The 55,240-nt window shown below is 69.5% G+C and carries 57 protein-coding genes and 2 tRNA genes (1 of these 59 running past the window's edge); 29 read left to right on the forward strand and 30 right to left on the reverse strand.

Annotated features, from left to right (window positions below):
* The first annotated feature begins 257 nt into the window (after window positions 1-257).
* Entirely contained in the window at window positions 258-443 is a 186-nt protein-coding gene (locus AB0H43_RS25225) for a hypothetical protein (protein ID WP_360002957.1), read from the forward strand.
* Window positions 444-539: 96 nt separating this feature from the next.
* Window positions 540-1,124 (forward strand): signal peptidase I, encoded by a 585-nt coding sequence (lepB, locus tag AB0H43_RS25230; protein ID WP_360002959.1) that lies wholly within the window; start codon window positions 540-542, stop codon window positions 1,122-1,124.
* Here the strand turns inward: lepB and AB0H43_RS25235 are convergent.
* Window positions 1,041-1,835: a hypothetical protein gene (locus AB0H43_RS25235; protein WP_360002961.1), complete on the reverse strand. Its 795-nt coding sequence runs from the start codon at window positions 1,833-1,835 to the stop codon at window positions 1,041-1,043. The two genes, lepB and AB0H43_RS25235, sit on opposite strands and share 84 nt — an antisense overlap.
* Window positions 1,836-1,943: 108 nt before the next feature.
* Here AB0H43_RS25235 and AB0H43_RS25240 point away from each other — a divergent pair, with 108 nt between their 5' ends.
* From AB0H43_RS25240 to AB0H43_RS25260, 5 genes are all read left to right on the forward strand, one after another.
* On the forward strand, window positions 1,944-2,318 hold the full coding sequence (locus AB0H43_RS25240) for a DUF2089 domain-containing protein (protein ID WP_360002963.1): 375 nt from the start codon (window positions 1,944-1,946) through the stop codon (window positions 2,316-2,318).
* Window positions 2,319-2,329: 11 nt separating this feature from the next.
* Complete coding sequence (locus AB0H43_RS25245) at window positions 2,330-2,575, forward strand: hypothetical protein (protein WP_360002965.1); 246 nt, start codon at window positions 2,330-2,332, stop codon at window positions 2,573-2,575.
* A gap of 20 nt (window positions 2,576-2,595) precedes the next feature.
* Complete coding sequence (locus tag AB0H43_RS25250) at window positions 2,596-3,021, forward strand: hypothetical protein (RefSeq protein ID WP_360002967.1); 426 nt, start codon at window positions 2,596-2,598, stop codon at window positions 3,019-3,021.
* Between the two features lie 186 nt (window positions 3,022-3,207).
* Complete coding sequence (locus AB0H43_RS25255; RefSeq protein ID WP_360002968.1) at window positions 3,208-3,750, forward strand: hypothetical protein; 543 nt, start codon at window positions 3,208-3,210, stop codon at window positions 3,748-3,750.
* Between the two features lie 33 nt (window positions 3,751-3,783).
* Window positions 3,784-4,137: a nucleoside triphosphate pyrophosphohydrolase family protein gene (locus tag AB0H43_RS25260; RefSeq protein ID WP_360002970.1), complete on the forward strand. Its 354-nt coding sequence runs from the start codon at window positions 3,784-3,786 to the stop codon at window positions 4,135-4,137.
* Window positions 4,138-4,216: 79 nt separating this feature from the next.
* Here the strand turns inward: AB0H43_RS25260 and AB0H43_RS25265 are convergent, their stop codons facing one another.
* Together AB0H43_RS25265 and AB0H43_RS25270 are read right to left on the reverse strand one after the other, a co-directional pair.
* Window positions 4,217-4,792 (reverse strand): NAD(P)H-dependent oxidoreductase, encoded by a 576-nt coding sequence (locus tag AB0H43_RS25265; RefSeq protein WP_360002973.1) that lies wholly within the window; start codon window positions 4,790-4,792, stop codon window positions 4,217-4,219.
* A complete protein-coding gene (locus AB0H43_RS25270) occupies window positions 4,704-5,375 on the reverse strand; it encodes a hypothetical protein (RefSeq protein ID WP_360002975.1) in 672 nt (223 codons plus the stop codon). The genes AB0H43_RS25265 and AB0H43_RS25270 overlap by 89 nt, the downstream gene beginning before the upstream one ends.
* Before the next feature lie 58 nt (window positions 5,376-5,433).
* Here AB0H43_RS25270 and AB0H43_RS25275 point away from each other — a divergent pair, with 58 nt between their 5' ends.
* The 3 genes from AB0H43_RS25275 to AB0H43_RS25285 all read left to right on the forward strand — a co-directional run bounded on the left by AB0H43_RS25275 (window position 5,434) and on the right by AB0H43_RS25285 (window position 8,589).
* Complete coding sequence (locus AB0H43_RS25275) at window positions 5,434-5,904, forward strand: MarR family transcriptional regulator (protein ID WP_360002977.1); 471 nt, start codon at window positions 5,434-5,436, stop codon at window positions 5,902-5,904.
* Between the two features lie 184 nt (window positions 5,905-6,088).
* Window positions 6,089-6,598 (forward strand): GAF domain-containing protein, encoded by a 510-nt coding sequence (locus tag AB0H43_RS25280; RefSeq protein ID WP_360002979.1) that lies wholly within the window; start codon window positions 6,089-6,091, stop codon window positions 6,596-6,598.
* Between the two features lie 11 nt (window positions 6,599-6,609).
* Window positions 6,610-8,589, forward strand: coding sequence for a bifunctional diguanylate cyclase/phosphodiesterase (locus tag AB0H43_RS25285; RefSeq protein ID WP_360002981.1), 1,980 nt, complete (start codon window positions 6,610-6,612; stop codon window positions 8,587-8,589).
* Between the two features lie 22 nt (window positions 8,590-8,611).
* On the opposite strand, the gene AB0H43_RS25290 is transcribed toward AB0H43_RS25285, so the two are convergent.
* Window positions 8,612-9,439: a PIG-L family deacetylase gene (locus AB0H43_RS25290; protein ID WP_360002983.1), complete on the reverse strand. Its 828-nt coding sequence runs from the start codon at window positions 9,437-9,439 to the stop codon at window positions 8,612-8,614.
* Window positions 9,440-9,540: 101 nt separating this feature from the next.
* On the opposite strand from AB0H43_RS25290, the gene AB0H43_RS25295 reads away from it, so the two are divergent.
* Window positions 9,541-10,866, forward strand: a complete 1,326-nt coding sequence (locus AB0H43_RS25295; protein WP_360002985.1) for an MFS transporter — start codon at window positions 9,541-9,543, stop codon at window positions 10,864-10,866.
* Window positions 10,867-11,471: 605 nt separating this feature from the next.
* On the opposite strand, the gene AB0H43_RS25300 is transcribed toward AB0H43_RS25295, so the two are convergent.
* Window positions 11,472-11,600: a pentapeptide repeat-containing protein gene (locus tag AB0H43_RS25300; protein ID WP_360003154.1), complete on the reverse strand. Its 129-nt coding sequence runs from the start codon at window positions 11,598-11,600 to the stop codon at window positions 11,472-11,474.
* Between AB0H43_RS25300 and AB0H43_RS25305 the strand changes: the two genes are divergently transcribed.
* Window positions 11,599-12,087 (forward strand): C39 family peptidase, encoded by a 489-nt coding sequence (locus AB0H43_RS25305; protein ID WP_360003155.1) that lies wholly within the window; start codon window positions 11,599-11,601, stop codon window positions 12,085-12,087. The two genes, AB0H43_RS25300 and AB0H43_RS25305, sit on opposite strands and share 2 nt — an antisense overlap.
* A gap of 97 nt (window positions 12,088-12,184) precedes the next feature.
* Here the strand turns inward: AB0H43_RS25305 and AB0H43_RS25310 are convergent, their stop codons facing one another.
* Window positions 12,185-13,363, reverse strand: coding sequence for a hypothetical protein (locus tag AB0H43_RS25310; protein ID WP_360002987.1), 1,179 nt, complete (start codon window positions 13,361-13,363; stop codon window positions 12,185-12,187).
* 305 nt (window positions 13,364-13,668) lie between these two features.
* Here AB0H43_RS25310 and AB0H43_RS25315 point away from each other — a divergent pair, with 305 nt between their 5' ends.
* A complete protein-coding gene (locus AB0H43_RS25315) occupies window positions 13,669-14,145 on the forward strand; it encodes a hypothetical protein (RefSeq protein WP_360002989.1) in 477 nt (158 codons plus the stop codon).
* Window positions 14,146-14,163: 18 nt separating this feature from the next.
* Here AB0H43_RS25315 and AB0H43_RS25320 read toward each other — a convergent pair whose 3' ends face one another.
* The 3 genes from AB0H43_RS25320 to AB0H43_RS25330 form a co-directional block, all read right to left on the reverse strand.
* A complete protein-coding gene (locus tag AB0H43_RS25320; RefSeq protein WP_360002990.1) occupies window positions 14,164-15,129 on the reverse strand; it encodes a phosphotransferase in 966 nt (321 codons plus the stop codon).
* 341 nt (window positions 15,130-15,470) lie between these two features.
* Window positions 15,471-15,544 (reverse strand) — tRNA-Ile (locus AB0H43_RS25325).
* 165 nt (window positions 15,545-15,709) lie between these two features.
* Complete coding sequence (locus AB0H43_RS25330) at window positions 15,710-17,965, reverse strand: glycoside hydrolase family 3 N-terminal domain-containing protein (protein WP_360002992.1); 2,256 nt, start codon at window positions 17,963-17,965, stop codon at window positions 15,710-15,712.
* Between the two features lie 189 nt (window positions 17,966-18,154).
* Here AB0H43_RS25330 and AB0H43_RS25335 point away from each other — a divergent pair, with 189 nt between their 5' ends.
* Window positions 18,155-19,183, forward strand: coding sequence for a LacI family DNA-binding transcriptional regulator (locus tag AB0H43_RS25335; RefSeq protein WP_360002994.1), 1,029 nt, complete (start codon window positions 18,155-18,157; stop codon window positions 19,181-19,183).
* Window positions 19,184-19,257: 74 nt separating this feature from the next.
* Here the strand turns inward: AB0H43_RS25335 and AB0H43_RS25340 are convergent, their stop codons facing one another.
* Window positions 19,258-20,598, reverse strand: a complete 1,341-nt coding sequence (locus tag AB0H43_RS25340; RefSeq protein ID WP_360002995.1) for a PHB depolymerase family esterase — start codon at window positions 20,596-20,598, stop codon at window positions 19,258-19,260.
* A 108-nt stretch (window positions 20,599-20,706) separates the two neighbouring features.
* Window positions 20,707-22,392 carry an endo-1,4-beta-xylanase gene (locus tag AB0H43_RS25345; RefSeq protein ID WP_360002997.1) on the reverse strand — a complete coding sequence of 562 codons (1,686 nt, stop codon included), beginning with the start codon at window positions 22,390-22,392 and terminating at the stop codon, window positions 20,707-20,709.
* A gap of 339 nt (window positions 22,393-22,731) precedes the next feature.
* Between AB0H43_RS25345 and AB0H43_RS25350 the strand changes: the two genes are divergently transcribed.
* Together AB0H43_RS25350 and AB0H43_RS25355 are read left to right on the forward strand one after the other, a co-directional pair.
* Window positions 22,732-24,513, forward strand: a complete 1,782-nt coding sequence (locus tag AB0H43_RS25350) for an NlpC/P60 family protein (protein ID WP_360002999.1) — start codon at window positions 22,732-22,734, stop codon at window positions 24,511-24,513.
* 117 nt (window positions 24,514-24,630) lie between these two features.
* Window positions 24,631-25,722 carry a helix-turn-helix transcriptional regulator gene (locus AB0H43_RS25355; RefSeq protein ID WP_360003001.1) on the forward strand — a complete coding sequence of 364 codons (1,092 nt, stop codon included), beginning with the start codon at window positions 24,631-24,633 and terminating at the stop codon, window positions 25,720-25,722.
* Here AB0H43_RS25355 and AB0H43_RS25360 read toward each other — a convergent pair.
* Window positions 25,713-26,081, reverse strand: a complete 369-nt coding sequence (locus AB0H43_RS25360) for a spore germination protein GerW family protein (RefSeq protein WP_360003003.1) — start codon at window positions 26,079-26,081, stop codon at window positions 25,713-25,715. The genes AB0H43_RS25355 and AB0H43_RS25360 overlap by 10 nt on opposite strands.
* Window positions 26,082-26,190: 109 nt before the next feature.
* Window positions 26,191-26,266, reverse strand: a tRNA-Asn gene (locus AB0H43_RS25365).
* Between the two features lie 258 nt (window positions 26,267-26,524).
* On the opposite strand from AB0H43_RS25365, the gene AB0H43_RS25370 reads away from it, so the two are divergent.
* The gene (locus AB0H43_RS25370) at window positions 26,525-26,797 is read left to right on the forward strand and encodes a YtxH domain-containing protein (protein ID WP_360003005.1); all 273 of its coding nucleotides are present in this window, start codon (window positions 26,525-26,527) and stop codon (window positions 26,795-26,797) included.
* A gap of 1 nt (window position 26,798) precedes the next feature.
* Here the strand turns inward: AB0H43_RS25370 and AB0H43_RS25375 are convergent, their stop codons facing one another.
* From AB0H43_RS25375 to AB0H43_RS25390, 4 genes are all read right to left on the reverse strand, one after another.
* Complete coding sequence (locus AB0H43_RS25375) at window positions 26,799-28,070, reverse strand: TIM barrel protein (RefSeq protein ID WP_360003007.1); 1,272 nt, start codon at window positions 28,068-28,070, stop codon at window positions 26,799-26,801.
* Between the two features lie 240 nt (window positions 28,071-28,310).
* On the reverse strand, window positions 28,311-29,126 hold the full coding sequence (locus AB0H43_RS25380) for an ABC transporter permease (protein ID WP_360003009.1): 816 nt from the start codon (window positions 29,124-29,126) through the stop codon (window positions 28,311-28,313).
* A gap of 4 nt (window positions 29,127-29,130) precedes the next feature.
* On the reverse strand, window positions 29,131-29,898 hold the full coding sequence (locus AB0H43_RS25385) for an ABC transporter permease (RefSeq protein WP_360003010.1): 768 nt from the start codon (window positions 29,896-29,898) through the stop codon (window positions 29,131-29,133).
* A 1-nt stretch (window position 29,899) separates the two neighbouring features.
* Window positions 29,900-30,829, reverse strand: a complete 930-nt coding sequence (locus AB0H43_RS25390; protein ID WP_360003012.1) for an ATP-binding cassette domain-containing protein — start codon at window positions 30,827-30,829, stop codon at window positions 29,900-29,902.
* Between the two features lie 240 nt (window positions 30,830-31,069).
* Here AB0H43_RS25390 and AB0H43_RS25395 point away from each other — a divergent pair, with 240 nt between their 5' ends.
* The gene (locus tag AB0H43_RS25395; protein ID WP_360003156.1) at window positions 31,070-32,059 is read left to right on the forward strand and encodes a S1 family peptidase; all 990 of its coding nucleotides are present in this window, start codon (window positions 31,070-31,072) and stop codon (window positions 32,057-32,059) included.
* A 193-nt stretch (window positions 32,060-32,252) separates the two neighbouring features.
* On the opposite strand, the gene AB0H43_RS25400 is transcribed toward AB0H43_RS25395, so the two are convergent.
* From AB0H43_RS25400 to ppdK, 5 genes are all read right to left on the reverse strand, one after another.
* On the reverse strand, window positions 32,253-32,681 hold the full coding sequence (locus AB0H43_RS25400; RefSeq protein WP_360003014.1) for a hypothetical protein: 429 nt from the start codon (window positions 32,679-32,681) through the stop codon (window positions 32,253-32,255).
* A complete protein-coding gene (gene dnaG / locus AB0H43_RS25405) occupies window positions 32,681-34,537 on the reverse strand; it encodes a DNA primase (RefSeq protein ID WP_360003016.1) in 1,857 nt (618 codons plus the stop codon). Before dnaG ends, AB0H43_RS25400 begins: the two co-directional genes overlap by 1 nt.
* A gap of 174 nt (window positions 34,538-34,711) precedes the next feature.
* A complete protein-coding gene (locus tag AB0H43_RS25410; protein WP_360003018.1) occupies window positions 34,712-35,929 on the reverse strand; it encodes a deoxyguanosinetriphosphate triphosphohydrolase in 1,218 nt (405 codons plus the stop codon).
* On the reverse strand, window positions 35,929-36,282 hold the full coding sequence (locus tag AB0H43_RS25415; protein WP_360003020.1) for a VOC family protein: 354 nt from the start codon (window positions 36,280-36,282) through the stop codon (window positions 35,929-35,931). The genes AB0H43_RS25410 and AB0H43_RS25415 overlap by 1 nt, the downstream gene beginning before the upstream one ends.
* Before the next feature lie 49 nt (window positions 36,283-36,331).
* Entirely contained in the window at window positions 36,332-39,049 is a 2,718-nt protein-coding gene (gene ppdK, locus AB0H43_RS25420) for a pyruvate, phosphate dikinase (RefSeq protein WP_360003022.1), read from the reverse strand.
* 181 nt (window positions 39,050-39,230) lie between these two features.
* Between ppdK and AB0H43_RS25425 the strand changes: the two genes are divergently transcribed.
* Both AB0H43_RS25425 and AB0H43_RS25430 read left to right on the forward strand, forming a co-directional pair.
* Entirely contained in the window at window positions 39,231-40,010 is a 780-nt protein-coding gene (locus tag AB0H43_RS25425; RefSeq protein ID WP_360003024.1) for a HipA family kinase, read from the forward strand.
* Window positions 40,007-40,369, forward strand: a complete 363-nt coding sequence (locus AB0H43_RS25430; protein WP_360003026.1) for a DUF3037 domain-containing protein — start codon at window positions 40,007-40,009, stop codon at window positions 40,367-40,369. The genes AB0H43_RS25425 and AB0H43_RS25430 overlap by 4 nt, the downstream gene beginning before the upstream one ends.
* Here the strand turns inward: AB0H43_RS25430 and AB0H43_RS25435 are convergent.
* The 4 genes from AB0H43_RS25435 to AB0H43_RS25450 all read right to left on the reverse strand — a co-directional run bounded on the left by AB0H43_RS25435 (window position 40,268) and on the right by AB0H43_RS25450 (window position 44,162).
* The gene (locus AB0H43_RS25435) at window positions 40,268-41,503 is read right to left on the reverse strand and encodes an MAB_1171c family putative transporter (protein ID WP_360003028.1); all 1,236 of its coding nucleotides are present in this window, start codon (window positions 41,501-41,503) and stop codon (window positions 40,268-40,270) included. The two genes, AB0H43_RS25430 and AB0H43_RS25435, sit on opposite strands and share 102 nt — an antisense overlap.
* Window positions 41,500-42,027 carry a hypothetical protein gene (locus AB0H43_RS25440; protein WP_360003030.1) on the reverse strand — a complete coding sequence of 176 codons (528 nt, stop codon included), beginning with the start codon at window positions 42,025-42,027 and terminating at the stop codon, window positions 41,500-41,502. Before AB0H43_RS25440 ends, AB0H43_RS25435 begins: the two co-directional genes overlap by 4 nt.
* A 47-nt stretch (window positions 42,028-42,074) precedes the next feature.
* The gene (locus tag AB0H43_RS25445; RefSeq protein ID WP_360003032.1) at window positions 42,075-42,479 is read right to left on the reverse strand and encodes a helix-turn-helix transcriptional regulator; all 405 of its coding nucleotides are present in this window, start codon (window positions 42,477-42,479) and stop codon (window positions 42,075-42,077) included.
* Window positions 42,480-42,950: 471 nt separating this feature from the next.
* Window positions 42,951-44,162 (reverse strand): MFS transporter, encoded by a 1,212-nt coding sequence (locus AB0H43_RS25450; RefSeq protein WP_360003034.1) that lies wholly within the window; start codon window positions 44,160-44,162, stop codon window positions 42,951-42,953.
* Between the two features lie 64 nt (window positions 44,163-44,226).
* Between AB0H43_RS25450 and AB0H43_RS25455 the strand changes: the two genes are divergently transcribed.
* Entirely contained in the window at window positions 44,227-45,195 is a 969-nt protein-coding gene (locus AB0H43_RS25455; RefSeq protein WP_360003036.1) for a DUF5937 family protein, read from the forward strand.
* Here AB0H43_RS25455 and AB0H43_RS25460 read toward each other — a convergent pair.
* Window positions 45,192-46,784, reverse strand: a complete 1,593-nt coding sequence (locus tag AB0H43_RS25460; RefSeq protein ID WP_360003037.1) for a glycoside hydrolase family 71 protein — start codon at window positions 46,782-46,784, stop codon at window positions 45,192-45,194. The genes AB0H43_RS25455 and AB0H43_RS25460 overlap by 4 nt on opposite strands.
* Before the next feature lie 92 nt (window positions 46,785-46,876).
* Here AB0H43_RS25460 and AB0H43_RS25465 point away from each other — a divergent pair, with 92 nt between their 5' ends.
* The gene (locus AB0H43_RS25465; protein ID WP_360003039.1) at window positions 46,877-47,641 is read left to right on the forward strand and encodes a metallophosphoesterase family protein; all 765 of its coding nucleotides are present in this window, start codon (window positions 46,877-46,879) and stop codon (window positions 47,639-47,641) included.
* Between the two features lie 71 nt (window positions 47,642-47,712).
* Window positions 47,713-48,630: a superoxide dismutase gene (locus tag AB0H43_RS25470; protein ID WP_360003040.1), complete on the forward strand. Its 918-nt coding sequence runs from the start codon at window positions 47,713-47,715 to the stop codon at window positions 48,628-48,630.
* A gap of 16 nt (window positions 48,631-48,646) precedes the next feature.
* Here the strand turns inward: AB0H43_RS25470 and AB0H43_RS25475 are convergent, their stop codons facing one another.
* Window positions 48,647-49,252 carry a TetR family transcriptional regulator gene (locus tag AB0H43_RS25475; protein ID WP_360003042.1) on the reverse strand — a complete coding sequence of 202 codons (606 nt, stop codon included), beginning with the start codon at window positions 49,250-49,252 and terminating at the stop codon, window positions 48,647-48,649.
* A 54-nt stretch (window positions 49,253-49,306) separates the two neighbouring features.
* Between AB0H43_RS25475 and AB0H43_RS25480 the strand changes: the two genes are divergently transcribed.
* Both AB0H43_RS25480 and AB0H43_RS25485 read left to right on the forward strand, forming a co-directional pair.
* Window positions 49,307-50,362, forward strand: a complete 1,056-nt coding sequence (locus tag AB0H43_RS25480) for an FAD-dependent oxidoreductase (RefSeq protein WP_360003043.1) — start codon at window positions 49,307-49,309, stop codon at window positions 50,360-50,362.
* A 285-nt stretch (window positions 50,363-50,647) separates the two neighbouring features.
* Entirely contained in the window at window positions 50,648-51,178 is a 531-nt protein-coding gene (locus tag AB0H43_RS25485; RefSeq protein ID WP_360003045.1) for a GNAT family N-acetyltransferase, read from the forward strand.
* A 104-nt stretch (window positions 51,179-51,282) separates the two neighbouring features.
* Here AB0H43_RS25485 and AB0H43_RS25490 read toward each other — a convergent pair whose 3' ends face one another.
* Window positions 51,283-51,957, reverse strand: coding sequence for a hypothetical protein (locus AB0H43_RS25490; protein ID WP_360003047.1), 675 nt, complete (start codon window positions 51,955-51,957; stop codon window positions 51,283-51,285).
* 99 nt (window positions 51,958-52,056) lie between these two features.
* Here AB0H43_RS25490 and AB0H43_RS25495 point away from each other — a divergent pair, with 99 nt between their 5' ends.
* The 3 genes from AB0H43_RS25495 to AB0H43_RS25505 all read left to right on the forward strand — a co-directional run bounded on the left by AB0H43_RS25495 (window position 52,057) and on the right by AB0H43_RS25505 (window position 53,954).
* Entirely contained in the window at window positions 52,057-52,548 is a 492-nt protein-coding gene (locus AB0H43_RS25495; RefSeq protein WP_360003049.1) for a DUF402 domain-containing protein, read from the forward strand.
* Window positions 52,548-53,297: an NRDE family protein gene (locus AB0H43_RS25500; RefSeq protein WP_360003051.1), complete on the forward strand. Its 750-nt coding sequence runs from the start codon at window positions 52,548-52,550 to the stop codon at window positions 53,295-53,297. The genes AB0H43_RS25495 and AB0H43_RS25500 overlap by 1 nt, the downstream gene beginning before the upstream one ends.
* Window positions 53,298-53,393: 96 nt before the next feature.
* On the forward strand, window positions 53,394-53,954 hold the full coding sequence (locus AB0H43_RS25505; RefSeq protein ID WP_360003053.1) for a YceI family protein: 561 nt from the start codon (window positions 53,394-53,396) through the stop codon (window positions 53,952-53,954).
* A gap of 106 nt (window positions 53,955-54,060) precedes the next feature.
* Here AB0H43_RS25505 and AB0H43_RS25510 read toward each other — a convergent pair whose 3' ends face one another.
* Window positions 54,061-54,564: an XdhC family protein gene (locus tag AB0H43_RS25510; protein ID WP_360003054.1), complete on the reverse strand. Its 504-nt coding sequence runs from the start codon at window positions 54,562-54,564 to the stop codon at window positions 54,061-54,063.
* 61 nt (window positions 54,565-54,625) lie between these two features.
* Here AB0H43_RS25510 and dusB point away from each other — a divergent pair, with 61 nt between their 5' ends.
* Window positions 54,626-55,240 carry the 5' portion of a tRNA dihydrouridine synthase DusB gene (dusB, locus tag AB0H43_RS25515; protein ID WP_360003055.1) on the forward strand. It continues 525 nt past the right edge of the window, so the window shows 615 of its 1,140 coding nt (coding positions 1-615); it begins with the start codon at window positions 54,626-54,628; its stop codon lies beyond the right edge, outside the window.

A 55,240-nucleotide genomic window follows, 5' to 3' on the forward strand; every position in this document is an offset into this window, starting at 1 on the left:
GTGGGGGTTGGTGGGGGGGGGGTGTGTGCGGGTTTTTCGGACACACGCGGGCCAAACCACCCCCCCGAGAACCCTGATCCAGCGGCTCAGTGGCAGCGTCAGGCGAGCGGTGTCACCGCGGGCAGCGGGTGCGCGGGAGGTGGATGCGGTAGGTCCCGCGCGCCTTCGGGTCGCAATCCGTCGAGCAGCACCGCTATCGCCGCCACAACTGCCGTGACAGCTGCGCCAGCGGTTCGGCGGCGTGCCCCGGTGCGCACATGAGCAGCACGACGTCGGGACCGGTGACGTCGTCGCGTACGGCGCCTTGCTGCAACGCCGTGCTGCCAGCCGAATCCCTCGCCGCACCGGCGTCGGCGTTGCGTCCGGACGGCCTACTGATCACCATCACCGCACCGGTCCCCGGCCCGGAGACGCTCGGCCGCGCCGACGTGCGTACGCATTAGACCGGCAAGCTGGTGGTCACCATGGAGTGACCGGCGGGAGGCCGCCGAGCGGGGTAGGGTGCTCCAGTCTCGTACCTCCACCATGGAGACGGTCCAGTGAGCTACGCGCCAGTTACCACGCCGGTCGTTCCGCCGCGGCGTGGCCTGTCGACCGGCGCCGTCATCGGCATCGTGGCCGGCGGCCTGACGCTCGTCCTCGCGGCGGCGATCGTGATCGGCGTGGTCGTGTCCGGCCACGACACGATCCGGCTCAAGGCGACCGGTGTCAGCATGGAGCCGACGATCCGCACCGGTCAGACCGTGACGGCAGAGAAGGTCGCCGCCGGGAAGTACCGGCCGAAGCGTGGTGACATCGTGGTCTTCAACGCACCCGCCTCCTGGCGAGCCACCGACGCGAATCCGGCCATCGTGAAGCGGGTGATCGGGCTGCCCGGCGATCGGGTGTCCTGCTGCGACAGCACCGGACAATGGCTCGTCGACGGGCAACCGCTGAGCGAGCCCTACGTCACGACGCCGGGCACTGATCCGCCCTTCGACATCCTGGTCCCCGACGATCGGCTGTGGGTCATGGGCGACAACCGGGTGGCCTCCAACGACTCACGCCGGATGTTCCTCGTCGGCAACGACGTCGGCATGGCGACCATTCCAGTATCGGCGGTCACGGCTCTCGTCCAGCCGTGACCGGAGCCGGTCGGCCAGCGTCCCGCCGAACGCGACCGTGTCCTCGTGGGACGCGTACGCGATCCAGTCCAGCGACTCGTCGACCCAGATCCCTTCGGCGCCGCCGGAATAGCAGGGCACCATGAGGCTCAGCTCAATCGCGTAATCGGGGCCGCCCTCGCGTAGCTCGACGACCCGATGGGCGCCGAGGTCGTGCAAGACCTGGCGGATCAGCGCAGCCGTCGGCTCCTCCCACATCGTGCTCTCCGGGACGATCAGCACCTCGCGTGGCACATCGTTGGGGAGCATCGGATACCAGACGAGATTGACGACACCCCACCGCAGCTGCGCCCGCTCGCGCCACTCGGCCGACTCGTCCTTCGTGAGTACGCGCCGATATCCGATCGGCTCGACCTCAAGCTCAGCCTGCGCCGCCCATTCGCGTACGCGTCCCGCGAACAGCCCGCGTTCGTCCGCCATCGCACGCGCCTCGGTCTCGTCGGCCGGCCGAGTGAACAGCGAATCCGCTTCCGCAGCCGCGCGCCGGAGCAGACTGGCCAGCTCCGGCGCGGGCGGCAGATCGTCGGCGTCGAGGCGCTCGACCTCGACGAGGATCGCGTTCACGACGTTGTATCGCGGGAAGGGTTTGGGAACGCTGTCACGGTTCCACAGCTCGGCGTGCCGGTCCATCAGGTAGCGCCGAGCCGTGTCGTGCAACGCCTGCGGGTCCATTCAGCGATCCTCCCGTACGCCCGCCACTTCGGTACCGATCGTGTCATGTTCAAGAAAATTAAGATCAACTTCTTGTAGGCTGAATATCTTCAAGGTACAACTTGAGTTATGACAGCACGGACGATGGACTGGCAAGAACTCACCAACCTGACGCGAGGGCAGCCCTTCGTGGTCGAGCGGGTGCGCCTGGCCAGTGGCGTGGCGATCGAGGGCGCGTTCGAGCCCCCGCAACTCGGCCAGCTCAGCCTGGAGGACCAGGTGTTCGTCACGGCTTTCGTCCGGTGCCACGGTTCCATCAAGGAGATGGAGCGGATCTTCGGGGTGAGCTACCCGACCATCAAGTCCCGGCTCAACCGGATCACCCAGACACTCGCCTTCGTCGAAACCGATCCGGCGCCGTCGCGAGCCGACGTCATCGACCGGCTCCGGCGCGGCGAGATCGACGCCCAGCAGGCATTGCGCGAGTTGGAGGGCCAATCATGATGCCGCAACTGGTGACCGTGAAGACCGTGCGTCTGAACCGTCGCCCCATCCGAATCTGGATTCCGGTGCTCCCCGTCCTGCTCGTCCTCTCGCCGGCGATCGTGCTGGCGGTGGGCGTGGCAGCGGTCGCGTGCCTGGTGTACCGCATCAACCTGCTGCGGGCGCTCGGCAGCGGCTGGCGGATCGTCTCCGCCCTTCCCGGCACCCGGCTCGGCATCGAGCACGGGCGCACGGAAGTCCTCGTAACCATCAGGTAAGCCCACGAAAGGAAGGCACAGTGAACGAACAGCGCAAGGACATCCTGCAGATGCTTGCCGAAGGCAAGCTCACGGCGGAGGAGGCTGACCAGCTCCTCGCCGCTCTCGACCGCGAGGCAGCCGCCCCCACCACTCCCAGCTCGGACGCACGCCCGAAGGGAAAGCCGAAGTACCTGCGAGTCGTGGTGGATGCGACCGACGACGGCACGCCCAGCCGGGTCAACATCCGGGTGCCACTGCAACTGCTCCGGGCCGGCGTACGCCTGGCGGCGCTGATCCCCCCGCAGGCGCTCGGCGAGGCCAACAAGGAACTCTCCCGCTCGGGTATCCCGTTCGACCTGAGCCAGCTCAAGCCGGACCAGCTCGAAACGCTCATCGAGCACCTGGACGAGCTGACCGTCGACGTCGACCAGCCGGACGCGAAGGTCCGCATCTTCTGCGAGTAGCAGCCGTCCGGAATCCTCGGACGGACCCCCGGGAAGGTGCTGGAACACCTCCCCGAGGTTCGCGCCCGCAAGTGCGGAGCACGATGGAACTACCGAGCTGAATTCTAACCGAATCGACTGCTCTGACCAGGGGCCGCCGGATACCGGTGGCCCCTGGCCCATCCCTTGGCCCCACGAGGAGACTCCGTGTTCGGGATCGCCGGTTATCACCCCGTCGCGACGGACACCGTGGCTGAAACGCTCAGCGCGCATGGACCGAAGCTCCGGGCGCTCGTCGGCCGGCGCCTCGAATCAGTGCTGGGCCTGTGCTTCACCGTCGACGGCCAATGGTGCAGCACCCAGCCGCTCATCCTGCGGTTCGCCGGTACGCGACTCGAGATCGTCTTCGACGGCTTCGACCAGCTTTATCTGAGCTGGAACACGATCGACACGGACGTTTCCATCGACACCCGCGATCAAGATGATCCCGAGATGGAATTGGCCTGGGGCGATCCGAGCCGGCCGGAGCTGGACGCCGTCCTCGGCTCGGAGGTCCGGCAGGTGTCCGTCCTGGAGAACGACTTCCACCTCGATCTGGTGGACGGGCGGCGCACCCGCTCATGGATGCTGGCCGGTCTCGAACTGGTCTTCGGCAACGGGCGGACGCTTCAGCTCTACAACGTGTTCAGCGAGACGACCCTCGAGCTGGATACGCCCGATTCGGATCGCCGACGACGGACGGCCGCCTGACTCGCCGGGCGGGCATGGGCCAAACTGGCGGTCGTGACAGACCACACGCCAGACGCGTTCGACTTCCACGCCTACCAACAGGCCGCCGCGCGTACGGGAGCGCCGATCGCGACCGATCACCCCATCGTCTATCCCACTTTGGGGCTGGTCAACGAGGCCGGCGAGGTCGCCGGGAAGGTGAAGAAGATCTTCCGGGATCGGGGCGGCGTGGTCACCGATGGGGACCGCGAGGCGCTGACCTTGGAGCTGGGCGACGTCTTGTGGTACCTCTCCGAGCTGTGCACCCGGCTGGACATCCGGCTGGAGGACGTCGCGGCCCGCAACATCACCAAGCTCGCCGACCGGGCCGCGCGGGGCGTCCTGCACGGCGAGGGCGACCAGCGCTGAGACTGGCGCGCGACCCGGCCGCGCCGCACGGTCCGGCATCCCGGTACGCAGGCGCCTGCGTACCGTCCCCTCGGTCGGGTCATCGAGCAGGGGATGACCGGAGGACCGTCAGCGTCGGAGCGATCCGCAGCAGCTCGTCGAGCGTACTGTTCGCGGCGTTCTCCATCGCCGGTGTGGGCGTGAGCCGCCCGGCGGCATCCAGAGCCTGCCGAAGGTGGATCACGACCGAGTCCGCGACCGGAACCATGCGTAGCGCGGTGACGACCGGCTTGAGCTGGTGGACCGCCCGCAGGCCGCCGGAGGTCATGCCGTAGCTGACGAACGCGACCGGCTTGTCGTTCCACTCGCGGTAGAGGTGGTCCAAGGCGTTCTTCAGCGGAGCCGGATATCCGTGGTTGTACTCGGGAGTGACGATCACGAACGCGTCGGCGGCGGAGGCAAGGTCGCTCCACCGGCGCGTCTGCTCGTTGTCGTAGGGCAGGCCGTCGATGGCGGGGTGGGCCTCGTCCAGGAACGGCAGATCCAGCTGGGCGAGGTCGACCAGGTGGACGTCGAAGCCGCCGTGGTCACGCGCGACCTTGGTGAACCAGTCGGTGACCTGAGCGCCGACTCGGTTCGGCCGGGTGCTGGCGGTGATGACGGTCAGGCGAGGCATTACTGGCTCCTTTGCTGAGGGTGAAGTACGGCAATAGCCGGTGAACAAGCGGACCGATCGTCAACGCGTAGAGGACGGTGCCGGGTCCGACGGTGCCGCCGAGCAGCCAACCGGTGGCGAGGACCGCGAGTTCGATGCCGGTACGCACGCGTCCGATGGAGAAGCCGCGCGCGGCCAGCCCGGTCATCAGCCCGTCACGCGGGCCGGGACCGAATCCGGCTCCTACATAGAGGCCGGTCGCGAGGGCGTTCGCGAGGATCGCCGCGATGAGGACCACCCACCGCACGGCCATCTGGCGGACGTCCGGGATGACCGCCAGGGCCGCTTCGGTGGCCAGGCCGACGAGTGCGACGTTGGCGACCGTGCCGTAGCCGGGCCGCTGACGTAGCGGGATCCAGGCCAGCAGCACCAGGACGCCGACGGCGTTGATCACCCACCCAAGCGGGATCCCGGTGCGGCGAGCCAGGCCCTGGTGCAGCACGTCCCATGAGTCCAGGCCGAGGTCGGCTCGGACGAGCAGCGCGATGCTGAGTCCATACAGAGCGAGTCCGGCGTGGAGCTGAAGCAGTCTCCTTGGTGACATGTCACCAAGATAGGGCGGACGTTGGTGACATGTCAACTAGATTTGCTAGACTCGTGGCATGACCGAAGCCCGCTGGCTCGACGACCGGCAGATGCGCGCATGGCTCGGCTACCGCCGGATGCGCCTCCTTCTGGATCTCCAACTCGCTCGCGAGCTGCAGGCCGCCAGCGGCCTGTCGGAGCCGGACTACGACGTGCTGTCGAACCTCTCCGCCCGCGACGACCTGGGCATGCGCCTGAGTGATCTGGCCGAGCACATGCGCTGGTCGAAAAGCCGGCTGTCGCACCACGTCACCCGCATGCAACAGCGCGGTCTGGTCGAGCGGCACGAATGCGCCGACGACGGGCGCGGTTCGCTGCTGAAGCTCACCGAGCAGGGCTGGCAGGCGATCCGAGAGGCCGCTCCGGGACATGTCGAATCCGTCCGCAAGCACTTCATCGACCTGCTCACCGACGACGAACTGGACGCCCTCGACGCACTCAGTCATCGCGTGGTCGATCACTTACAGGAGATGGAGCTCAACCACTGATCTCCGACTGAGCCACCCCGACTACGCCGAGGTGAAAGCTTGGCGGAGGCCGGCACCGAGCTGCGAAGATCATTCGTTTTTGTCTGATATGCTGATTTTGGCCGGGACGAGCGGGACCGGCGATCGGTGCTGTCTCTCTCCCGAGAGGCGATCGGTGGGTCATAGCCGCGGAAGGGGCCCGAAGATGCAGTCGATCGGATGGGCGATCCAGATGCTTCGGGACGCCGAGAGCGTCGAGGAAGTTCAGCTCATTCTCAAGAGCAGCGCGCGGGCCGGCGTGAACGCCCAAGGCGTCACGATCGTCCGGCTCGACGCCGGCGGATTCTGCCATTACGCCGACGAGGACGCGATGAGCCCGCTGTGGAAAGGCCAGCGCTTCCCGGTCAACCGGTGCATCAGCGGCTGGGCCATGATGCACGGCCAGACCGTGGTCGTCCCGGATATCCGGGTCGACGACCGCATCCCGCAGGAGGCGTACCGGCCGACCTTCGTGCGCAGCCTCGTGATGGTGCCGATCCGCCCGCAGTCTCCGATCGGAGCAATCGGGGCGTACTGGGCCGATCTGCACGGCGCGACCGCTGATGAGGTCGCCACGCTGGAAACGCTCGCAGCCGCCGCGGCCGCGGCGTTGGTCCGGTTGGAACGCCCGCTTGAAGAGTCGCCCGCTTCAGCGGACGCGATGCTGGCCGGCTAGTCGTCGCGCCGATGTCGGTGCTGGACGTGTTACGCGATGCTGCGGAGGAGTTCCTGACAACCGCCGACCGCCAAGACGTCGCCGCAGTCGTGCGACGCGCTGTCGCCCGGTTGACTCCTAGGCGTGGCGGTTCTCCGGTCTTCGTGGACCTGTTCCCGCCGACCAGCACCCCTCCTCCGGCAGCCGTACGCAGAGGCGCGCTGGTCGTGGACCGCGAACTCGCCGATCACCCGGACCTGGCGGACGCTCTCGAGGTGCTCTCCGCCCAGGCGATGCTCGCCCTTGATCGGGCGCGGCTCAACACGGAGATCACCAGGCACCGCGATGATCACTTGAACGCCCTGGTCGAGCAGGCCAGTGACGTGATCCTCATCATCGACGAGGACGACCGGATCCGGTACGCCAGTCCGTCCGCACGCATCCTGCTGGGCACTTCCGCCCTGTCCGGCGCCTCCTTGGTCGACCTGGTCGATTCCTCGGAGCGACGCCAAGCCGGATACCTTCTGTCGTACGCCCGATCGACCGACGCAGGCGCCGTCGACGGCGGCAGCCGGGCCGACTGGACCCTGCATGCCGCCGACGGCCGTACCGTCCGAGTCGAGGTGTCGTGCCGGGACCTGCGTACGGACGAGTCGATCCAAGGCGTGGTGGTGACCCTTCGCGATGTCACCAACCAGCGCCGCCTCGAACACGAACTGACCCGGCGGCTGTTCCGGGACACGCTCACCGGACTGCCGAACCGGTTGTTCTTCGACGAACGGGTCAGTGAGGCCCTCGCCGCGGACGCGGGCGTCACCGGCGTACTGCTCGTCGATCTGGACAACTTCCGCGCCATCAACGAGGCGCTCGGCCGTGAGACCGGAGATGCCGTCTTGCAGACGGTGGCGGCGCGATTGCGCGACACCGCCGAGGGCTTCCTCACCGCCCGGGTGGGCGGGAACGAATTCGCCGTACTGGCCGCAAACGTGGCCGGCCTCGAGATCGTCGACGAGGTGGCCGTCCGGCTCACGGACGCCCTGGCCGGCCCGATCTTCGGCGACGGAGACATGTTGTCCTGCACCGCGAGCATCGGCGTGGCCACGACGATGAACGCCGGCACGGCGGAAGAACTGCTGCGCCACGCCGACCTCGCGCTCGACGCGGCGAAGGCGGCCGGCCGGGGCACCTGGCGCCGGTACGACCCGTCGACGTCGACGGCGGTCAGCTACCGGCTGGAGCTGCGCTCGGCGCTACGCCAAGCGCTTCAGGACGAGGCGCTGATCGTGGAGTACCAGCCGATCGTCGCGCTCGACACGGGCCGCATGGCCGGACTCGAGGCGCTCGTCCGCTGGCGGCACCCGACGCGGGGCGTCCTGTCCCCCGGCGAGTTCATCGGGATCGCCGAGGAGTCCGGCCTGATCACCCCGATCGGCGACTGGGTCCTCGCCACGGCGATCCACGACGCCCTGGAGTGGCAGGCGACCGGCCCGGGCGCGTACCCGTATGTGAGCGTCAACGTGTCGGTCCAGCAATTCCGGTCCAGTGGCTTCGTGGACACGGTGCACCGCCTTCTCAGCGAGGCGCGCCTGCCACCGGCCCGGCTCGTCCTCGAGATCACCGAAAGTCTGCTGCTCCGCGACGACGACAAGGTCTGGAACGACCTGAAGCGATTGCGGCAGCTCGGCATCCGGATGGCGATCGACGACTTCGGCACCGGCTACTCCGCGTTGGGCTACCTTCGCCAGGTCCCCCTCGACATCGTGAAGCTCGACCGCATCTTCATCAGCACGATGGCCTCCTCGACTCGCCAACGCGAACTGGTGCGAGGCATCGTGCAGCTCACCCGGACGCTGGGCCTGACCGTGGTGGCGGAAGGCATCGAGACGGAACACCAGCGCGCCATCTCGCACTCCATCGGGTGCGGCTACGGCCAGGGATACCTCTTCGCCCGGCCGATGTCGCACCGGGACGCCATCGCCTGGACGGCGCCGGCCACCGGAAGCACGGACTGACCCGGTCAGTCGGCCGTGCCGATCACCGGAGGCCGGCGAACAGATCGTCCTCCGGAGTCGAGGCGCCGGTGGTGTCGTGTACGCGCACGAACGTCTCCGTGCCCATCAGCTCGGTGAACTTCTCCTTGCCCATGCGGAGGAAGAAGATGTTCTCCCCCTGGCTGGCGTGCGCGGCGAGCGCGTCGTATTTCTGCGGTCCGTAGGCCGTGGTGTCGACCCAGGCGGTGATCTGCTCGTCCGGGGTGCCCATCTCGGACCAGTCGATCTCCTGCTCGTCCTCGCGGGAAGGCTGCTCCTCCCACTCGATACCGAGTTCGGCCATCCGCGCCTGGAATCCCGTCATCCACGAGCGCGGGATCGCCGACCAGTAGACCTTCGCGACCGGCGCCTGCTCGACGGCGGCCATTGTGATCCGGTGGGTCTGGATGTGGTCCGGGTGTCCGTAGCCGCCGCGCTCGTCGTAAGTGACGATCACGTCCGGCTCGTAGCGGCGGATCAGCTCGGCCAAGCGAGCCGCGGCGACCTCGACCGGGACGGTCCAGAACGAGCCGGGCGCCTCGTTGGTCGACCAGCCCATCATCCCGGAGTCGGGATAGTCCAGGCGCTCCAAGTGGTCCACGCCGAGGACCTTGGCCGCGGCATCCAGTTCGGCGCGCCGCACCGCGGCCACCGCATCCGGGTCGTGCCCCGGGTCACCGGGCTTGACTCCGCCCGGCCCGTCGCCGCAGCGGCCGTCGGTGCAGGTGACGACCACCGTGCGGATGCCTTCCGCGGCATAGCGGGCGAGCACGCCGCCGGTCGAACTGGCCTCGTCGTCTGGATGGGCGTGAACCGCCATGAACGTCAGCACGAAACTCACCCTACGTCGCACGTCTGACATGACGGGCTCGGTCGTGGTCCGCTGGCCGATAATCGCGTGAAGACTGCGACCGTTCCTGGTCAGATGGAGCCGTGTCCCGACTCCAAGCATCCCTCCGTCGGCTGATCCCCCCGACACCACTGTCACGGCGGCTGGCGACACAGTCTCTGCTGTTCGCGACCGCGGAAGGCACGTTCCTCACCGGGTCGGCGGTCTTCTTCACCCAGGTCGTCGGCCTCAAGGCGGCGCAGGTCGGTCTCGGGCTCACCGCGGCCGGCGTCGTGTCGTTCCTGCTGGCATACCCCGCCGGCAAGCTCACCGATCTGATCGGGCCGAAGCGGATGTGGGCGGCCGGCGCGCTCCTGGCCGCCCTGATGTTCGGGGCCTGGCCGTTCATCGGCAGCTTCGCCGGCTACCTCGCCATGGTGGTCTGCTTCGAGATCATCGAGAACGCCGCCGGCGCGGGCCGGAACGCGTACATCCTCGACGTCATGCCCGAAGAGGAACGGGTGGCGACGCAGGCCTACATGTATTCCGCGCTGAACGTCGGCTTCACCCTGGGCGCGATCATCGGCGGCGTCGCGCTGGCCGTCGACGATCTGACCCTGATTCGCTGGATGCCGCTCTTCACGCTGGCCATCGGGCTTCTCAACGCGGTGTTCATCGCACGGCTGCCCCGAGCGCCGCACGACATCGCCCGCTCGTCCACCGGTCGGAAGAAGACCGCAGCGGTGAAGCAGACCCGCCGCGGGCCGCTGCGCAACGTCGGCTGGATGCTCGCCAGCTTCTTCAGCGGCACCATGTGGACCAATCAGGTTCTCCTGAACGTCGTCATTCCACTGTGGCTGGTTCAGGCGACGGACGCACCGCACTGGCTGCTGGCCTGGTTGTTCGGCACCAACACGGTGCTGTGCATCTTCCTGCCCGCGTACACGTCGAGGGGCGTCAAGACGGTGTCGGACGCCCTTCGGTCGGTACGCATCTCCGGCGCGTTCTTCGTCGCCTCCTGTCTGATCACCATGGCGACGCACAGCACGGCCGGCCTGCTGACGATCTTCCTGGTCTGGCTGGGCCACGTGGCGGTGACCGGGGCGGAGCTGTACTTCTCCGGGGCAGGCTGGGCGTTCCAGGCCAAGCTCATGGATCCGGACCGGCGCGGCGAGTACGGCGGGGTGGCCGAGGTGTTCGGCACGCTGGGCGGCCGCTGGGCGCCGGCGCTGTACACGTTCCTCGCCATGTCATGGCATCCGTCGGCCCTGCCCAGCGCCGGTTGGCTGGTGATCGCGGGCATCTCCCTGCTCGCCGTGGCGGGTTTCCACCCGTCTGTCCGGATGGCCGAGCGATTCCTCGCCCGCGAAGGCATCGTCGACGGGCCGGCGACCGACAAGGTCGAGGTCTCCCCGGTGGTGGCGTCCTGAGCCGGCGTCCTGAGCGCTGGACGGAACTGTCTTCGCAGCTCGGGTTGCGATGGCTACGGATAGTGAGCTACGCTTACTCAGCGCAGTCAGACAGGCGTCCAGTTCAGTGTGCGCTCTGATTGTGACACCGATCACGGTGGCCCGGGGCACACCGCCGCGATGATCATGCTCCTGGCGACGGTGAGGTTTCGGCCCGATTGTCCCTGGGCTCTATGCCCGTTATGGCAGCACTGCGCGTCTTGCGAGTTTCACGAGGTGTTTGCCCGACTCGGCTGACCGCCCCCATCCGCCCCACCTCTTCCTAAATTGGCCTTCCTCACATTGAGACAGGGCTATGTTTACTGGTGGGCATGGGCGCATGGCTTCCCTACGGTTGTCGGCATGCGACACGACAGCGACGTCAAAGCCGTGACCACCGTCCGTGCCAAGGCCTTCAACCTCGTCCGTGCCCACCTGTTGTCCCCCCGCCGCGCTGCGGCCTACGGCCTCCTCGCCGTAGTCGGTGCCGGTGCCCTCGCACTGGGCGCCGACCCCGCCACCACCAACGCCGCCACTCCCACCACCGCGGCGACCACCTCCACCACCGCCACCCAGGCGGCCGCTCCTCAGAAGGCAGCCCCCGAGAAGGCAGCCCCCCAGAAGTCCGCTCCCCAGAAGTCCGCTCCCCAGAAGTCCGCCGCCGCCAAGAAGGCGGCGACCACCGCCAAGCGCAGCACCGCCAAGGAACTGCGCATCAAGTACCAGTCCCAGCCCAACTACTACTGGTGCGGCCCCGCCGCCGCGCGTAACGCCCTCAGCGCGACCGGCCACAACATCACCATGGCCAGCCTCGCGAAGAAGATGGGCACCACCGAGGCCGGCACCAACAGCGCGTACGACATCACCGCCGCCCTCAACAAGGTGATCGGCGCCAGCAAGTACCGGACCACGGAACTGCCCAAGTCGACGATCACCGCCAAGCAGGCCGACACCCTCAAGCGGGACATCGTCGCCACGATCAACGACAACCGCGCAGTCGTCGGCAACGTCGCCGGCACCGCCACTGACGCCAACGGCGCGGCCCACAGCTACGAGGGTGGCCACTACATCGCCATCCACGGCTACCGCAACGACGGTCGTCAGGTCGAGGTCGCCGACTCCGCCGACCCCAACAGCGCTCACTACTGGATCGACACCGTCAAGCTCGCCAACTGGATGGCCACCCGCGGCTACAGCCACTGACGCTTGACGGTCCAGGACCCGTCAGGGACCTACGGACGGCATCAGGGCCGGTCTTCGACTCCGAAGACCGGCCCTGATGCGCTTTCGCGGCTCGAAGTCAGGCGGGAAAGGTGATCCGGCCGGTGTCCGGCCCAGGACGGGTACGCCCACGAACCGGCCCGATCGTGAGAGCCGTGTGGTCGTCGGCCAAGGCCAAGCCCGGCAGGGACACGCGTACGCCGATCGAGCGCGCCGAGGCCGGAACGGCGTAGGTCGCCACGAACGTCCCCACGGTCAGGCATGCCGCGCCGTTGGCGTAGTGCCAGTCGGTGGTCGTGCCGCTGATCATCTTGCCGTTCACGGACACCTCGATGCTTCGCGTGGCAGGTCCGCTCGGGACGGCAGTGGTGCACGAAGCGCCGGTGCCGGCGAACCCGGCGTTGACGGTGCCCTCGATCACGAGCCAGCCCTGACCCCGGGGCGCCCACCCACGAGTCCACGTATACGGCAGCAGCGTCGCCTGGCCCACCCTCAAGGACAGGTTGATGAGATACCCGTCCGTCGGGCCGCCGTGGACCTCGCCGAGCATGGACGGCCCGATCTGCTGCCCCAGCTTCACCTGGCGTAGCGGGTAGTAGAGCCCGACGGCGTCGGCGGCCCGCTTGCCGGTCCGCAGATCCAGCGACTGCGTGTGACCGCTGTTCGGCTTCTGCTGCGACGCGGGCCCGAGGAACTCCAGGCTGACCGGCGCGCCTGTGCGTACGCCGACGACGAGAACCGTGCGCCCGCTGGCGATCTGAACCGGCGTGGTCCGTTCTCCCACGTGGAGCGTGCCGACGATCGTCTCCGCGCCGACCACCTTGGTGGCGTAGTCGGGTATCTGGGTGGCTTCCCGGTTCTCCAAGACTGCGACGACGATCTCGACCGCGTGATCGGCATTGACCGGCGTGGGCAGTCCTGGCTCGGCGGAGGCGGATGCCTTCAGCCGCAACGCGGAGACCTGTTCAGTGGTGAGGTGGTCGAGCGTCGCCACCTCGGTCTCGGCCGCCTCGAAGAACGGCCCCCGGACGACCGCCTCGGTCGTGGGCGGTGTCTGCGCGGTGATGCCCACGTCCTTCAGCGACTTGATCAGCGTCGCCGGCAAAGCCTGCACGAAGTCCGCGCCGATCACGTCGGATCCCGACGAGGATGCCGGGTTCCCGGATCCACCGGCGTCCAGGTCGCAGGCGGACACGACAAGGGCGGCAAGCGTGATGACCGCCGCGATTCGAAGCCGCCCCGTCCAGCCGAATCTCACGCCGGGGACGATACCACCGGACGACATTCCCCATTGGACTTTCGATCGGCCCTCCGGCACCGGCGGTCAGGGTCGACGTCCGGCCCGATCAAAGGCGTCTCGGTCGCCTGGGTGGCGGTCCAGGAGGCCACGGGCAGTGAACCGACACCTGGCTGGAACCCGTCGGCGAGGTCTATGAGACCGCGAATGGGTCGGTCGATCCGCTAGGGTGACCGCGTAACCTTGCCGCCGCAAGCCGACCCACGCGCTGGAGGGCTCCCGATGTCGATGTTGGACCACGACGACCGGATCGGCGGGTGCCGACGATGAGCCGCGACGGCAGCCGGGATTTCGATTGGGAGATCGGCACGTGGGCGACCCACGTGAAAGTCCTGCGGGGAGCGTTCACCCCTGATGCGACGTGGATCGAGTTCACCGGGACGTCCGTCGTCCACGCGTTCTGCGGCGGCGCTTCGAACCTCGTCGAGCTGGACGTCGCGGGAGCCGCGGGCCGGATCCAGGGCGTCTCGCTCCGGCTCTACAACCCCGAGGCGCGCCAGTGGAGCCTGAACTTCGCCAACATGGGCGACGGCTTGCTCACCCCACCGACCTACGGTGAGTTCGCGGGTGAGCGAGGCGAGTTCTTCGGCGTCGACACGCTGGGCGGACGTGCGATCCTGGTCCGTTTCGTCATCCTGCGGCTCAGCGACGACTCGGCGCGGTTCGAACAGTCCTACTCCGCCGACAGCGGCAACACCTGGGAACTCACCTGGGTGGCGACGGACACCCGCGTGACGAGCTGACCGGGGCCCGAACCGCGGTCACGCCGCGTAGTCCGGGTCGGCGATTGCGACGGCGATACGAGTCAACCAATGCAAGTCGTTGGCTCGGGACTCCTCGCTGGCGTCGGGGTTGAGAATTCCGGCCAGGAAGGAGGCGACGTCGTCGAGGTGGCGTTCGCCCCGGTAATAGCTGAGCAGCGTCTCGTCAGGCTCCAGCGTCCCGTAGCCACGGCGGAAGAGTTCGGCCCGGCGCTCATTGATCGGGTGGTCACCGAAGTCCTGGCTGTAGACGAACATCAAGTCCCGCTCGCGCGGCGCGAGGATCGGCGCGTCCCAGTCCACCACATGCAGCGGCCCGTCGCCCTCGGCGAGGATATTGCCAGGATGAATGTCCGCATGGCAGATCACGTGCTGCGCGGCGGAGACACGGGCGGCCAGGTCGTCGACTGTGTCCGACAGCCGGTGCAGGGCAGAGCCGTACCGCTCCCAGAAGGCGCCCAGAGCCTCACTCTTCCCGGCCCGCGCACCGAGTGCCCGAACCCGTTCGGCAGCAGTCGATTGGAACTTCTCCACGCGTAGAACCGCAGCGATGTCCGCGCTCGGCGTCACCGCGTGCAGCTGCCCCAGGAACTCGCCGTACTCCACCCACTGGCGGTCGGTGAGGCCAGGGCCCCACCGGCTGCCGCCATCGTGGAACGGGTAGAGCAGCAGCTGGTAGTCGCCCCACTGATGATCGGCGGTCCCCGCCAGTCCGTCGATCGGGGCCACGACCTGCCCGATGCCGCGTACCCGGAGAAAGCCCGGCAGCCGCACGGCCGCCGGAGAGAACTGCCCGCGGCGGAGCTTGAGGAAATAGCGTCCGCCTGCGGCCGTCTCGACTCGGTAGGCCCATGCCTCGCCGTCGAGCCCGACCGGCATGAACACGAGATCCACGAGGTCCAACGCCCAGACGTCGGCCACCTCTGCGGCCAGCAGCTTCTCGTCAACACCCGGCTTGTCGATCACGAGCGCGAGCGTCGCAGACCGCCGTCGGTCTGGCAATCACATTGCGGGCGTGGACGCCGCTGCGAGTAGCAGAATTCGGCCGGTGTGAGAGCGGCTCTCGATGATTTCGTGGGCGATCGCGGCCTGGCTGAGCGGGAGGCTGGTGTGCACGCTGGTGCGCATTCTTACGGCAATCGTACTCCTCAAAGGTACGTTACCCGTAAGAATGCGCCTCCCGAGGCTCAGTGACCGCGCCACAGCAAGCGGCGCCCATACAACATGACGCGCGCCGCCGCCGATCGCGTCGAGCGTGCCCCTGCCTGAGCGGACAGCGGAGTTTCGCACTCTGACACGAGTGGAAGTGGGGCCGGCGGGGCTCGAACCCGCGACCGAGGGATTATGAGTCCCCTGCTCTGACCGGCTGAGCTACGGCCCCAAAGCACGGCGGTCGGCCGGCGGGCCGGTTGACCTTCGCGTGGTCCCTAGAGTAGCCGCCGGGGCCAGCCTATTTCACCCACCGTCCCGCGCTTTTCGGCGGATCGGGGTTATCCATGCGATCCAGACCCAAGATCACATGGATAACCCCGGTCTTGGGAAGGGGTCAGTGCACCCCCAGGGTCACGTCGGCGACCATGACCCGATCGTGGCCGACCACTCGTTCGGGGCCGGTGAGGTGGAGGGGGATCGTCGCCCGGATGTCCGCGCTGGAGGCGGCGAGGCGCAGTTCGAGGTCTCCGGGTTCGACGACCCGGCGGCCGTCCAGGCCGGTGAACGAGGCCAGGTCGGGGTGGAAGCGGAAACCGACCTGGGCCGACTGGCCCGCCTCGAGGGGGACGCGGGCGTACCCGACGAGGCGTTGCACCGGCCGGGTCACCTGCGCCACCGGGTCATGGAGGTAGAGCTGCACGATCTCCGCGCCGGGCCGGTCGCCGTGGTTGGTCACGGTCAGGGTCACCGTGATCGGCTCGTCGGTGGCCAGCTCGGTGGGTTGGGCCGGGGTCACGTCGGTCCAGCCGAAGGAGGTGTACGCCAAACCGTGGCCGAACGCGTACAGCGGGGTGGGGTCGACGCTGCTGACGCCGGTGCGGTGGGCCAACCGAGGCCCGAGGTACGCGGCCGGCTGTCCACCGGGACTGCGGGGGATGCCGATCGGGAGGCGGCCGGAGGGGTTGACCCGTCCGGCGAGCACTCCCGCGACGGCCGGGCCGCCTTCTTCGCCGGGGAGGAAGGCTTGGACGACGGCGGCGCAGCGGTCGGCGTACACACCCAGCGCGTAAGGGCGTCCGGTCAGGAGGACGAGCACGACCGGGGTTCCGATGTCGAGCACTTCCCGGAGGAACCGGTCCTGGTCGTCGGGGAAGCTGAGGTCGTCGACGTCGCAGCCTTCGCCGGTGCTGCCCCGGCCGAAGAGCCCGGACGTTTCGCCGACGACGGCCACGCAGACGTCGGCCTCGGCCACGTCGTCAGTGAAGGTCGCTGCGGGTAGTTCGGCGAGCAGCGCGGTCCGCAGTGTCGGGACATCCACGCCCGGGTCGGCCTGATGGCCGTGGTGAGCGGCGAACGAATAGCAGCCGAGCATCGCGGCGGGGTTGTCGGCGTACGGGCCGACGAGGGCGATCTTGGCCGCTCGCAATGGGAGGGTGCCGTCGTTGGCGAGCAGGACGACTGACTCCTCGGCGATTCGACGGGCCAGCTCGCGGCTCGCCGGGGGGTCGAAATCGGCTGCGGTGGGCGGATCGGAGCGGTCGAGCAGGCCCAGTTCGATCTTCTGCCGCAGCACGCGACTCGCGGCCCGGTCGACGAGTGTCTCGGGGATCGTGCCGGAGCGGACGGCGTCCAGCAGCGGCTCGCCGTAGCAGCGGGTGGCGGGCAGCTCGACGTCGAGGCCGGCGGCCAACGCCAGCGCGGCCGCCTGCGCTGGATCGGCCGCGACGCCGTGCAACGTCTGGAGGAACGACACTCCGAAATAGTCGGCGACGACCGTGCCGGTGAACCCCAACTCGTCGCGGAGGACTTCGGTGAGCAGGTGGACGTCGGCGGCGGCCGGCACGCCGTCGGTTTCGGCGTACGAGTGCATGACGGATCCGGCGCCCGCACGCAGCGCAAGCTCGAATGGGGGCAGGAACACGTCGGCGAGTTCGCGGCGGCCGACCCCGACGGGCGCGAAGTTCCGCCCGGCGCGGGAGGCCGAATAGCCCAGGAAGTGCTTGAGGGTGGCGACGATGCCGGCCTGCTGGAGGCCGCGGACGTAGGCCGAGCCGACCGTGGCGACGAGATGAGGGTCCTCCCCGATGGTCTCCTCTATCCGCCCCCACCGGAGGTCGCGGGCGACGTCGAGGACCGGCGCGAGTCCTTGATGGACACCAGCTGACCGCATCGTCGAGCCGATGTGCGAGGCCATCTGCTCGATCAGCGCCGGATCGAAGGTGGCGCCCCAGGCGAGCGGAGTCGGGAAGACGGTGGCCCGCCAGGTCATGAACCCGACGAGGCATTCCTCGTGGACGAGGGCCGGGATGCCGAAGCGGCTCGCTTCGACGATCTCCGCCTGACGGCGGAGCAGCCAGCGCGCACCGTCGACGGGCTCGACCGGCGCCGTGCCGTAGGGCCGGGTGAGCTGGCCGAGGCCGTGCTGGACCAGCTTGGCCCAGTCGAGGTCGGGCTCGGCGAACTCGTACTGGTGCGGCGCGACCTCGGCGCCCGGGTCCGGCGACGAGGCCACCCAGGCCGAGCCCAGTTGGGCGACCTTCTCCTCGAGGGTCATCCGGGCGAGCAGATCGGCGACCCGGTCGGCGGCCGGTCGGGCGACGTCCCGCCAGATTTCCTCAGCGGCGTCGCCGGTGGCCTTCTCGGTGAGCATGCGACTCCTGCCTGTCTTCCGGAACATTTCGGCCCGGGTTTTCGTCGCGACAACGCTTGTGACCGAGCCACGGGCGGACATAGCGTACGTCATGGCACCGAAAATTTACGATAGTCGTCCGAAACTTTGGCTCACCGGGGCGGCCGTGGCCTTCCGCAACATTCCGGTCGTACGCTGAACCGACGAATGATGAGGAGACAGGTAGTGGCGGCGGACGAGCAGAGGATCACCATCACCGCGATCGCACGGGAGGCCGGCGTCTCGGTGCCGACGGTGTCACGGGTGGTGAACGGGCGTGCGGATGTGGCTCCCGAGACGCGCCAGCGCGTCGAAGACCTGCTGCGGCGGCACGGATATCGGCGTCGCACGGGGCGTACGCGTGATCGGGCGGACCTGATCGACCTCGTGTTCAACGACTTGGACAGCCCGTGGGCGGTGGAGATCATCCGCGGCGTCGAGGACGTCGCCCACACCAGTGGGGCGGGCACCGTCGTGTCCGCGATCCACCGGCGTACCTCGTCGACCCGGCAATGGCTGCAGAATCTGCGCGCCCGGGCCAGCGACGGCGTCATCCTGGTGACCTCCGTCCTCGACCCGCCTGTGCAGGCCGAACTGCGCCGCCTGGACGTGCACCTGGTCGTCATCGACCCGGCCGGGGTGCCGTCGTTCGACGTGCCCACCATCGGCGCGACGAACTGGGCGGGCGGTCTGGCCGCCACCGAGCACCTGATCTCGTTGGGCCATCGGCGGATCGGCTTCGTCGCCGGACCCCGGCGTCTGCTGTGCAGCCGCGCCCGGCTGGACGGCTACCGGGCCGGGCTGGAGGCCGCCGGGATCGAGGTCGACGACGCGCTCATCCAGCCGGGCGACTTCTACCACGAGTCCGGCTTCACCGGCGGCACAGCGCTGCTGGAGCTGCCGGATCCGCCGACGGCGGTGTTCGCCGCGAGCGACCAGATGGCGTTCGGCGTCTACGAAGCCGTACGCCGCAAGGGTTTGCGCGTGCCCGACGACATCAGCGTCGTCGGCTTCGACGATCTGCCCGAGGCTCGGTGGGCGTCACCGCCGCTGACCACCGTCCGGCAGCCGCTGGCCGAGATGGGGATGCTGGCCGCCCGGACCGTGCTCCGGCTCGCCCGGGGCGAGGACGTCGAAAGCCCGCGCGTGGAGCTGGCGACCGAGCTCGTCGTCCGGGACAGCACCACCCAGGCCACATAGGCGCCGCTGCCAAAACGACTGCGAGGGGCGAGGTCCCGGGTGGACGCTTCCCGGGACCTCGCTGTCCGCGGCGCCTAACCGACCGTGCAGGTCACGCCGTTGAGCGCGAACGACGCCGGTTTGGCGGTGTTTCCGGTGTGGGTGGCCTGGAAGCCGATGCTCGTCGAGCCACCGGGTGGGATCGTGCCGTTGTAGCTGACGTTGCGGGCCGTCAGCGCACCACTGGTCGGCGAGTAGGACGCGTTCCAGCCGTTGGTGACGACCTGCCCGGACGGCAGCGTGAAGGTCAGCGTCCAGCCGCTGATCGTCGAGGTGCTGGTGTTGGTGATGGCGATGTCGGAGGTCAGGCCGGTGTTCCAGGCGTTGACCGTGTCCACGACCTTGCAGCCGCCCGGAGGCGGCGGCGAGGACGTCGGCGACGTCGAGGGCGATGTCGAGGGTGAGGCCGACGGGGACACCGACGGCGACGTCGACGGGCTCGAAGTCGGCTGGACGTTCAGCCCGAAGAAGGCGATCGCCATCGCGGCCTGCCCGCTGAGCGGGAGGCTGTGCCCGACGCCCTGAATGCTGATCGCCTCGACCGGGGCGGTCACACCGTTGGCGCCGTAGCGTGTCCGGGTCCAGCCGGACTGCGGGGTATCGGTCAGGACCGGGGTCTGGCTGACGCCGAGGACGTTGGTCCACTGCTTGATCTGCTCCCCGAAGTTCGGGTAGCGCAGCGTGGTGTCGTCGGTGCCGTGCCAGATCTGCATCCGCGGGCGCGCTCCCGAATAGCCCGGGTACGCCGCGCGTACGAGGTCGCCCCACTGCTGCGGCGTCTTCGTGATGGTGCCGTTGGCGCAGGCGCTGTTCCAGCTGGACCCGTCGGTGGTGGCGAAGCACCCGAACGGTACGCCCATGAACGCCGCACCCGCCTTGAAGACGTCCGGATAGTCGCCGAGCATGACGTTGGTCATCATGCCGCCGGAGGAGGCGCCGGTGACGTAGACGCGACCGGCGTCGGCGTTGCGGGTCTGCAGCACGTAGTTGACCATCGACATCAGCCCGACCGGGTCGCTGCCGCCGTTGTGCGACAACGCCTGCGGCGACGAGACGTCCCAGCAGCTGCCGCTGCGGGTCGCCGACGGGTAGATGACGATGAAGCCGTACTGGTCGGCCAGCGACGCGAACTGCGTACCGGAGTAGAACGCCGGGCCGGAGCCGGTGCAGTAGTGCAGGGCGAGCAGCACGGCGGGCCGCGTACGCACGGTGTCGGGGACGTACAGGTACATCCGCAGGTTGGTGGGGTTGGTGCCGAAGCCGGTGACTTCGGTCAGCGTCGCCGCCTGGGCGGGCGGGGCGCTGATCAGTGCCGCCGTCACCGCGACCAGAGCGGCCGTGACGAGGGCGAGCAGGGCTTTCCCGCGAGTCTGCATGATCACCTCATTCCGTGGAGAGCCGATGTCACGCCGTCGTGACGTCGGCGGGACAGCGTTCGGCGGGCGGCCGGCGGCGTCCGGAGACACCGCCGACCGCCTGACCGATCAGGGCGCTGCGCAGGCGTACCCGCTGGGCAACGCCGTGTCGCTCGTGGGCCGCGCGACCTGGAAGCCGAACGAGGTGCTCGCACCGGCCCCCAGCGTGCCGTTGTAGTTCGCGTTCTTGGCGGTCACGGTCTGGCCGCTGACCGTGAGCACCGCGTTCCACGAGCCGGTGATCGTGTGGCCCGCGGGGAGCGTGAAGGTCACGGTCCAGGAGGTGATCTGGGCCGAGCCGGTGTTGGTCACCGTGACCGGCTGGATGACGTAGCCGCCCTGCCACTGCGTCTGCGTGGTCCCCACGGCCGAGCAGCCGCCGGGGCCACCGCCGCCGGACAACGTCGTGACGCTGACCGTGCTGGACACGGCCGAGACGTTGCCGGCCGCGTCCCTCGCCCGGACCTGGTAGCGGTAGGTCGAGGAGGCGGCGAGTCCACTGTCGGCATAGGACGTCGACGTCGAGGTGCCTACGACGGCGAAGGTGCCGCCGCTGGCGCCCGGAGCCCGGAGGATGTCGTAACCGGTGACGGCGGTGTTGTCCGTGGAAGCCGTCCACGACAGGGTCGTGCCGCTCGAGGTGGTGCCGGACGCGGTGAGGTTAGTCGGCGCGCTCGGCGCGGTGGTGTCACCCCCGCCGGTCCCGGCGCCCAACGCGGTCGCGATGGCCGTGTAGTCCGCCTTGGCGTTGTAGTTGGCGTCGTAGATGAGCGCCTGGCCCTCGCTCGGGAAGGTGTCCGGCACCCACGAGTACTTGTCGGTGAAGCCCCAGATCGTCACGCCGGGGCAGGCCGTGGAGGCCAGACAGGCGTTGATGATGTTGGTGTAGTACTGGTTCTGCGTGTTGATCTCGGTGGTGTCGGCCGGCAGGACGATGCGGACGTCCAGCTCGGTGAAGCGCACCTGTACGCCGAGCGCGGCGAACCGGGCCACGTTCTCGGTCAGCTGGCCGGGGAAACCGTACTGAGTGGCGAGGTGCGACTGGAACCCCACGCAGTCGATCGGCACGCCCTGCGATTTCAGCGACGACACCAGGTTGTACATCGCGGTCGACTTGGCGTTGATCCCCTCGACGTTGTAGTCGTTGATGCACAGCTTGGCGTCGGGATCGGCGGCCCGCGCGGCCCGGAAGGCGTCGGCGATGAAGCCCGACCCCAGCGTGTTGTACCAGAAGCTGGTCCGGAAGCCGCCGTTCTCGTCGAACACCTCGTTGACGACGTCCCAGGACTGGACGGCCGGGTTGTTCGCGTAGTGGCCGACCACGGTCGCGATGTGGTCCAGCATGGCCGCCTTCATCGCGGTGGCGGACAGGCTCTGGACCCAGCCCGGCGTCTGCTGGTGCCAGACCAGGGTGTGCCCGTGGACGATCTGGTTGTTCGCCTGGGCGAAGGCGACGATCTGATCGGCTCCCGAGAAGGTGTACTGGTTGTCGTTCGGCTCGGTCGAGTCCCACTTCATCGCGTTCTCCGCGGTGACCTGGTTGAACTCTTGAGCCGCGATCGTCCGGTACGCCGTCTCGTTGGCCAGTGGACTGGTCGCGAGAGCGGTCCCGATGAACTTGCCCTTGGCCGCCGCGAGGGTACGCAACGGGTCGGCCGCCGCGGCGGGCTGAGCCGACAGCAGGCTCACGGTGAAACCGGCCAGCGCGGCGAGCGCCAGTGACGCTGCACCGAGCCGGCGGGTACGGAGTGGCATTGTTCCTCCCTGCGTTGATGGGGCGTTCGCGCTGGTCAGCGGGGTGCGGACAGGCGCGCATCAATGGAAGCGACCCCAGTATTGAGGGTGCCGAGCAGCACGTCAATGACCTTCCGGAAATTATCGGAATCGTTATCGCACTCCGACGGCGTGGCCTCGCCGGCACGGTCACTGCCGCCTGGTGGGCGCTGGATCAGGGTTCTTGGTCGAATCTTGGGCGATGATTCGACCGAGAACCCTGATCCAGCGGGAGGGCAGGCACCGGCGGGGTTGGTCGGAATTGATTGATCGGCAGGTCAGCGCCTTCCCGAGCAGTGGACGACGGTCTACAAACGAGCCGTGGCAAATCTGCTCAAGAAACCCTGGTTCCTCATCGGTTCCGCCACCGTTCTCGTGGTGGCCGTCGGCGCGGCGGTCGCGCTGAGATCGGGCGCCGATCCGGCGACCTTCACCCCCACCGCGGCCGAGCCGAGTGCCGTGGCCGACGAAGCCGCCGCCGACATGACCTTCGTGGCCGAGGGCAAGGCGGCCGCCGCGACGCATCCGGCGGTCTCGTTCACCGCCAAGGAGACGCTCAACGGACGCGACGGCGCCTCGATGGACGCCAACGTCGTCAAGAAGGACATGTACCGGGCCGGCGCGACGATCAAGGTCGTCTGCCAGGACCGCGGCGACATGGCGTACGGGTCGGCGATCTGGGATCGCACCTCCGACGGGGTCTACGTGCCGGACGCGTACGTGAAGACGGGCACCGACGGCTTCGCCCCCGGCGTCGCCCGCTGCTCCGACCTCGCGCAGAGCGGAAAGGCGTACCCGGCGACCGCGGATCTCAACGGCCGCGCGGGTCCGTCGCTCACCGCCCGGGTGGTCGAGGAGAACATGTATCGCAAGGGCGAGAAGGTGGTCGTCGTCTGCCAGATCGCCGGCTCGGTCGCGTACGGGTCGGCCATCTGGGACAAGACGGACGACGGCGTCTACGTTCCGGACGCGTACGTGAAGACGGGGGTCGAGAAGAACTTCGCGCCCGGCATCGCCCGCTGCACCGACACCACGCCCGCGCGGTTCGGCTTCAAGGCCACTGTGGACCTCGCCGGGCGCGACGCCAAGTCCGTCTCGGCCAAGGAGGTCAAGACGTACGCCGCGGGCAGCACCGTCTACATCACCTGCCAGACGATCGGGGCCAACGCGTACGGCTCGAACATCTGGGACAAGACGGTCGACAACCTCTGGGTCGCCGACCATTACCTGAAGACCGGGTTCGACACGTTCACGCCGGGCGTACCGAAGTGCGCAGGCACTCCGGTGGCGTCGCCCAGCCCCACCGCGGCGGCGACCGGCGGCACTGGCTTCCCGGCCAAGGTCGACCTCGCCGGGCGCAAGGCGAAGTCCACGTCGTCCACCGAGGTGAAGACGTACGCGGCCGGCAGCAAGGTGCGCGTCGTCTGCCAGGCCTACGGGGCGTACGCGTACGGGTCGTACATCTGGGACAAGACGAGCGACGGACTGTGGGTCGCCGACTACTACCTGAAGACGGGCACCGACGGGTTCCTGTCGGACATGCCTCGCTGTGACGACGACAAGCCGACCGGCGGCCCGTCGACGGGCACTGGGACGGGCTCCCACTACGGCGACTGCCGGGACGGGCATGGCCGGATCAGCGGTCCCAAGGGGTCGACGGCTGGCACGGCGGCGCAGAAGATCGCCCGGGTCATCGCGGCGGCCAAGGCCATGACCGGCAAGGGCCTGTCCTACTCGTGGGGCGGCGGTGGCAAGGGCGGGCCGTCGTGCGGCATCAGCTCACCCAGCCCGGGTGGGCACATCGACTACAACCGCTACGGCTTCGACTGCTCCGGTTACACCCTGTACGCGTACTGGGTGGGGGCGGGCGTCGACATCGGCCCGAACACCGGCAGCCAGTGGGGCTCGGGCCGAGTCCTGCCGTACAGCCAGCGCAAACCGGGCGACCTGATCTTCTGGTTCTCCGGCGGGGTGAGCGTTCACGTGGCGATCTACCTCGGCGGCAACCAGATGCTGGAGGCCGCCCCGCCGCGCGGTTCGTCGAGCGTGCACCAGACCTCGGTGTACGGCTCGCACGCCTCGGTCGTCCGCGTCCTCGGCTGACGCCGGAACGTCGGCGACCACACCTGTCCGTAACCACGTAAGTGCACTGTGGATAGTCCTCGGGTTATCCACAGTGCGCTGCTCACCGGCTTGACGACGGACTGGAGGCTGGGCACGATGATCCCTTCCGAACGCTGGGAGGGTTCAGTGGCGCGTCAGGAGAATCCTGTCGATCCCCTCGCCGGTCCGCTCCAGTCCTTCGCCTACGACCTTCGCAAGGTCCGGATCGAGGCGGGCAATCCGACCTATCGCGCGCTGGCCAGAACGGCGGGCTACAGTCCCACGACTCTTTCCGAGGCCGCGGCCGGTCTTCGCAAACCGTCGCTGGACGTCGTCCTCGCGTACGTGGGGGCCTGCGGCGGCGACGTCGAGGCCTGGCGCCGCCGCTGGGAGCAATTGGACCGCGACCTGGCGGAACCCGGCACGGATCCGGAAGCCGATTCCGGCGCGGTCGCCGGGGCCGAGCCGCCGGCACCGGCACGACGGCGCTGGCCGCTGGTGGCCGGCGTGGCCGTCACGGTGATCGTGGCGGTGGCGGCGGTTGTGTTCGTGCTCCGGGAGCCGGCGCCGAAGGCGGAGGCGAACGGCTGCCCGGCCCTGCCGCCGCACCGCACCTTCACCGCGGTGACCTACGGCAAGGGCGCACCGGTACGCGCCGCGGCCACCCTCACCGATCCGGTGCTCATGACCGTCCCCAGTGGATGCACGCTCGGCTTCACCGGATTCTGTGTGGGGCAACGAGTCCGCGACGCGACCGGCGGCACTCCTGACGTCCGGTGGTTCGTGCTGCCGGACGGCAAGGTCGTCCCCTCGGCGGTCGTTCACGGTAATCCCCCGGCCGCGTTGACGCCGGTCCCCTGCGCGAAGGGCCGGCCCAGCCCGGACGGCATCGCCCTCGTGCTGGCCACGGACACCGCCAAGCCGGGCGGGCTGAAGGCCACCGTCAGCGGGCACAACCTGGAGATCGTCGGATTCGCCGTACGCCGCTCGACCGGCGCCTGGCGACCGCTCGGGCTGACCGAGAAGTTCACTGCGACGCTGACGGTGAACCCCGGCGAGCAGATCGTGGTGGCCGCCGCCGCCTGTTTCGGCGGCGACGGCCCGACGGGATTGATCGATGCGAGGCGCTTTCCCGGGGCGGCTCAGTCGGCGACGCTCAGCACCGCCGAATACGCCGCCGCGAGCCAGGCGGCGTGCGCCTATCCCTGACGTCCTCGGGAGCCGACCAACGCGCGGACGACGAGCAGGGCGGCGATCAGCACCACCTGCCCGCCCAGGACGATCTTGTTGACGTCGACCGCCGGTCGCCAGCTGACCCGGCCTTCCCGGACCACGAAGACGCCGAGCGCCTTCGCCGACACGCCGACGCCACCGCCGCTGCCCTTGCCTTGGTCCTCCGGTCCGGCACCACCGCCTCCGCCGCCGCCACCGCGTACCTTGGCGGCGGGCAGGATGGTCACACCGTTCTCGGAGATCGCCGGGCCGAAGACATGATCGGCCTTGGTGTTGTCGAGGATCTCGCGAACGCTGTCGAGGACGGGCGCTTCGGCGTCCATCGTCTGGGTCATGGTGAATCCCCCCTTCTCCCCTACTGAACCCGCTGGGAGGCGATCGGGAGGCCACAACGGCCGAATAAGCACAAGAAAGCCGGTCGGTGGACCGACCGGCTTGGCGAGATGGCTCCCCGACTTGGACTCGAACCAAGAACCTGCCGGTTAACAGCCGGCTGCTCTGCCAATTGAGCTATCGGGGATCGCTGGTCAGAGCGGTGAGGATCACCTCTCGCCCTGGCGACTGCACAAGAGTACACAACCCACCGGCCGCCGCGCGAGCGGGTATGTCCTGCCGAGTTCGTGTCTCCCGTACGGGGGGTCGGCTCACCCGTCAGAGCGGTCAAAGGAGACAATTTCCCCAGTTGGCCAGGCTCGACGGGATCGCCATCCGGATGAAGGTGTACTCCAGGACAAAAACGGGCATGGTCTAGGGGGAAGTTGGAGGAGGGAGCACACCAATGGGCAAGATGTGGTTCGTCGCCGGCGTCGCCGTCGGTTACGTGCTCGGCGCCCGGGCGGGACGGGAGACCTACGACCAGATCGCGCGGACCGCGAAGCAGATCTGGGAGAACCCGACCGTTCAGGAGGCCGCCGGCGTCGTTCAGGCGCAGACGAGCAAGCTCGTGGACACCGCCCGCGACAAGGTGGGCCTGACCGCCGACAAGCTCGACACGACGGCGGACAAGGTCGACAAGAAGCTCGCCAACGCGCAGGGGCGGCTCGCGAGCTGACTCAGCAGTGGGTCACCTGCGGATCGTCCGCCGCACGGCGAGACGCCCGCAACGCGCGGTCCGGCGCTCGCGCCGGGCCGCGCAGCCCTAGCTCGCCCAGTTCGGCGTGCGTGAACTCCACCTCGGCCGCGACGTCCTCGCTGTGCCCACCGGGCGGCAGCCGGTAGGCCCAGGTCGCGGTCTCCACCTCCACGTGGTCCGTGAGCGCTTCGGCGCCCGCGAACAACTCGGCCAACGCGGCCCGCGCGTCGGGCAACGTGGTCGTCAGCGGCTCCGGCGGCCGCGTGTGCAACGGCACATGCACGTGTACGCGCCAAGGCCCGGACAGGTCACCGTCGAGTGCTTCGGGGAGATCATCGGCCCCGGTGCCGGACGGCCTCCGGGTCGGATGGGGGAACCGGGGTTCGGCGAAGCTCTCGAGGATCGGCCGGGCGGCCGCTGGATCCTCGGCCACCAGCGCGGCCGAGACCTGCACCTTGACGATCTGCAGCCGGTGCTCCCGCAGCGCCGCCACGGCCGCGGCCGGCGACTCCCAGGCGCACGCCAGATGGGCCAGGTCGAGACAGATCCCCAGGAAGGTCGGGTCGACGTCGGAGAGGTGCTCGACGGCTTGGGAACTCGTCTCGATGAGGCAGCCCGGCTCGGGTTCGAACCCGACCCGGACGAGCCGCCCGGTGTGCCAGGTGATCTCGGCCAGCCCGTCGGCCAGATCCTCCAACAGGCGATCGGCCCGGTCGGCACGCTCGGCGTCCCACGGGTCGCGCCAGGCGACCGGCACGGTGGAGACCGAGCCGCGCTCGGCGTCGTCGGGCATCAGGTCGCACAGCACGCGAGCCAGGTCCAGCGTGTACTCCAGGCGCTCGCGTTGGGTCCAGTCCGGCCGGTAGACGGCGCGCTTGGCCGAGCTGAGGCGGCTACGCGAAGAGCCGGCGTCGGCCGGCTCCGCTGCCTGGGAAACTCCGCCTCGTGGCGGGCCGTCGTGAAGGCCGGCCGGATCCCGATAGGGGAACCCGTTGAGGGTGACCACTTCGAGCCCCCGCAGGGACAGTTCCGACCGCAGCCGCCGCCGCATCGAGAACGAGGCGGCCAGTGCGGACGCCACCGGCGCGGCGAGCCACAGCCCGAGACCGAGGAGGTCGACGCCCAGCGCCTCTCGCACCGGCAGGGCGTCGGAGTCGAGCTGAGCGAGGATGCTCCGCAGATCCGTGGCCGGTCGCACGTTCGTCCCGTAGGCGAGATGGACCGTCTGGCCGTCCCGATGCTGCAAACGCATCAGCCACCCCCAGGACCCGTCGCGAGCGGCCGGAAACGCAACTGAACGTCCATTTCGGAACGTCTAGTTCGTCCGGTCCCTAGATTTTATGCTCGCGTACGCCGGGCGCCCTCTTCTGTCGGATCAACGACAGTTCGCCGAGTCGGTGGGCGTATCGCCGCAGGCCCGCCCACTTGTTGTCGCCCGTCCGGCCACCTGGTGTCGCGGGCCCGGCCGTCTCCGGCGACGGCACCGGCCCGGCTACTTGAGGAGCATCCTCTCCAGACGGCGGCCCGTGAAGTACAGCCCCACCGTCATCATCACGACGAGATACAGCGCGTGCACCGCCGTCCCGGCGTCGGGATGCCCGGTGGTGAGGTCCCGGACCATTTCCACGGCTTGGTAGAGCGGCGTCACCCGGATGATCCACTGGAACACCTCCGGGTAGTTGGCGATCGGGGCGAACGTCGCCGAGAACAGGAACAACGCGAACTGCGCGGTCGCCATCAAGTCGAAATCCTGCCAGCCCCGCATCATCGTCGTGAAGATCATGCCGATGGCGCCGAACGCGAACCCGACCAGGATGGTGGCGGGGAACGCCACCAGCGCCCAGCCGATCGTCGTCAGCTTCATCACGACCATCACGCCGAGGAACACCGCGGTGTAGACCGAGCCCCGCATCATCGCCCAGACGAGTTCGCCGAGCGCGATCTCGATCGGCCGCACCGGGGTGGCAAGCACCGCGTCGTAGGTCTTGGCGTACTTGAACTTGAAGAAGAAGTTGAACGTGGTCTCGGCCATCGCCCCGTTCATCGCCGAGGTGGCCAGCATCGCCGGGGCGACGAACGTCGCGTAGGGCAGGACGCGGCCGTCGACCGAGATGTCCCCGACCAGGGCGCCGACGCCGATGCCGATCGACAGCAGGTAGAACACCGGCTCGAAGAAGCCGGAGATGAGCACCAGCCAGTAGGACGCGCCCGACCGCAGCGCACCCATGTTGCGGTTGACCACCGCGCCCACCCGCACCGGGGCGACGCCGGGCCGGGTGACCGCCGCGGCGACGAGTGTCGTGACCATCGCTTCAGTCCTCCAGCCGCTTGCGGAAACGCCAGATCGCCAGGGCCACGCCGACGGCCGTCCAGGCGACCAGGTAGCCGACGTGGATCCAGATCGGCCACGGTGTCGGCCAGCCGAGGGTCGCCTCCCGGGACAGGACGACCCCATGCCACAGCGGAGACGCGTATGCCAAGGGGCGAACCAGCGCGGGCAGCTGGTCGACGGGGAAGAAGACCCCGGAGAACAGGGTCGCCGGGATGACCCCGAACCGGAACAGCAGCGCGAAGTAGTTGTCGTTCTCGATGGAGGCGGCGAACGCCGTGACCGGACCCGCCACCGAGACGGTGACGATCGCGGCGATCAGGATGGTCGCCGGCGCCCACCAGGAGTGCATCGCGCCGAAGGTCCCCACGATGATCAGGAACGCGATCGTGGCGATGACCCCGCGGAACATCAGATAGAGCAGGTGGCCGCCGACCATGTGCCACGGCTCGACCGGCGCGGACCGCATCGCCTGATAGGACCGCGTCCACTTGAACCCGCCCAGCACCGGGTAGGTGGACTCGCCGATGCCGATCTGGAACGCGGTGGTGATCACGACGCCCGGGGCGATGTAGCTCAGGTAGTCGACGCCGCCGAGACCGCCGTTGGCGTTGACGTAGCTGCCGACGCCGACGCCGATGCTCAGCACGAACAGCAGCGGCAACAGGAACGAGGAGAAGACGGAGGCCTGCCAGAGCCGGCGGTAGAGAGTCAGCTCCCGCTCCAGCGTGGCCAGCATCGGATGCGCCATGTCAGTCCACCAGCTGCCGGCCGGTCAGGTGCAGGAAGACGTCCTCCAAGGTGGACCGCCGCACCAGTACGCCACTCGGCGCCAACTCCCGCCGGTGCACCTCGTTGATCGCCCCGTCGCCGTCGTCGGCGTAGAGCAGGACGCGGTCGGGCAGGACGTCGATGCGCTCGCCGATGCCCACGAGCTTGTCGCGGAACCCTTCGAGCGGGCTCTCGCCGAAGCGCAGCTCGACCACCTCACGGGTGGAGTAGGTCTCGATGAGCGCCCGGGGCGACCCCTCGGCCACGATCTTGCCCGCGTCCATCACGACGAGGCGGTCACAGAGCTGTTCCGCCTCGTCCATGTAGTGCGTGGTGAGCACCAGGGTCACTCCCTGCTGCTTCAGCCGGAACAGCCGCTCCCAGAGCAGGTGCCGCGCCTGTGGGTCGAGGCCGGTGGTGGGCTCGTCGAGCAGCACCAGCTCGGGTTCGTTGACCATCGCACGGGCGATCGTCAGGCGGCGCTTCATCCCGCCGGACAACGGGTCGACCTTGCTCTCCGCCCGGTCGGCGAGCTGCACGAACTCCAGCAGTTCCAGGGCGCGCTGCCTGGCCGCCGCCCGGGAGATCCCGAAGTAGCGCGCATAAGTCGTGAGGTTCTCCCGGACGGTCAGGTCGGGGTCGAGATTGTCGAGCTGCGGGCAGACGCCGAGACGGCTCCGGATGCGGGTGCCGTCCTTGACCGGGTCCAGGCCCAGGATGCTCAGCTCACCGGCGGTCGGCGTCGAGACGCAGCCGATCATCCGCATCGTCGAGCTCTTGCCCGCCCCGTTCGGCCCGAGGAAGCCGAAGGCCTCACCCCGGGCGACGTCGAGGTCGATGCCGTCCACCGCGGTGAAGTCGCCGAAGCGTTTCACCAGGCCGCGGGCGCGAATCAGGGACTGATCAGTCACGACCCGACCCTAGTCGCCGGGTCTGACATTCGAAACCTGATTACGAGCCGAACGGCTACGAGCTGCCGTCTTTTCGGAAATTCATCGATGACTTTCGCCGGATGCCTTGCCCTACAAACAGATGAGTGAGAATATCGAGCATCACCGAACTCCGACCCCCAGGAGGTCATCGTGATCAACTCCAGGCACCCCACCCGAAGGGCAGCCCTGGCGAGCGGGGTTACCGCCCTGCTCTTCGCCCTGGCCGTCGCGCCGTCGGCGTACGCCGCCCCACCGAGCCAGGCCTTCGGCCCCGATCGCGCCGAAGCCCTCGCCGGCGGACTGGGCGCGCGCAGCGCCGGGGCGTACATCGACCAGGTCACCGGCAAGAGCGTCGTGAGCGTCACCGACGCCGCGGCCGCCGCCCAGGTACGCGCCGCCGGCGGCGTGGCCCAACTGGTCCGGCACGGTTCGGCCGACCTCGCCGGCGTCACCGCGGACCTCGACGCGACCGCGGCGGTAGCCGGCACCGCGTGGGCCACCGACCCCACCACCGGCCAGGTCGTCGTCTCGATCGACCCGACCGTCACGGGCGCGGCGCTCGCCAAGGTCACCGCGGCGATCGCCCGGCACGGCGACGCCGTACGCGTGGAGCACCTGTCCAGCGCGATCCGCAAGACGATTGCCGGCGGACAGGCCATCTACGGCGGCCAGTACCGCTGCTCGCTCGGCTTCAACGTGCAGGACTCGGCCGGGAACTACTACTTCCTCACCGCCGGGCACTGCACGAACATCGCCAGCAGCTGGTACGCCAACTCGTCGCACACGACGCTGCTCGGTACCCGGGCCGGCACCAGCTTCCCGGGCAACGACTACGGCATCGTGCGCTACTCGACGAGCTACACCAGCCACCCCGGTTCGGTGTACCTCTACAGCGGCAGCCAGGACATCACGGCGGCGGGCAACGCCACCGTCGGCCAGTCGGTCCGGCGTAGCGGCAGCACCACCGGCGTACACAGCGGATCCGTCACGGCGACGAACGCGACCGTCAACTACGCCGAGGGCACCGTCACCGGCCTCATCCGTACGACGGTCTGCGCCGAAGGCGGCGACAGCGGCGGTTCGCTCTTCGCGGGGAGCATCGCGCTCGGCCTCACCTCCGGCGGCAGCGGCAACTGCACCTCGGGCGGGACGACGTTCTTCCAGCCCGTGACCGAGCCGCTGTCCGTGTACGGCGTCCACGTCTACTAAGCCTCACACCCAACGTCCCCCGGAGCCTTCCCCCTGCTCCGGGGGACACCTCTGTCGATCACCTGCTGGGGAAGTCGATCAGGGAGCCCGGGACGCGACACACCGGTCGATCATGACCGATAGTTCATGATCACGCGGAAATGGCGGGGCCGGACGGGGACGCGCGGGGGGCGCGCGGAAAGGGCGGGCCGGGTTAGCGGCGGGTGGGGGTCCAGCGGGTCCAGGCCACCCCGTCCACGCCGGGCATCCGCCGGCCGACCAGGCGAGAGCCGTCCGGCTGCTCTTCGGAGCGGACGATCGAGCCGGTCACCCGGAGGCGTACCTGGTGGGGCAGGTGGCCCGGGTCGATCAGCACGAGCTTCAGGTGCGCGGAGTCGGCGACGACGACCGGATCGGCGGAGTCGTCGACGACCTCGCTGACCGTGACGACCAGGGTCGAGCCGTCCCAGACCGCCTTGGTGATCTCGTGCCAGCCGATGCGGGCGCGGTCGACCCACAGGCCGAGGTTGGTGGCGACGACCAGGCTGCCTTCCGGCCGGGCGGCCCAGGCCAGGGTCCGCTCACCCGGGGCGAACAACTCCCGGTACGCCTTCGGCAGCATCCGCCGCGACCAGAACGCCATCACAACCCGCTCGATGCCTGGTCGCGCAGGGCCCGGGCGGTGGTCTCCAGCGAGACGAGGTCGCTGAAGAGCGCGAAGTACTCGTCTTTCTGCGTGACCGGGTTGATGCGCTGAAGTTTGGACTTGACGTTGTGTACGCGACGGTCGACCGCGGCGAGCTGGAGCCGGGCGAGGGTCACCGTCACGTAGTGCGGGTCGGCGTCGCCGTCGTAGCGCAGTTCTTCCACGGCGAGCTGGTTGACCAGCGACTGGGTCATCAGGTCGCCGCAGCCGTCGGTGATCGCGGCGATCCAGTTGGGGCCGGACACTCCGCGTACCGCGCCGCCGGCCTCCGCGATGGCCTGCCGGATCTGGACGTGCTGCGGGTCGGAGTAGCAGTCGGCCTCGGCGTTGTCGAAGACCGGCCCGGCCAGCGCCGGGACCTGGATGGCGAGCTTCAGCGCCTCCCGCTCGACGAGGATCTGCGGATCGTCCGGGCTGAGCCGCGGCCGGGGCGGGCGGGCGTCGACCGGCTCGCCCTTGACCGCCGAGTTCACCGCACGCTGGACGACCTCGACCTCCATGCCGAGCTTGCCGGCGAGAATGCGGCCGTACTCCGGGCGCAGCGACCGGTCTTTGATCTGCGCCACGAGCGGGGCAGCCGCCCGGAGGGCGCCGACCCGGCCCTCGGCGGAGTCGAGGTCGAACCCGCCGATCGTCGTCCGCAGCACGAACGAGACCAGCCGCTCACGGCTGGCGACGAGGTCGCGGACCGCAGTGTCGCCTCGGGCCAGCCGCAGCTCGCACGGGTCCATCCCGTCCGGCCCGACGGCGATGAAGGTCTGCCCGACGAAGCGCTGATCGTCGGCGAACGCGCGCAGCGCCGCCTTCTGCCCGGCGGCGTCGCCGTCGAAGGTGAAGATGATCTCGCCCTTGAACGTGTCGGTGTCCATGAGCATGCGGCGCAGCACCGAGATGTGCTCGGAGCCGAACGCCGTGCCGCAGGTCGCCACGGCTGTCGGTACGCCGGCCAGGTGGCAGGCCATCACGTCGGTGTAGCCCTCGACCACCACCGCCTGGCCGCGCTTGCCGATCTCCCGCTTGGCCAGGTCGATGCCGTAGAGCACGGTCGACTTCTTGTAGAGCGGAGTCTCCGGGGTGTTCAGGTATTTGGGGCCGTCGTCATCGTCGAACAGCTTCCGCGCACCGAAGCCGATGACGTCGCCGCCGGTCTCCCGGATCGGCCAGATCAGGCGGCGGCGGAACCGGTCGATCAGGCTCCCGGACCGGGCGGGCTTGGCCAGCCCGCCGACGGTCAGCTCCTCCGTGGTGAAGCCGAGCTGCCGCAGGTGCTTGGTCAGCGCGTCCCACGAGTCGGGGGCGAAGCCACAGCCATAGGTCTCGGCGGCACCGCGGTCGAAGCCCCGTTGGGCGAGGAACTCCCGGGCCGCGCGCGCACCCGGCGTCATCAGCTGCTCCGCGTAGAACTGCGCCGCCGCGGCGTGCGCCGCGACCAGCCGCTGGCGCTGGCCCTGCTGCTGCCGGACCGGCGCCGACCCGCCCTCGATGTAGCGCAGCTGGATGCCGGCCCGGGCGGCCAGCTTCTCGACCGCCTCAGTGAACCGCAGGTGGTCGATCTCCATCACGAAATTGATGGCGTCGCCGCCTTTGCCACAGCCGTGACAGAAGTAGACATTGCGGTCACCGGCCACGGTGAACGAAGGGGTCTTCTCGTCATGGAACGGGCACAACCCCTTCAGGTTGCGCCCACCCGCACCTTTCAGCGTCACGTGCTCGGAGATCACGTCGACGACGGAAGTGCGCTCACGCACAAGCGCGATGTCCTCGTCGCGGATCCGTCCGGCCATGGCACTCATCCTAGGCCGTGCCACCGTCACGAATCATCACGCCCAAGACGGCTCGCGACGGCCGCCACACGGCCGAGTCGATCATGTGCTTGGGGAGTTGATCAGGGCGCCGGGGACACGACACGCCGGTCGATCACGACCGATAGTTCATGATCGCGCGGAAGAAGCGGGGGTGGGGAGAGGTTAGGGGGTGAGGAGGCGGGCGTGCCAGGCGAGGGCGGCCGGGTCGGTGAGCGAGGCCACCTGGTCGATCACCACGCGCAGCCGGGCCGCGTCGTCGGCCGCATCCTTCCAGAGTGGAGCGAAGACCGGGTCCAGCTCGGTGGGTGCGCGCTCGCTCAGCACCCGGACCAGGTCCGCGAGGATCTCGCGCTGGCGGGCGTACCAGGGCTCCATCCCGCGCCGACGCATGACGTAGCGCAACGCGATGCCCTTGAGCAGGGCGCAGCGGATCCGGGCCGAGCGGGGCACGACCAGGTCCGCGGCATAACGGCTCGACTTCCCCGGGTACGCCTGACGCGTGGCCGTCACGGCAGCGGCCACGAAGCGCCCGGTGAGCACGGAGGTGCTGTCTTTGAGCAGCGCCTGCGCCCGATGCGACCCGTCGTACGCCGAGAGCCGGGCGAGCACGGGGTCGGCGAGCAGTTCGGCCAGTGCTTCCCGCAGGACGTCGCCGGGCTCGTCGGAGTAGATCGCGGCGACGTCGGCGCAGAGCGCGGCCTGTTCGTCGGCGTCGTCGACGAGGACACCGACCTGCACGAAGCCGGAGAAAATCCCGTCCTCCACGTCGTGCACGGAGTACGCCACGTCGTCGGCCCAGTCCATGACCTGCGCCTCCAGGCAGCGCCGGTCGGGGTCGGGGGTCGAGGCGCGCAGCCAGGTGAAGACCGGCGCGTCGTCGGCGTACACCCCGAACTTGCGGGTGCCCGGCCGCCGGGGCCACGGGTATTTGCAGGTCGCGTCGAGCGACGCCCGGGTCAGGTTGAGTCCCGCCCCCGGGATCTTCGCCTCCAGCCGGGTCAGCACTCGCAGCGTCTGGGCGTTGCCCTCGAATCCGCCGCAGGCCGCCGCCGCCTCGTCCAGCGCGTCCTCGCCGTTGTGCCCGAACGGCGGGTGCCCGAGATCGTGCGCGAGCCCGGCGACGTCGGTCACGTCGGGGTCGCAGCCGAGCCGCTCCCCCATCTCCCGGGCGATCTGGGCGACCTCCAGCGAATGCGTCAACCGCGTACGCAGAAAGTCGTCGGACCCGGCGGTGTGCACCTGTGTCTTGGCCGCCAGCCGACGGAACGCCGCCGAATGCAGCACACGCGCCCGATCCCGCTCGAACGCGTTCCGTTCTTCGCCGGTGTCCTTGCGGACCTCGGCGACCCAGCGTTCGGCGTCGATCTCCTGGGCGGTCACTACTCCCCGGCCTTCTCCCGCAGCACGCAGAACTCGTTGCCCTCCGGGTCGGCGAGCACGACCCAGCTGACCTGGCCCTGACCGATGTCGACTTGCCGGGCGCCCATGTCGATCAGACGCTCGACCTGGGCATCCTGGTCGTCCGGGACGAGGTCCAGGTGCAGCCGGTTCTTCCCGGACTTGCCCTTGTGGGCCGGGGTGAAGTGGAGACACGGCATGTCGAGGTCGGGTCCGATCGTCAGCTCGCCGTTACGCTCGTCGAGGATCGGATAGCCCAGCACCTCGGCCCACCAGCGGCCCAGCCGGGCCGGATCGGCCGCGTCGACAACCACGCCATACCACCGCAGTCCCATCCATACAGGCTACGTGGAGCGGCGTCGCCAACATAGAGTCGGCAAGGCCTCACCGGGTGTCCGAACCCCCCGTCGCCAGAGCGGCCCGGCCGGCTTCCAATCGTGCCACCGGTACGCGGAACGGCGAGCAGGAGACGTAGTCCAGCCCGGCGTCGTGGAAGAAGTGCACCGATTCGGGGTCGCCGCCGTGCTCGCCGCAGACGCCGATCTGCAGATCCGGGCGCGCCGCCCGGCCCTCCTCGACGGCGATCCGGACGAGGCGGCCGATGCCGGCGGCGTCGAGCGTCTCGAACGGCGACACCCCGAAGATGCCGAGTTCCAGGTAGCGGCCGAAGAAGGCGCTCTCGACGTCGTCCCGGGAGAAGCCCCAGCCCATCTGGGTCAAGTCGTTGGTGCCGAACGAGAAGAACTCGGCCGGCCCGGCGATCTGCCCGGCGGTGAGCGCCGCCCGGGGCACCTCGATCATGGTGCCGATCGGGATCCGGACGCCCGGATCCACCTCACCGATCACGTCCAGCGCCTGACTGCGTACCACTTCCAGCTCTTGAACCGCACCGACCAGCGGGACCATGACCTCGGGCCGGGGGTCGCCACCGGCCTGCTTGACCTCGCGCGCGGCCTCGGCGATCGCGCGGACCTGCATCGCGAAGAGCCCGGGGATGACCAGGCCGAGCCGTACGCCCCGCAGGCCGAGCATCGGGTTCTGCTCGTGCGTGCGCCGGACGGCGGCGAGTAGTTCTTCGTCGTGGCTGGACGCCTGCCCGGTGGCGACCTTGACCGCCAGCTCCTCCAGCGACGGCAGGAACTCGTGGAGCGGCGGGTCGATGAGCCGGATGGTGACCGGACGGCCGCTCATCGCCTGGAGGATCTCGGCGAAGTCCGCGCGCTGCAACGGCAGCAACGCCGCCAGCGCCTGCTCCTGTTCGTCCGGTGTGGACGCGAGAATAAGCGCCTCGACCAGTTCGCGGCGATCGCCGAGGAACATGTGCTCGGTTCGGCACAGCCCGATGCCCTGGGCGCCGAAGCGGCGGGCCCGGGCGGCGTCGGCGGCGGTGTCGGCGTTGGTCCAGACCTGCAGACGACGGCGTTCGTCCGCGCGCCGCAGTAGCCGATCGACCGCCCGCACCAGCGGACTCCGCGCTGTGCCGCCAGAAGCATTCAGTCCGCCGTCCTCCCGGCTGACGCCGGATGGAGCGGGGACCGAGTGCGCCGATTCCCCCTCGAAGTACTGCACGACGGGGCTGGGCTCGACCGGGATCTCGCCGAGGTAGACCTTGCCGGTGGTGCCGTCGATGGAGATGACGTCGCCCTCGCGGACGGTCGTGGTGCCGACCTTGAAGCTGTCGTCGGTGACGTCGAGTGACTCCGCGCCGCAGACGCAGGTCCGCCCCATGCCGCGGGCCACGACCGCGGCGTGACTCGTCTTGCCGCCCCGGCTGGTCAGGATGCCGACGGCGGCGATCATGCCGGGCAGATCGTCGGGATTGGTCTCGCGGCGCACGAGGATGACCTTGTCGCCGTTCGCCGCCCGTTCGGCGGCCCGGGCGGAGTCGAAGACCGCCTTGCCGACCGCCGCGCCCGGGGAGGCCGCGATGCCCTTGGCCAGCGGTTCGGCGTCGGTCTTCGCGAAGGTGGGGAACATCAGCTGCATGAGCTGCGCTCCGGTGACCCGCCGCAGCGCCTCGTCGGAGTCGATCACGCCCTCGTCGACCAGCTGTCCGGCGATGATGAAGGCCGCGGCCGCCGTCCGCTTGCCGACTCGGGTCTGCAGCATCCAGAGCTTGCCGCGTTCGATGGTGAACTCGATGTCGCACAGGTCCTTGTAGTGGCCTTCGAGCACCGACATGATCCGCATCAGCTCGGTGAAGCTCGTGGGGTCGAGCCCCTCCAGATCCTGGAGCGGGATGGTGTTGCGAATGCCCGCGACGACGTCTTCGCCCTGAGCGTTCGGCAGGTAGTCGCCGTAGACGCCGGTCTCCCCGGTCGCGGGGTCCCGGGTGAAGGCCACGCCGGTCCCGGAGTCGTCGCCGAGGTTGCCGAAGACCATCGCCACCACGTTCACCGCGGTGCCGAGGTCGCCCGGGATCCGCTCTTGACGGCGGTAGAGGATCGCGCGCTCGGCGTTCCACGACTCGAACACGGCGCGGATCGCCAGCTCCATCTGCTCGCGCGGCTCCTGGGGAAAGTCACGGCCCGTGTGCTGCTTGAAGATCCGCTTGTACGCGTCGACGAGCGACTGGAGGTCGTCGGCGTCGAGGTCGACGTCGGCGTGCGCGCCCTTGACCCGCTTGGCGGCGTCGAGGGCCTGTTCGAAGGCGTCCCCCGGAACGTCGCAGACGGTCTTGCCGAACATCTGGATCAGGCGGCGGTAGGAGTCCCAGGCGAACCGGACGTTGCCCGACTGCCGGGCGAGGCCGGGGACGCTGGCGTCGGTCAGCCCCACGTTGAGGACGGTCTCCATCATGCCGGGCATGGAGAACTTGGCGCCGGAGCGGACCGAGACGAGCAGGGGGTCCTCGGGATCGCCGAGCTTCTTGCCCATGGCCTGCTCCAACGCGGCGAGGTGCTCGGTGATCTCGGCGTCCAGGGACTCCGGGGTCCTGCCGTCGCGCAGGTACGCCCGGCAGGCCTCGGTCGTGATGGTGAACCCCGGCGGCACGGGGAGCCCGAGGTTCGTCATCTCGGCGAGGTTGGCACCCTTGCCGCCGAGGAGATCCTTGAGGTCCTTGTTGCCTTCCGCGAACGCATAGACATACTTATCGGTCATCCCTGACCTCCCGGTCGGCCGGTAAAACCTGAACGCTCACTTAGGCCGCACGGTATTCCTCGTTCCGAGCGTGTCGAAACCGCTCGTGAGAAATGGCACATATATTGACGCTTGTCCAGTTCATAGTAGTCCGTGGGCACGCTCCACCGGGCAGAACCACGCAACCCGTACGCTGTTCGTCATGCACCTTCCCTCGGTCACCGCGCTGCGGTACGTGACCCCGCTGCGCGAGGGCGGCTCACTCCCCGGCGTCGTCGAAGCCGACGACCTCGGCACCTACGTCGTCAAGTTCCGGGGCGCCGGGCAGGGCCCGAAAGCGCTGATCGCCGAGGTCGTGGTGGGTGAACTGGCCCGTCGCCTCGGGCTGCCCATGCCGGAGCTGGCCCGGGTGGAGTTCGGCGAGGTGCTCGGCCGGGCCGAACCCGACCCCGAGGTGCAGGAACTGCTGCTCAACAGCGCTGGGCTGAACCTCGGGATGGACTTCCTGCCCGGTTCGCTCGGCTTCGATCCGCGCGTGCACAAGGTCGACGCCGGCCTCGCCGCCCGCGTGGTGTGGCTCGACGCACTGGTGGAGAACGTCGATCGCACGTGGCGGAACCCGAACCTGCTCATGTGGCACGGTTCGCTCTGGCTCATCGACCACGGCGCGAGCCTCTACTTCCACCACAACTGGGCGAGCGCGGCCAACGCCGTGCTCCGGCCGTTCAAAGCCGCCGATCACGCGCTGGCCGGGCAGGCGTCCGACATCGAGGGCGCGCACGAGGCGCTGGCCCCGCTCGTGACCCCGGAGGTGCTGACCGAGGTGCTCGGGCTGGTGCCGGACGAATGGCTGGTCGACCCGCACTCGTGGACGGCCGACTTCGAGACGCCGGACGAGGCGCGGGCGGCGTACGTCACGCATCTGCTGGCCCGGCTGGAGCAGCCGGCCGCCTGGCTGCCGTCGCTGGAAGGTGTGGCGTGACGCGGGTCGCCTTCGAATACGCCCTGATCCGGCTGGTCCCCCGGATCGAACGCGGCGAGATGATGAACGTCGGCCTGGTGGTCTACTGCCGGAGCCGCGACTTCCTCGCCGTGCGTACGCACGTCGACCCAGACCGGCTGCGTGCGCTCGATCCAGGCGCCGATCTCGACGCCGTCGAGGCGGTCCTCCTCGGCTACCGGCAGGTCTGCGACGACGAGCGGCGGATGACCCTGGGCGAGCGGTTCCGCTGGCTCACCTCACCCCGCAGCACCGTCGTGCAGCCCGGTCCGGCGCACACCGGGCTCACCGACGATCCCGCCGTCGAGCTGGAACGGCTCTTCGCCGTACTCGTCCTCTAGCGGGCGCAGCCGCTGCGCCGGGACGAGCAACGGCGGGTACGCGCTGGCGAAGTACTCCGCGACGTGCAGCAGGTGGGTGACCTCCCGATCGACGGCGTCGCCGGGATCGGCACCGGACCGGCGCGTACGCCGCACGCGGGGGTTCGAGGTGCCCTTCGCCGCCGACTTCCCGGCCACCGCCAGCGCCATGAGCAGCAGCGCCGCCTCGGTCGTGGGATCGTCGTCGACCGGCGCGCCCAGACTCCACTGCGCGTCGCGGATCTCGATGACCCGCCGGTAGAGACGCATCCGGACGTTGAACGGGTTGAGGTGATCGCCCAGGCGGGACGGCGTACGCCCGAGGACGAACCCCGGCACCGCCCGTTGCAGGGTGTGCCACAGGTGATGCAGCCGGTTCAGCGCGGAGTAGTCGGCGATGTAGTCCCCCGCGACGGCGATGCCGGGCAGCGCACACCCGGCCGCCAGCAGGAGGAAGCCCGCCATGAGATCGCCCTGCTGACCGACGACGAGCCAGTCCGGCGGCCGCAGCCCGATCGGCTCGGCGACGAGCCAGAGCGTCCGCAGCCCGACGTACGCCAGGAAGAACCCCGCCGCTGCACAGAGCACGAAGAGCCCGGCGCGCAGCAGCGTACGCCCCGAGCGGCGGGCCTGGGTCCAGAAGAGCACCGCCCCGCGCCCCGCTCCGGCGGCGTACGCGACGTAGGACAGCACGCCGTAGAGCACCACCGTCGGCTGCCCCGGCTGCTCGTCGGCGAACGTGCCCGGCCCAGGCTGCCGGACGGTGAGCAGGAAGAGAACGGTGAGGGCGACCATGACGGCCGCCGTCACCAGGTAGAGCCGGGGTCGCCAGTACGGGCGCGGCTGGGCCGGGCCGGACAGGGCGGTGGCGAACACCCACACCGAGGCGGCCGCGGCCACGCCGCTGAGCGTACGCACCAACGCCGCCACGTCGGCGCCGCCGGTGACCGAGTCGAGCTTCTGCGCGATCACGGGATCGTGCGCGGTGGCGGCCAGCGCGATGGCCAGGAGGCTGAACGTCATGACCCGGTGATGGGCCGACGGCCGTCGCCGGACCAGCCGGACGAGGCCCACGCTCCACAGGAGAGCGAGGACGATCAGATCGGCTCGGGTCACCGCCGCGCGGCGGGCTCGGTCAGACCCGCGTCGACCCGGCGGGCCCGGCCGAACACCTCGCCGAGGCCGGCCGGCGCCGGTGCGGCCGCCCGCTGCAGGATGAGCGAGGCCAGCATCTCGGCCGCCTGCTCCTGCTCGGTGGAGTAACCGCCCCGCCGCAGCACCCGGCGGACCATCGCCGGGTCCAGGTCGGGCAGGAGGCGGTCGAGGGCGTCCGGCTCCCGCGCCGGTTCGGCGGCGACGGTGTGGTCGAAGAGCATGTGGCCGATCTCGTGCAGGACGATGTGATCCCGGTGCAGACTGCTCCCGCCCGGCACGTGGAACACGTGGTCGGCCACGTCGGTCGCGATCCACATGCCGCAGGGCAGGTCGGCGGCGTCCTCGGCGGCCAGCTCGTGCACGTGCAGCGGACGGCCTCGCCAGGCGGCCACCTGATCGCAGAAGGCGCGCACGTCGAACGGGCGCGGCACCGCGAGCCCGGACAGCCGCGCTTCGCACTCCTTGCGCAGGCGGCGTAGACGCATTGGTGCATCGTCATGCAGTCGCCTAGGAGCGGTCAACCTTTCGGCGCTCAAGCTGGCGGTTCCGCCGGTAGCCCCTCGATTCGCCGGGCCTGCTCGATCATCCCCCGAATGGCTTGCAGACTGGACGCCGACAGCCCCGCCGCGCGCAGCGCGAGCGCCCGCACCGAGCTGTCCCGCATCGCGGCGAGCAGGTCGAGCTGGGCTCTGGTGGCCTCGGCGACCGAGTCGTCGAAGAAGTACGCCGGAGGCACCCCGAAGAACTCGGCCAGCGCCTCGAGGTGGCGTTTCGTCGGGTTGTCCCGCTTGCCCTTGCGGAGCTGCCAGACATACGTGTGGGAGATCATCACGCCGGTGGCCCGGATGGCTTCGGCGACCTCTTCATACGTGTACTCGCCCCGGCCGGCCGGGCGCACGGTGCGGAACAAGTGATCCAGCCGATCGGCGAACGTCACTTGATCGTCACCCCCGTTCTCAACATCAGCTTACGGCAATGCCCTGCAACATAAACTCTTGACACTTCAGCGCTGCCCCCGCGATACTTCAGGCTCCGTGTTTTCAACTGACGTTGAGAAGATCTGAGCTAGGACTATATCGCCAGTTGACGTGGCGCGCAGCTCAGAAAATGCCGGGAGACCACGCCGGATGGCGCTCAGCGGAGCGACGGGGGCATCCGGAGGGGCACAACGGCTGTCTGGTCCGGGCGAACTTCCCGGCCAGACAGCCGCTTTTGTGCATCTGAGCGCGCTCGGATCGCCGCGTCGGCCCCATTCCCGCGACATCATCGGCCGCCATTCCCCGCGTTATCCGGGATAACGCGGGCTTGACCGCGCCGAAAGACAGCGTTATCCCGGATAACGCGAAACCGCCCAACGCGCGGCCCGATGCGCGGCCCGACGCGCGGCCCGACGCGAACCGCGAGGGTGTCAGGGGCGCCAGCGGGTGAGCGGGCGGAGCGAGGCGACGGCCGCGACCAGCCGCACCACCCCGGCCACGATCCACGGGGCGGCCAGCCCCCACCAGCCCGCGACGAGGCCGCCGAGCAGCGCCCCGATCGGCTGCGTACCGAAGGCGAGGAGCAGGCCGACGCTGGCGACCCGGCCCATCAGCTCGGCCGGGACGGTGCGCTGCCGCAACGACATCACGGCGACGTTCCACAGCGACGCGCTGAACGTCGTGATCGACGCCAACGCCGTCAGGGTCACGATGTCGTGGGCGTACAGGCCGAGGACGATCATCGCCGTCGGCGTGACGAACAGCGTGGTCAGCACCGTACGCCGCCCGCCGAACCGGCCGACGATCCGCGCGCTGAGAAAGCTCCCGAGGACGCCTCCGACACCGGTCAGCGCCACGACCACGCCGTACGCCGCGTCCGAGACGCCGAGCCGGTCCCGGACGAACAACACGAAGGTCGCCATCGCGAGGAAGTTGGCGAGATTGGCCACGCCCGCCAGCAGGGAGAGCGTCCGGAGCAGCGGATGCGAGGCCAGCCACCGGACGCCGACCGCGATCTCGGACCGTAGCGCCCGCCGGTCGGCCACCCCGGGAGCGCTCCGCGAAAGCGAGCGGACCAGCAACGCCGAGACCAGGAAGGACGCCACGTCCACCCAGAACGGCAGCCCGGCCGCGACCGAGAAGAGGAACGCGCCCAGCGGCTGACCGAGGAACTGCCGGTTCGCGAACAACGCCGCGTTCTGCCGGCCGTTCGCCTTCTCCAGGCCGGCCGGGTCGACGACGACTGGGAGCAGCCGTTGGCCGGACACTTTCGCCAGCGTTTCCGCGAGGCCGACCGCGAACGCCACGGCGTACACGGCGAGGATGCCACCCGAGCGCAGCATGACGAGGACGGCCAGCGCGCCGATCAGGAGGGCCTGGGCGAGCTGCACGAACGACAGCGTCCGGCGGGCGTCCAGCCGATCGGCCAAGGCTCCGGCCGGGAGCGCGGCGAGGAGCCAGGGCAGCGTGCCCCAGGCGGTCACCCCGGCGATGAGCTGCGGATCTGTGGTCATCGTCGACGCGAGCAGCGGAAGCGCGGCGAGGAAGGCGCCGTCGCCCAGGCTGGAGATCGCGCCTGCGCTCCACAGCAGGCGCCAGTCGCGTCGCGAGCGCCGGACCGGGGTTCCGAGAAGAGCCGTCATGCCGGGGATGCTGCGGCGGGCCCGCCGGAGGCCGCCACGATTTAGTGAGCGCTAAATTGGGTCCATGTCGCTGCGGATCCCGATGGACGGGCTCGAACTGGCCCGCGTGCGCTTCGGCGTCTCGCCCGCGTACGAGACGGTCTTCGCGCTCGCGGCGCTCCAACGCCCCGGCGTGCACGCCGTCCACCTGCCGTGGACCCGGTGGGCGCGGCCGCGGCTACCCGCCGGGCCCGGCGTGGACCTGCTGCTGGACCTGGTCGCGAACGACCGGTTCAAGCCCGGGTTCCTGCTGCCCGCGCCGGATGTCCGGCTGCCCGCGCTCAGCGACGAGCTGCGTCGGATCAAGGCCGTTTCGGCCTCCCGGGTACGCGAAGAGCTGCGGACGCTCCACGTCGACACTCCGAGGACCCGGCGCTTGGCGGAGCGCCCCCGGGAGGGCGTACGCCTCGCGGCGGACGCTCTCGAGGCCTGCTACGAGGCGTTGATCGCACCACATTGGACGCGTATGCGCCGGGTGCTGGAGGCCGACATCGCGTACCGGGCCGGGCTGCTGGCCCAGGGCGGCATCGAAGGACTCTTCGCCGGGCTGCACGACGAGGTCCGCTTCCTCGACGGCGTACTGCACATCCATCCCCGGCGTCCGCCGCACGACAAGAAGCCGGTGCAGCTCAACGGCAACGGGCTGATCCTGTGCCCGAGCGTGTTCTGCTGGCCGCGCGTCACCGCGTCGGTACGCCCGGTCGCGGCCGGCACGTTGCGCTACCCCGCTCGCGGGGTCGCCACCCTCTGGGAGCAGCCCGAACCCGTCTCCGACGCACTGGCCGCGCTCTTCGGGCGTACCAGAGCGGAGATCTTGACGAGCCTCGCGCAGCCCGCGACGACGACGGACCTGGCCACCCGGCTGGGCGTCACGGCCGGGGCGATCTCCCAGCACCTGGGCGTGCTGCGCGGAGCCGGGCTGGTGTCGACCAGCCGCGATGGCCGCACGGTGTTGCACCTGCGGACCGACCGGGCCGAAGCCCTGCTGGCCTAAGCCTTTCCGCCGCAGGCGGTCCCGCCGCCCGCTCGATACATCATGTCCTGGTGGACGACCTTGGCCTTGATCGGCACCTTGCTCTGCAGGGCTTGGACGATCTTGCCGCCCCGCTGCAGCTCGAACGAGGGTGTGGTGCCGGGCACCATCGCGACCGTGAACGAGACCATCCCGGCGGCCGCGACGTCCTTGGTAGACACGGTGCCACCCTGCTTGATCACGAGCTTGCCGGGCGCGCTGAGGAAGGCGAGCAGTTCGACCTTGTTCGAGGCCCCGTCGCCGTTCGGGATGTGCATCGCGATCTGTTGCTTGCTCGTGTCGTAAGGCGCGTCGGTGCGGTGACTGCGGTGGAAGTAGTAGAGCGCGTCGCGAACCAGCCCGGGCTTCTTGCCGGTCTTGAACCACGTCGTGTAGTACGCGACCGTGTCGGCGACGGCGTATCCGCGCCCCTTCGAGGGGGCCATCCACGATTCGGTGTAGTCGTTCCAGGTGATCAGGGCGAGCCAGTCGGCGTCACCGGCGATCGCCTTCTCCATCATGGCCCGCAGCGCGCCACTGTTCGACGCCTCCCAATAGCGGCCGTCGTAGATCCGGGTGTCCTCGAACGCGATCGGCGCCATGTATTTGCGCCCGTTGGCGTGCGCCTCGACCGCACCCTTGCGGACCGAGTCCGCGCCGCCGACCCATCGGTTGCCCCACAGGGAGTAGCCGTAGACGCTGTTGTTCCAGGCGGCCGCCCGCACGTTCGGCGAGCCCGAGAGGAAGATCGGCACCAGCACACTCGGTACGCCGCTACCCGCCAGCGTCGTGCGGATGCCGTCCCAGAACGAGGCGGCGACGCGCTCCGGGTAGAACGGGGCGAGCACGATCTTCCCGTCGACCTTGTAGATCGCCGACTCGCCCTTCACCTTGAGCACGTCGGCGACGATCGACGCCTGAGTCGTGTTGGCGCCCTGCTGCAGATCGGGGCTGAGCATGATGCGGAAGCCGGGATCCACCGCCTTCGCCGCCGCCAGCATCACGGGCAGCTGCGTCCACCGGGCGTCCGAGCTGACGCTGTGATACTCCCAGATGAACCCGTCGAGCCCCATGTCGATCGCCTGGCGGATCTCGGTCTCGAAGTCCTTCTGCCGCCAGTCGCCGGCCAAGGGGGCTCGGGTCAGCGGCCGGTCCAGCATCTCCTCGCCCTGCTTCGTGCCGCTGGCGAGGCGGTCCGCCTCGGTCGTCCACTTGGCCCAGTAGTCACCTCCCGGGTCCTTGTTGTCGATCGAGATCGGATAGGGCGGGAAGTAGAAGGCGAACGCCTTCTTCTTCGACGCACGCAGCGTGCTGGTGGACGGTTTCGGGAAGGCGTACCGGCCGCAGTTGGTCGCGGGGACGACGCTGGGACTGGCCGTGGCGGTGGCGCTCGCACTCCCGCTGGGATCCGCCGACGCGTCGACCCCGGCCTCGGTGCCCTCGGCGCCCGTCCCCTGAGCGGTCGAGGCGGTGTCTCGCGTCGCGACCGAGCAGGCCGCCACCCCGGCTCCGGTCAGGAGCAGGACACCCACCAGGGCGGTTCCGGCGCTGATCAGCAAACGTTTACGCATGGCTCCGGGGGCCGCCTCTCTGTCCACTGAGGTCAGAAGTCTTCTCCCTGGACAGGTTCGCGTCAATGCCCGTCACGCGGCATCATCGCGGTATGACACCCCGCTACGGACCGGTACGCCGAGTCGCCGTCCTCGCCGACGTCCACGGCAACGTCCCCGCCCTCCGGGCAGTGCTGGCGGAACCGGACGTTCAGGCGGCCGACCTGGTCGTCTTCCCCGGCGACGTCACCTGGGGACCGGAACCGCAGCTGACGGTCGACCTCATCCGGGCGCTCGGCGACCGGGCGGTGTGCGTACGCGGAAACGCCGACCGGGCCGTCTACGAACTGGCCCGCCAAGGCCGCGAGCCGTCCGGCGAGCGCGACGTCTGGATGCCGCGGCAGCATTCGGCCGAAGCGATCGACTTCCTGGAGACCTTTCCCTTCACCGTCGTCGTCGCCGTCGAAGGACTGGGCGACGTCCGGTTCTGCCACGGATCGCCACGCAAGGACACCGAGTGCGTGACGCCGGAGACTCCCGAGGACCGGTACGCCGACCTGTCCGCCGGCGTACCCGAGCAGGTCATCGTCACCGGCCACACCCACCTCCAGTTCGATCGGGCGGTCGCCGGGCGGCGCAGCGTGAACTCCGGCAGCGTCGGCCTGCCTTACCACCTCCGCGAGCCGGGGACGGCGTACTGGGCGCTGCTCGGGCCGGACGTCGAGCTGCGCTCCACGCGGTACGACGTCCAGGCGGCGATTCGGGCGTGTGTGGACAGTGGCGACCCCCGGGCCGAAGTGATCACCGGATATCTGCTGACCCCACCGACCCCGGCCGAGGTCACCGCGCACGCCGAAGGGCTCGTCTTCAGCGACTGACAACCATTTTGCCGGGCCAATGGGTTTCCTTGGCGGCGGGCACGGGGTCCGCCGTCCAAGGAGGACTATCCATGCGCAGAAGGACGATGGTGACCGCGCTCGCGGCCGCCCCGCTGGCCGGGCTGCTCGGCGGGACACCCGCCCAGGCCGCCGGCGGATCCGCCGCCCTGCCGGAGGTCATCGACCTGCCCGACGGCTGGAATCCCGAAGGGATCGCGGTCTCGGGCACTCACTTCTACGTCGGCTCCATCGCGACCGGCTCGATCTACCGCGGCAGCCTGCTGACCGGACGGGGTGGCGTGTTCATCCCGGGACCGGCCGACGGCCACCTGATCGGCCTGGAGATCGACCGCCACCACCGGATCTGGGCCTGCACGGGCCCGAACGGCGGGGCGATCGTCTACGACGCGATCACCGGCGCTCAGCTCGCCGAATACCAGTTCGGCGGCGGCTTCGTGAACGACGCGATCGTGACCGAGGACGCCGTCTACTTCACCGATTCCCCCAGCGACCAGCTCTTCGTCGTGCCGCTCGGTCCCGGCGGCCGGCTGCCCGACCCGTCGGCGGCGTACGCGATCACGCTGCCGGGCGGGCTCGGCGAGACGGACGCCTTCAACAACGGCATCGAGACGACCCCGGACGGGCGGCAGCTGCTCATCGTGCAGATGGTCGCCGGGCGGCTGTTCGCCTTCGACCCCCGCCGGGGCACGGCCACCCAGGTCGACCTCGGCGGAGCCAGCGTCCTCAACGGGGACGGGATGATCCGGCGTGGCCGGACGCTCTACATCTGCCGCAACTCCGACAACATCATCGCGAAGTTCGCGCTCGGCCGGGGCCGGGCGGAGCTGATCGACGAGATCACCGATCCGCGCCTGCAGGTCCCGGCGACCATCGCGCTCTTCGGCCCGTACGTGTACGCCGTGAACGCGCGGTTCGACGTCGACCCGGCGCCGGACGTGACCTACAACGTCGTACGCCTTCCCGCCTAGCGTGGCTCCCGCTGGATCAGGGTTCCGGGTCGAATCTTGCCCCAAGATTCAACCCGGAACCCTGATCCAGCCCAGAAGTAACGGCGCGGAGGAAGGTACGGATGGAGGAGGCGGGGTCGAAGGTGGGGGTCGGGCTGGCGAGCTGATTCAGCAGCAGCCCGTCGACGAGGTCCAGCAGCATCCGGTAATGCCGCTCCGGTTCGGCCGAGCCGAGCGCCGCCACCAGCGGTACGCCCCACACTGCCAGCCGGTCTCGATTCGAGGCGATCCGTCGCTGCAGGTCAGGGTTGAACGCCGCCTCGTGGAAGATGGCGTACCGGGCGAGCGTGACGGCTCGGCCCGGGCCGGCCAGCTCTGTGATCATCGCCCCCGCCGCGGTCGCCAGGCCCTCCGCGTCCAGTGGCCGCGCGCCGCCAAGCCGGCCCCATAGTTCGGTCTCCCGGTCGACGAGCCGGTCGAGCACCCCGCTGATCAGGGCTTCCCGCGTACGGAAGTGGTTGGACGCCGAGCCCTCCGGCAGTCCGGCCTCCGCATCGACCGTCCGGTGCGTCAACTGCCGGAGTCCCCGGGTGCCCAGTACTTGAATCGCGGCGTCGAGCAGCTGCGTACGGCGATCACTCACAACCGCACACTACACCTGTAGTCAGCAGCACTACAGGTGTAGTACGGTCGGGGCATGACCAGAACTGCAGCGATCGTCGGCGGCGGCATCGGCGGCCTCGCGACCGCGATCGGCTTGATCGGCGAAGGATGGCAGGTCACCGTCTTCGAACGGGCCGACGACCTGCCCAAGACGGGCACCGGTCTGGGCATGTGGCCGTCGGCGATGCGTGCGCTCGACCGGCTCGGCGTCGGCGCGGCCGCCCGGGCGGCCGGCCGTCCGCAGGCCAACGGCCACCTCCGGCGGGACGACGGCTCGCTGATCGCCACCCTCGACGTCGAACGGCTAGCCCGCAAGCAGGGCGAACCCGTCTATCTGTTGTCCCGGCCGGCGCTGCTGCGCGTACTGGCCGAGGCGGTGCCCGACGGCGTCGTGCGCTTCGGCGAGCCCGTCACCGATGTCGACGCGCTGCGTCAGGCGTATCCCTTGGTGGTGGTCGCGGACGGCGCGAACAGCAGGGCCCGCGCGGCCCTCTTCCCGGACCACCGGTTGCGCTACGCGGGGGCCACGGTCTGGCGCGGCGTCACGGACCTCGACCTGGTCGCGGGCGGCGAATTCTGGGGCCGCGGCGTCAAGTTCGGCGTCACGCCGCAGGAACCCGGCAAGACCAACTGGTACGCCGTGCTGACGGTGCCCCAAGGCTACCGGCCGGCGGACGACCTGGCCGAGCTGCGGCACGTCTTCGGTGACTGGCCCGAGCCGATCCCCACCATCCTGAGCCGGTACGCGGAGACCGAGGTGCTGCACCACGACCTCAGCCACCTCGACCCGCCGCTGCCGTCCTATGTGGTCGGCAACACGGTGCTGATCGGCGACGCCGCCCACGCGATGACCCCGGACCTCGGGCAGGGCGCGTGCCAGACGCTGATCGACGCGGCGGCGCTGGCCGACTGTCTGCGGACGGAGGACGTCGCCGCCGGGCTGGCTCGATTCGACGCGCTGCGCCGCAGGCCGACGCAGAAGATCGCGGCCATGGCCGGGCGGGTCAGCCGCCTGACCCAATGGCGACGGGGATTGTGGCTGCGGGACCTGATCACCCGCGCGGCCCTGATCCCGGGCCCGCCCGCGTGACCGATCGGCGAAAGTACGCCGGAAAGGGTGCGACCCCCAGGGTTCCGCCTGATGCGGACCGGCTGGACTGAGCCGGAAAGCCCTGGGGGTCGGGTAGCTGCCTGGTATTCGCCACACCGTTGTCACACGGCCCTGACGAAGCAGTCAAGGACAGCGGCTAGCGGACAGCCACCTCACGAGTCCCATTGCTATACAGCTGGACCACCTCCTTTCCCGTGTACGTGCGAATCTACCCACGCGATCTTCACCCCCGCAACGTTGTTTTCCGGCTCTTAAGATCACGGGATGCCGCACCCCCCGGTGGAGTACGCCGAACCCGCCCCGTTCCTGGCCGCCCTCGACGATCTGGCCGAGGTCTACAGCGCCGCGTTCGCCGGTCCACCCTGGGACGAATCCGACGACCAGGTGCGTACCTTCGTAGCGTCGGTGCCCGACTGGACCGCCCGCGACGGATTCCTCGCGGCCTGGGCGCGGGACGGTTCCGGGATCGCCGGTTTCGCTTTCCGCGTACGCACCCCGGCCCCGGTGCCGTCGAACGGCTTCTACGGGATGCTTCGCGACCGGTTCGGGACGGTCGTCGACGACCTGGCCGGCACCGTCGAGGTCGTCGAGCTCGCCGTACGCCCCGACGCCCGGGGCGGCGGACTCGGCCGCACCCTGCTCACCACGATCGTCGACGGTTCGCCCGCGTGGCTCGTCACCCGGACGGCCGCCACCGCGACCATGGCGTTCTACGCCCGCCTGGGCTGGCAGGTCCGCGCCGAAGACGACGGCCTCGCCCTCCTCACCCACCCCGCCCTTTCTGCGCGATCATGAACTGTCGGTCGTGATCAGGCTGGAATCGTGTGGGTGGGTGGGCGGTGGCGTCGTGTCCGTAGCACCCTGATCGACTCCGCGAACAGCTGATCAACTACGGATGGTCAGCGGCGGCCCGGCCGCCGGAGGCAGTCCTGGGCGGCGATCCGGGCCTGCTGCGCCTCCCCGGCCGCCTCGGCCGCCTCGTCGGTCAGCGCCCGGGCGGCGACCTGCGCGATCTCGTACGCCTGCCGCGCCGAGCGCTCCAGCAGGGCGGCGGCGTCGTACCGGCGTCGGGCCTCGACGTCGTCCGCCCGAAGCCGGGTGAGTTCGTGCGACTGCTCCTCGTGGGTCGCGTCCCAGCCGTCGATCTGCTGCCAGAGGGTCTGCAGTTGCTCCACGGAGATGACCCCTTGCCGGTACGCGACCATCGCCGCGCGGGACGCCTCGCCGACCGGTTCACGGGCGGACACGGTTCCGTCGTCAAGGGACAGCCGTTGGAGGGCGTCGGCCAGCGCGTGCGCCGCCGTGACCTGGAGCCGATCGCAGTCGTCGCGGTGGTTCTCCGCGTTTTCCAGTTCGACGCTCGTCCGGGCGGCCGTGTCCGCCGCCTCCAGCGCCTTGGTGAACGCCGCCGCGGCGATCTCCTCCAGCTCGCGGGCCTCCTGGACCAGCGCCCGGCAGTCGGGGGACGGCTTGCGTACGGCGGCACCGCTCGACAGGAGCAGGGCGAGCGCGGCGACCGCGAGCAGGGCGGCGGCGAAGATTCCACCCCAGACGGTGAACGCCGACTCCGACACTCGGTGAGCGTATCGGGGGTGTGGCGAAAGTTCGACCGTTAACTATGTCTGCCGGACGAGCGCCGCCGGCCGGGTCCGGGGACGAGTAGCCTTCGGATCATGGCGCTCACTCCGGGTCGGGAAGTCATGGTTCGGTTGGTCAAATACGGCCGCGAGAAGCTGTCGTACGCCGCGACGGTGGTCGGCGACGACGGCACCCACCTCGCCGTCCGCGCCGAGTTCGCCGGCGACGACCCGAAGGATCTGGGATACGTCTGGTTCGAGCCCGGAGACGTCTTCACCGAGCATTACTGGCGCGACCGGTGGTACTCGGTGAAGGAGGTCGTCGCGGCCGACGGCGTACGCAAGGGCTGGTATTGCGACGTCTGCCGGCCGGCGGTCGTGGACGGCGACTCGGTGGTGGCCGAGGATCTCGACCTCGACCTGTGGCGGTCGGCCGACGGGACGAAGATCCTGCGGCTCGACGAGGACGAGTACGCCGCCAGCGGCTTGGCCGAGCGCGATCCGGACGCGGCCGCCCAGGCCGAACTGGCCCTCGACACGCTGGAGAAGCTCGCCCAGGACGGCTTCGACGACCTCCTGGCCTTCTGATGTGCACCGTCATCGTCAGCTTCGACCCTGACTCGACGGTTCCACTGCTCCTCGTCGGCGTACGCGACGAATTTCTCCAGCGACCGTGGCGGTTTCCCGGGGCGTACTGGCCGGATCGGCCGGGCGTCCTCGGCGGGCAGGATCTGCGGGCCGGCGGGACCTGGCTGGCCGTCGACCCGGCCCAGCCGTCGGTGTCCTGCGTGCTCAACGGCTTCGGGCCGATGGCCGGCGCGGACGGCCGCCGCTCCCGCGGCGACCTCCCGCTCGGGGCGCCCCTGACCGATCCGGTGCACTACGACCCGTTCCATCTCGTCCGGGCCACTGCTCTCGGCGTACACCTGTGGTCGTGGGACGGCCGTGACCTCGACGATCAGGAACTGTCCGCGGGCCTGCACGTCGTCACGAACATGGGCCTGGACGGGACGCGCGAGCGGGACGCGCCCGAGCTGGCCGTCACCGACATCCGGCAGCGGCTGGAGTTCTTCCGCCCGCGCCTGGCGGCGACGCGGCCGGAACCGGGCGACGGGCCGGTGGACGCGGCGTGGGCCGAGTGGTTGCCGCTGCTCACCGGGGCCGGGCTGGCTCGCGAGGACGCACGGGCGCTGCTCGTACGGCGGGAGTTCGGCGAGAACGAGATCTGGGGCAGCAGCTCGGTCTCCCTGGTCGCACTGCGGCGAGACGGCGTTCGGTACGACTTCGCCGCGGTTCCGGCGGCTGAGGACCGGTTCGAGTGGGTACGTGTGGCGTAGCTCACATGTGACCGACCGCGTGGGAATAGTTGACGATTCAAACACCTTCGGTAAGCTGTACCCGTTGGTTGAGAGTTCAACTATCAAGGAGATGCAATGACCACCGCTACCGCTTCCCTCGCCGAGCTGACCGGACAGTACGCCCTCGACCCGTCCCACTCGCGCATCGGCTTCACCGCTCGCCACGCGATGGTGACCAAGGTGCGCGGCGCGTTCAACGAGTTCGAGGGCACCGGCTACCTGGACGGGACGAACCCCGAGAAGTCCCAGGTCGCCGTCACGATCCAGGCGAAGAGCATCGACACGCGCAACGAGCAGCGCGACGGCCACCTGCGCAGCAACGACTTCTTCGACATGGAGACCTACCCGGAGATCAAGTTCGTCTCGACCTCCGCGCGCCAGGTGGACGACACCACGTTCGAGCTGACCGGCGACCTCACGATCAAGGACGTGACCAAGCCCGTCACCGTCCCGTTCTCGTTCGAGGGCGCGGTCAAGGACCCGTGGGGCAACACCCGGGTCGGCTTCGAGGGCTCCGTCACGGTCAACCGCAAGGACTGGAACGTGAACTGGAACGCCGCGCTGGAGGCCGGTGGCGTCCTCGTCAGCGAGAAGGTCACGCTGGAGTTCGAGCTGTCGGCGATCAAGACCGCCTGACGGTTCCCCTTCGCTCGCGATATCCGGGATAACGCGGCCTTCCAGCACCAGGGAGGCCGCGTTATCCCGGATATCGCGCATTCCGCAGCGGCCGGGGCGGCGCCGGTCAGAAGGTGAAGCCGCCGGGGCGGCCGTTCCGGTCGGCGATGAGTCCGGCCAGCGTCGAGATCGCGATCTCGGCCGGCGTCTTCGAGCCGATGTTGAGCCCGATCGGGCGGCGTACGCGGGCGATCCGCTCCGGCTCGACGCCGAGTCCGGTCAGCGCGGGAATGTGCTGAGCGGCATGATGGACGCTGCCCATCACCCCGATCCACCGGGCCGGGGTGTCCAGCGCCGCCCGGAGGATCTCGCCCAACTCCGGGCGATCGTGATCGGTCACCACGACGTCGGCCGTCGCGTCGGCGAACGACGGGTCGACGCTGCTCGCCAGCTGATGAGTACCGCCGATCCGGGCCAGATCGGGTTCGACGAGCACGGTCCGGTACCCCAGATCCCGGCCGAAGTGCAGGAGGAACTCCGCGACCGGCGAGGCGAAGACGGCGACGAGCGTACGGCCGTCCGGCTCGGCGGGGATCACACCCTGCGCCAGGTCACATGCGAGCGAGGTCATGCGGCCAGCGTAAGCGCCGTCACTTGCGGGGAAGGCGTACGCGTGTGGGATTCTTGGTGACGTGACCTTGCGGCTCGGCCCCTATCCGGTGGATCCGCCCGTGGTGCTCGCCCCGATGGCGGGAATCACCAACGTGGCGTTCCGCCAGCTCTGCCGTGAGCAGGGCGGGGGGATCTACGTCTGCGAGATGATCACCACGGTCGCGCTCGCGGTGCGCAACCCGAAGACCGAGAAGATGATCGAGTTCGCGCCGGACGAGAGCCCGCGCAGCATGCAGCTCTACGGGGTCGACCCGGAGATCACCGCCAAGGCCGTCCGCCGGGTGGTCGACGAGAACCTGGCCGACCACATCGACCTCAACTTCGGCTGCTCGGTCAAGAAGATCACCTCCAAGGGCGGCGGCTCGGCCATCCCCTGGAAGCGTCGCCTCTTCGGGTCGATCGTCAAGGCCGCGGTGGACGCCGCCGCTCCGGCCGGCATACCGGTCACGGTGAAGATGCGTAAGGGCATCGACGACGACCACCTGACCTACGTCGAGGCGGGACTCATCGCCCAGGACGCCGGGGCGAAGTGGGTGGCGCTGCACGCGCGTACCGCTGCTCAGCGCTACTCCGGTCAGGCCGACTGGGAGGCGATCGCCACCCTCAAGGAGGCGCTCGACGTCCCGGTGCTCGGC

Origin of the sequence: Hamadaea sp. NPDC050747 (genome assembly GCF_040654195.1) — a bacterium.
Lineage (GTDB): Bacteria > Actinomycetota > Actinomycetes > Mycobacteriales > Micromonosporaceae > Hamadaea.

Coding starts and splice junctions, on each gene's coding strand:
- AB0H43_RS25265 (WP_360002973.1), bottom strand. CDS start 4,792: ATGCCTCGCCTGACCGTCATCACCGCCAGCACCCGGCCGAACCGAGTC.
- AB0H43_RS25450 (WP_360003034.1), bottom strand. CDS start 44,162: ATGACGGCTCTTCTCGGAACCCCGGTCCGGCGCTCGCGACGCGACTGG.
- AB0H43_RS25500 (WP_360003051.1), top strand. CDS start 52,548: ATGTGCACCGTCATCGTCAGCTTCGACCCTGACTCGACGGTTCCACTG.
- AB0H43_RS25370 (WP_360003005.1), top strand. CDS start 26,525: ATGGGCAAGATGTGGTTCGTCGCCGGCGTCGCCGTCGGTTACGTGCTC.
- AB0H43_RS25355 (WP_360003001.1), top strand. CDS start 24,631: ATGATCCCTTCCGAACGCTGGGAGGGTTCAGTGGCGCGTCAGGAGAAT.
- AB0H43_RS25300 (WP_360003154.1), bottom strand. CDS start 11,600: ATGCGCAGTTCCTTGGCGGTGCTGCGCTTGGCGGTGGTCGCCGCCTTC.
- AB0H43_RS25340 (WP_360002995.1), bottom strand. CDS start 20,598: ATGCAGACTCGCGGGAAAGCCCTGCTCGCCCTCGTCACGGCCGCTCTG.
- ppdK (WP_360003022.1), bottom strand. CDS start 39,049: ATGACCGATAAGTATGTCTATGCGTTCGCGGAAGGCAACAAGGACCTC.
- AB0H43_RS25225 (WP_360002957.1), top strand. CDS start 258: ATGAGCAGCACGACGTCGGGACCGGTGACGTCGTCGCGTACGGCGCCT.
- AB0H43_RS25460 (WP_360003037.1), bottom strand. CDS start 46,784: ATGCGTAAACGTTTGCTGATCAGCGCCGGAACCGCCCTGGTGGGTGTC.
- AB0H43_RS25505 (WP_360003053.1), top strand. CDS start 53,394: ATGACCACCGCTACCGCTTCCCTCGCCGAGCTGACCGGACAGTACGCC.
- AB0H43_RS25465 (WP_360003039.1), top strand. CDS start 46,877: ATGACACCCCGCTACGGACCGGTACGCCGAGTCGCCGTCCTCGCCGAC.
- AB0H43_RS25275 (WP_360002977.1), top strand. CDS start 5,434: ATGACCGAAGCCCGCTGGCTCGACGACCGGCAGATGCGCGCATGGCTC.
- AB0H43_RS25440 (WP_360003030.1), bottom strand. CDS start 42,027: ATGCGTCTACGCCGCCTGCGCAAGGAGTGCGAAGCGCGGCTGTCCGGG.
- AB0H43_RS25240 (WP_360002963.1), top strand. CDS start 1,944: ATGACAGCACGGACGATGGACTGGCAAGAACTCACCAACCTGACGCGA.
- AB0H43_RS25480 (WP_360003043.1), top strand. CDS start 49,307: ATGACCAGAACTGCAGCGATCGTCGGCGGCGGCATCGGCGGCCTCGCG.
- AB0H43_RS25315 (WP_360002989.1), top strand. CDS start 13,669: ATGAGCCGCGACGGCAGCCGGGATTTCGATTGGGAGATCGGCACGTGG.
- AB0H43_RS25380 (WP_360003009.1), bottom strand. CDS start 29,126: ATGGTCACGACACTCGTCGCCGCGGCGGTCACCCGGCCCGGCGTCGCC.
- AB0H43_RS25485 (WP_360003045.1), top strand. CDS start 50,648: ATGCCGCACCCCCCGGTGGAGTACGCCGAACCCGCCCCGTTCCTGGCC.
- AB0H43_RS25425 (WP_360003024.1), top strand. CDS start 39,231: ATGCACCTTCCCTCGGTCACCGCGCTGCGGTACGTGACCCCGCTGCGC.
- dnaG (WP_360003016.1), bottom strand. CDS start 34,537: ATGAGTGCCATGGCCGGACGGATCCGCGACGAGGACATCGCGCTTGTG.
- AB0H43_RS25510 (WP_360003054.1), bottom strand. CDS start 54,564: ATGACCTCGCTCGCATGTGACCTGGCGCAGGGTGTGATCCCCGCCGAG.
- AB0H43_RS25280 (WP_360002979.1), top strand. CDS start 6,089: ATGCAGTCGATCGGATGGGCGATCCAGATGCTTCGGGACGCCGAGAGC.
- AB0H43_RS25330 (WP_360002992.1), bottom strand. CDS start 17,965: ATGCTCACCGAGAAGGCCACCGGCGACGCCGCTGAGGAAATCTGGCGG.
- AB0H43_RS25415 (WP_360003020.1), bottom strand. CDS start 36,282: ATGGGACTGCGGTGGTATGGCGTGGTTGTCGACGCGGCCGATCCGGCC.
- AB0H43_RS25270 (WP_360002975.1), bottom strand. CDS start 5,375: ATGTCACCAAGGAGACTGCTTCAGCTCCACGCCGGACTCGCTCTGTAT.
- AB0H43_RS25235 (WP_360002961.1), bottom strand. CDS start 1,835: ATGGACCCGCAGGCGTTGCACGACACGGCTCGGCGCTACCTGATGGAC.
- AB0H43_RS25470 (WP_360003040.1), top strand. CDS start 47,713: ATGCGCAGAAGGACGATGGTGACCGCGCTCGCGGCCGCCCCGCTGGCC.
- AB0H43_RS25375 (WP_360003007.1), bottom strand. CDS start 28,070: ATGCGTTTGCAGCATCGGGACGGCCAGACGGTCCATCTCGCCTACGGG.
- AB0H43_RS25400 (WP_360003014.1), bottom strand. CDS start 32,681: ATGGCGTTCTGGTCGCGGCGGATGCTGCCGAAGGCGTACCGGGAGTTG.
- AB0H43_RS25455 (WP_360003036.1), top strand. CDS start 44,227: ATGTCGCTGCGGATCCCGATGGACGGGCTCGAACTGGCCCGCGTGCGC.
- AB0H43_RS25495 (WP_360003049.1), top strand. CDS start 52,057: ATGGCGCTCACTCCGGGTCGGGAAGTCATGGTTCGGTTGGTCAAATAC.
- AB0H43_RS25360 (WP_360003003.1), bottom strand. CDS start 26,081: ATGACCCAGACGATGGACGCCGAAGCGCCCGTCCTCGACAGCGTTCGC.
- AB0H43_RS25345 (WP_360002997.1), bottom strand. CDS start 22,392: ATGCCACTCCGTACCCGCCGGCTCGGTGCAGCGTCACTGGCGCTCGCC.
- AB0H43_RS25385 (WP_360003010.1), bottom strand. CDS start 29,898: ATGGCGCATCCGATGCTGGCCACGCTGGAGCGGGAGCTGACTCTCTAC.
- AB0H43_RS25335 (WP_360002994.1), top strand. CDS start 18,155: ATGAGGAGACAGGTAGTGGCGGCGGACGAGCAGAGGATCACCATCACC.
- AB0H43_RS25285 (WP_360002981.1), top strand. CDS start 6,610: ATGTCGGTGCTGGACGTGTTACGCGATGCTGCGGAGGAGTTCCTGACA.